Source organism: Longimicrobiaceae bacterium (assembly GCA_036375715.1).
Lineage (GTDB): Bacteria > Gemmatimonadota > Gemmatimonadetes > Longimicrobiales > Longimicrobiaceae > DASVBS01.
The window spans coordinates 1-57,671 of record DASVBS010000005.1; the positions used below are offsets into that span (position 1 = coordinate 1).

The 57,671-nt window shown below is 67.5% G+C and carries 45 protein-coding genes (1 of these 45 running past the window's edge); 15 read left to right on the forward strand and 30 right to left on the reverse strand.

Annotated features, from left to right (window positions below):
- Together VF167_00585 and VF167_00590 are read left to right on the forward strand one after the other, a co-directional pair.
- Positions 1-496, forward strand: a 496-nt coding sequence (locus VF167_00585; GenBank protein HEX6923894.1) for a hypothetical protein, incomplete at its 5' end; no start/stop codon positions are given.
- A 238-nt stretch (positions 497-734) separates the two neighbouring features.
- Positions 735-2,885, forward strand: coding sequence for an amidohydrolase family protein (locus tag VF167_00590; protein ID HEX6923895.1), 2,151 nt, complete (start codon positions 735-737; stop codon positions 2,883-2,885).
- Positions 2,886-3,247: 362 nt separating this feature from the next.
- Here VF167_00590 and VF167_00595 read toward each other — a convergent pair whose 3' ends face one another.
- From VF167_00595 to VF167_00605, 3 genes are all read right to left on the reverse strand, one after another.
- Entirely contained in the window at positions 3,248-4,747 is a 1,500-nt protein-coding gene (locus VF167_00595; protein HEX6923896.1) for a DUF92 domain-containing protein, read from the reverse strand.
- Between the two features lie 121 nt (positions 4,748-4,868).
- On the reverse strand, positions 4,869-5,855 hold the full coding sequence (locus tag VF167_00600; protein HEX6923897.1) for a hypothetical protein: 987 nt from the start codon (positions 5,853-5,855) through the stop codon (positions 4,869-4,871).
- Between the two features lie 21 nt (positions 5,856-5,876).
- Complete coding sequence (locus VF167_00605; protein ID HEX6923898.1) at positions 5,877-6,332, reverse strand: SRPBCC family protein; 456 nt, start codon at positions 6,330-6,332, stop codon at positions 5,877-5,879.
- A gap of 120 nt (positions 6,333-6,452) precedes the next feature.
- On the opposite strand from VF167_00605, the gene VF167_00610 reads away from it, so the two are divergent.
- On the forward strand, positions 6,453-7,604 hold the full coding sequence (locus VF167_00610; protein HEX6923899.1) for a hypothetical protein: 1,152 nt from the start codon (positions 6,453-6,455) through the stop codon (positions 7,602-7,604).
- 170 nt (positions 7,605-7,774) lie between these two features.
- Here VF167_00610 and VF167_00615 read toward each other — a convergent pair whose 3' ends face one another.
- Entirely contained in the window at positions 7,775-8,179 is a 405-nt protein-coding gene (locus VF167_00615; protein ID HEX6923900.1) for a hypothetical protein, read from the reverse strand.
- A 117-nt stretch (positions 8,180-8,296) separates the two neighbouring features.
- Positions 8,297-9,613, reverse strand: a complete 1,317-nt coding sequence (locus VF167_00620; GenBank protein ID HEX6923901.1) for an acetylxylan esterase — start codon at positions 9,611-9,613, stop codon at positions 8,297-8,299.
- A gap of 95 nt (positions 9,614-9,708) precedes the next feature.
- Between VF167_00620 and VF167_00625 the strand changes: the two genes are divergently transcribed.
- Positions 9,709-10,365, forward strand: a complete 657-nt coding sequence (locus VF167_00625; GenBank protein ID HEX6923902.1) for a VOC family protein — start codon at positions 9,709-9,711, stop codon at positions 10,363-10,365.
- A gap of 69 nt (positions 10,366-10,434) precedes the next feature.
- On the opposite strand, the gene VF167_00630 is transcribed toward VF167_00625, so the two are convergent.
- The 3 genes from VF167_00630 to VF167_00640 form a co-directional block, all read right to left on the reverse strand.
- A complete protein-coding gene (locus tag VF167_00630) occupies positions 10,435-11,526 on the reverse strand; it encodes an alkene reductase (protein HEX6923903.1) in 1,092 nt (363 codons plus the stop codon).
- Positions 11,527-11,885: 359 nt separating this feature from the next.
- Positions 11,886-12,314 (reverse strand): Rrf2 family transcriptional regulator, encoded by a 429-nt coding sequence (locus tag VF167_00635; protein ID HEX6923904.1) that lies wholly within the window; start codon positions 12,312-12,314, stop codon positions 11,886-11,888.
- Between the two features lie 68 nt (positions 12,315-12,382).
- Entirely contained in the window at positions 12,383-12,874 is a 492-nt protein-coding gene (locus VF167_00640; GenBank protein ID HEX6923905.1) for a hypothetical protein, read from the reverse strand.
- 283 nt (positions 12,875-13,157) lie between these two features.
- Between VF167_00640 and VF167_00645 the strand changes: the two genes are divergently transcribed.
- Positions 13,158-15,143, forward strand: a complete 1,986-nt coding sequence (locus VF167_00645) for an MFS transporter (protein ID HEX6923906.1) — start codon at positions 13,158-13,160, stop codon at positions 15,141-15,143.
- Between the two features lie 227 nt (positions 15,144-15,370).
- Here VF167_00645 and VF167_00650 read toward each other — a convergent pair whose 3' ends face one another.
- The 9 genes from VF167_00650 to VF167_00690 all read right to left on the reverse strand — a co-directional run bounded on the left by VF167_00650 (position 15,371) and on the right by VF167_00690 (position 25,687).
- Positions 15,371-15,793, reverse strand: coding sequence for a thioesterase family protein (locus tag VF167_00650; protein HEX6923907.1), 423 nt, complete (start codon positions 15,791-15,793; stop codon positions 15,371-15,373).
- A 144-nt stretch (positions 15,794-15,937) separates the two neighbouring features.
- The gene (locus tag VF167_00655; GenBank protein ID HEX6923908.1) at positions 15,938-18,265 is read right to left on the reverse strand and encodes a DPP IV N-terminal domain-containing protein; all 2,328 of its coding nucleotides are present in this window, start codon (positions 18,263-18,265) and stop codon (positions 15,938-15,940) included.
- Positions 18,262-20,070 (reverse strand): DUF885 family protein, encoded by a 1,809-nt coding sequence (locus VF167_00660; protein HEX6923909.1) that lies wholly within the window; start codon positions 20,068-20,070, stop codon positions 18,262-18,264. The genes VF167_00655 and VF167_00660 overlap by 4 nt, the downstream gene beginning before the upstream one ends.
- 84 nt (positions 20,071-20,154) lie before the next feature.
- A complete protein-coding gene (locus tag VF167_00665; protein ID HEX6923910.1) occupies positions 20,155-21,066 on the reverse strand; it encodes a dihydrodipicolinate synthase family protein in 912 nt (303 codons plus the stop codon).
- 20 nt (positions 21,067-21,086) lie between these two features.
- Positions 21,087-22,445, reverse strand: a complete 1,359-nt coding sequence (locus tag VF167_00670; protein ID HEX6923911.1) for an FAD/NAD(P)-binding oxidoreductase — start codon at positions 22,443-22,445, stop codon at positions 21,087-21,089.
- Complete coding sequence (locus VF167_00675; protein ID HEX6923912.1) at positions 22,438-22,692, reverse strand: (2Fe-2S)-binding protein; 255 nt, start codon at positions 22,690-22,692, stop codon at positions 22,438-22,440. The genes VF167_00670 and VF167_00675 overlap by 8 nt, the downstream gene beginning before the upstream one ends.
- A gap of 6 nt (positions 22,693-22,698) precedes the next feature.
- Entirely contained in the window at positions 22,699-23,838 is a 1,140-nt protein-coding gene (locus VF167_00680) for an FAD-dependent oxidoreductase (GenBank protein HEX6923913.1), read from the reverse strand.
- Positions 23,838-25,007: a proline racemase family protein gene (locus VF167_00685; GenBank protein ID HEX6923914.1), complete on the reverse strand. Its 1,170-nt coding sequence runs from the start codon at positions 25,005-25,007 to the stop codon at positions 23,838-23,840. Before VF167_00685 ends, VF167_00680 begins: the two co-directional genes overlap by 1 nt.
- Positions 25,004-25,687, reverse strand: a complete 684-nt coding sequence (locus tag VF167_00690) for a GntR family transcriptional regulator (protein HEX6923915.1) — start codon at positions 25,685-25,687, stop codon at positions 25,004-25,006. The genes VF167_00685 and VF167_00690 overlap by 4 nt, the downstream gene beginning before the upstream one ends.
- Before the next feature lie 430 nt (positions 25,688-26,117).
- Between VF167_00690 and VF167_00695 the strand changes: the two genes are divergently transcribed.
- Entirely contained in the window at positions 26,118-29,072 is a 2,955-nt protein-coding gene (locus VF167_00695; protein HEX6923916.1) for a SusC/RagA family TonB-linked outer membrane protein, read from the forward strand.
- 14 nt (positions 29,073-29,086) lie between these two features.
- Positions 29,087-30,697 carry a RagB/SusD family nutrient uptake outer membrane protein gene (locus VF167_00700; protein ID HEX6923917.1) on the forward strand — a complete coding sequence of 537 codons (1,611 nt, stop codon included), beginning with the start codon at positions 29,087-29,089 and terminating at the stop codon, positions 30,695-30,697.
- A 178-nt stretch (positions 30,698-30,875) separates the two neighbouring features.
- Here the strand turns inward: VF167_00700 and VF167_00705 are convergent, their stop codons facing one another.
- The 4 genes from VF167_00705 to VF167_00720 all read right to left on the reverse strand — a co-directional run bounded on the left by VF167_00705 (position 30,876) and on the right by VF167_00720 (position 38,077).
- Positions 30,876-32,039 (reverse strand): hypothetical protein, encoded by a 1,164-nt coding sequence (locus tag VF167_00705; protein ID HEX6923918.1) that lies wholly within the window; start codon positions 32,037-32,039, stop codon positions 30,876-30,878.
- Positions 32,036-33,565, reverse strand: coding sequence for an MDR family MFS transporter (locus VF167_00710; GenBank protein HEX6923919.1), 1,530 nt, complete (start codon positions 33,563-33,565; stop codon positions 32,036-32,038). Before VF167_00710 ends, VF167_00705 begins: the two co-directional genes overlap by 4 nt.
- A 138-nt stretch (positions 33,566-33,703) precedes the next feature.
- A complete protein-coding gene (locus VF167_00715) occupies positions 33,704-35,329 on the reverse strand; it encodes an ABC-F family ATP-binding cassette domain-containing protein (GenBank protein HEX6923920.1) in 1,626 nt (541 codons plus the stop codon).
- Between the two features lie 867 nt (positions 35,330-36,196).
- The gene (locus tag VF167_00720; GenBank protein HEX6923921.1) at positions 36,197-38,077 is read right to left on the reverse strand and encodes a DUF11 domain-containing protein; all 1,881 of its coding nucleotides are present in this window, start codon (positions 38,075-38,077) and stop codon (positions 36,197-36,199) included.
- A gap of 292 nt (positions 38,078-38,369) precedes the next feature.
- On the opposite strand from VF167_00720, the gene VF167_00725 reads away from it, so the two are divergent.
- The gene (locus VF167_00725; GenBank protein ID HEX6923922.1) at positions 38,370-38,879 is read left to right on the forward strand and encodes an ECF-type sigma factor; all 510 of its coding nucleotides are present in this window, start codon (positions 38,370-38,372) and stop codon (positions 38,877-38,879) included.
- 208 nt (positions 38,880-39,087) lie between these two features.
- Positions 39,088-41,892 (forward strand): serine/threonine-protein kinase, encoded by a 2,805-nt coding sequence (locus VF167_00730; protein ID HEX6923923.1) that lies wholly within the window; start codon positions 39,088-39,090, stop codon positions 41,890-41,892.
- Between the two features lie 26 nt (positions 41,893-41,918).
- On the opposite strand, the gene VF167_00735 is transcribed toward VF167_00730, so the two are convergent.
- On the reverse strand, positions 41,919-42,218 hold the full coding sequence (locus VF167_00735) for a hypothetical protein (protein ID HEX6923924.1): 300 nt from the start codon (positions 42,216-42,218) through the stop codon (positions 41,919-41,921).
- Positions 42,219-42,652: 434 nt separating this feature from the next.
- Between VF167_00735 and VF167_00740 the strand changes: the two genes are divergently transcribed.
- From VF167_00740 to VF167_00750, 3 genes are all read left to right on the forward strand, one after another.
- A complete protein-coding gene (locus VF167_00740) occupies positions 42,653-43,036 on the forward strand; it encodes a response regulator (protein HEX6923925.1) in 384 nt (127 codons plus the stop codon).
- Between the two features lie 33 nt (positions 43,037-43,069).
- Positions 43,070-43,780: a phosphatase PAP2 family protein gene (locus VF167_00745; protein ID HEX6923926.1), complete on the forward strand. Its 711-nt coding sequence runs from the start codon at positions 43,070-43,072 to the stop codon at positions 43,778-43,780.
- 126 nt (positions 43,781-43,906) lie between these two features.
- Positions 43,907-45,556: an alpha-amylase family protein gene (locus VF167_00750; GenBank protein HEX6923927.1), complete on the forward strand. Its 1,650-nt coding sequence runs from the start codon at positions 43,907-43,909 to the stop codon at positions 45,554-45,556.
- A gap of 158 nt (positions 45,557-45,714) precedes the next feature.
- On the opposite strand, the gene VF167_00755 is transcribed toward VF167_00750, so the two are convergent.
- On the reverse strand, positions 45,715-46,884 hold the full coding sequence (locus VF167_00755) for an aldose epimerase family protein (GenBank protein HEX6923928.1): 1,170 nt from the start codon (positions 46,882-46,884) through the stop codon (positions 45,715-45,717).
- 242 nt (positions 46,885-47,126) lie between these two features.
- Here VF167_00755 and VF167_00760 point away from each other — a divergent pair, with 242 nt between their 5' ends.
- The 3 genes from VF167_00760 to VF167_00770 all read left to right on the forward strand — a co-directional run bounded on the left by VF167_00760 (position 47,127) and on the right by VF167_00770 (position 50,975).
- Entirely contained in the window at positions 47,127-48,077 is a 951-nt protein-coding gene (locus VF167_00760) for an aldo/keto reductase (GenBank protein HEX6923929.1), read from the forward strand.
- The gene (locus tag VF167_00765; protein ID HEX6923930.1) at positions 48,074-48,820 is read left to right on the forward strand and encodes a sulfite exporter TauE/SafE family protein; all 747 of its coding nucleotides are present in this window, start codon (positions 48,074-48,076) and stop codon (positions 48,818-48,820) included. The genes VF167_00760 and VF167_00765 overlap by 4 nt, the downstream gene beginning before the upstream one ends.
- 208 nt (positions 48,821-49,028) lie before the next feature.
- Positions 49,029-50,975: a potassium transporter Kup gene (locus VF167_00770; protein ID HEX6923931.1), complete on the forward strand. Its 1,947-nt coding sequence runs from the start codon at positions 49,029-49,031 to the stop codon at positions 50,973-50,975.
- 25 nt (positions 50,976-51,000) lie between these two features.
- On the opposite strand, the gene VF167_00775 is transcribed toward VF167_00770, so the two are convergent.
- The 7 genes from VF167_00775 to xseA all read right to left on the reverse strand — a co-directional run.
- The gene (locus tag VF167_00775; protein ID HEX6923932.1) at positions 51,001-52,329 is read right to left on the reverse strand and encodes a BNR repeat-containing protein; all 1,329 of its coding nucleotides are present in this window, start codon (positions 52,327-52,329) and stop codon (positions 51,001-51,003) included.
- A 441-nt stretch (positions 52,330-52,770) separates the two neighbouring features.
- Positions 52,771-53,043 (reverse strand): hypothetical protein, encoded by a 273-nt coding sequence (locus VF167_00780; protein ID HEX6923933.1) that lies wholly within the window; start codon positions 53,041-53,043, stop codon positions 52,771-52,773.
- Positions 53,044-53,129: 86 nt separating this feature from the next.
- Complete coding sequence (gene proC, locus VF167_00785; protein ID HEX6923934.1) at positions 53,130-54,599, reverse strand: pyrroline-5-carboxylate reductase; 1,470 nt, start codon at positions 54,597-54,599, stop codon at positions 53,130-53,132.
- Between the two features lie 245 nt (positions 54,600-54,844).
- Positions 54,845-55,165 carry a quaternary ammonium compound efflux SMR transporter SugE gene (gene sugE, locus VF167_00790; GenBank protein ID HEX6923935.1) on the reverse strand — a complete coding sequence of 107 codons (321 nt, stop codon included), beginning with the start codon at positions 55,163-55,165 and terminating at the stop codon, positions 54,845-54,847.
- Positions 55,166-55,269: 104 nt separating this feature from the next.
- Positions 55,270-55,872, reverse strand: a complete 603-nt coding sequence (locus tag VF167_00795; GenBank protein ID HEX6923936.1) for a peroxiredoxin — start codon at positions 55,870-55,872, stop codon at positions 55,270-55,272.
- 152 nt (positions 55,873-56,024) lie between these two features.
- Entirely contained in the window at positions 56,025-56,288 is a 264-nt protein-coding gene (gene xseB / locus VF167_00800) for an exodeoxyribonuclease VII small subunit (protein HEX6923937.1), read from the reverse strand.
- On the reverse strand, positions 56,281-57,671 hold the 3' portion of the coding sequence (gene xseA, locus VF167_00805) for an exodeoxyribonuclease VII large subunit (GenBank protein ID HEX6923938.1). It continues 61 nt past the right edge of the window; only the last 1,391 of its 1,452 coding nucleotides appear in the window; the start codon falls outside the window, past its right edge — the gene reads right to left on this strand; it ends in the stop codon at positions 56,281-56,283. The genes xseB and xseA overlap by 8 nt, the downstream gene beginning before the upstream one ends.

The window sequence follows — 57,671 nt, forward strand, 5'->3', positions numbered from 1 at the left end:
CGACGCCGCGCGTACCTCCCTCGAGTTCCGCGGCGATGGGGGGACCGGGTGGTCGATGGCCTGGAAGATCAACTTCTGGGCGCGCCTCCTGGACGGGGATCACGCCTACCGCATGCTCCAGAACCTGCTCACCCTCACCCACAGCCCCAAGACTGACTACGAGGGAGGCGGTGTGTATCCCAACCTCTTCGACGCGCACCCGCCCTTCCAGATCGACGGTAACTTCGGCGCGACCGCCGGCATCGTGGAGATGCTGATGCAGAACCACACCGGCGAGGTCCACCTCCTCCCTGCGCTTCCCTCCGCCTGGCCCGACGGCCACGTGCGCGGCCTCCGTGCCCGGGGCGGCTTCCAGGTCGACATCGAGTGGCGGGCGGGTGAGCTCGAGCGAGCGGTCATCGTGTCGGAACGGGGAGGTCCGCTGCGCGTCCGCTACCGTGACCGTCTGCGGGAGTACGATACCCGGCCGGGCGAGCGCATTGTGATCGAGGGGTGATCGAGCTCACCTCCGTGACCTCCGTTCCACCCTCTGCGGCCTCCGCGGTTCTACTCGGGCTGAGCGACAATCATTCCTCGGGAATTCATTCCCACCCCCGATTCGCGCGCGTTATACTGCGCTTGAAGGCAAGTTTTTCTGGTCCGCACCCACCGACGTCTTCCCCATGATCCTCTGCCGCTTAGCCCCAAATCGCGATGCCGCCGCGCGGCCGCGACTGTGGCAATGGCGCTATCCCATGCGCATTCGCCTCCCGCTCGCCGTCGCCATCGCCATCTACCTGACCGCCTGCTCTCCGGGCGATCCCTCCACGTCCGCCGCGGGCGCCGAGACCCGTGAGCGGCACACGGAGGTCTCCATCGTCGGGGACCAGTTCTACATCAATGGGCGACCCACCTACGAGGGGCGCACCTGGAACGGTCACCGCATCGAGGGCCTCCTGTTCAACTCCCGCATGGTGCAGGGGATCTTCGATGACCTGAATCCGGAGACCCGGCACCTGTGGGCCTATCCCGACACGCGCACGTGGGATCCCGAGCGGAATACCCGCGAGTTCATCGACGCGATGCCGGAGTGGCGTCGCCATGGCCTCCTCTCCTTCACGATCAACCTCCAGGGCGGGAGCCCGCAGGGATATTCGCGCGAGCAGCCCTGGCACAACTCCGCGATCGATTCCCTCGGCAACCTGCGGCCGGAGTACATGGCCCGGCTGGAGCGGATCCTCGATCGCGCGGACGAGCTGGGGATGGTCCCGATCCTGGGCATCTTCTACTTCGGGCAGGACGAGCGCCTGCGGGACGAGCAAGCGGTGATCCGGGCTGTGGACAACACGCTCGAATGGCTCGCCGACCGCGGCTATCGGAACGTTCTGATCGAGATCAACAACGAGGCAAACGTCCGCTACGATCACGAGATCCTGCAGCCGGAGCGGGTCCACGAGCTGATCGAAAGGGTGAAAGCATTCGAGCGCGAAGGGCACCGCTTCCTGGTGAGCACGAGCTACGGAGGAGGCTCCATTCCGCGGCCCAACGTGGTGCGCACCGCCGACTTCCTGTTGTTGCACGGCAATGGGGTCGAAGATCCCGCGCGCCTGGCCGAAATGGTGCGCGAGACCCGCGCGGTGGAGGGTTACCGGCCCATGCCGATCCTGGTCAACGAGGATGATCATTACGAATTCGAACAGCCGGACAACAACCTCGTTGCCGCGATCAGTGAATATGCCTCGTGGGGCTTTTTCGATTTCCGACGCGAGGGTGAGGCCTTCGAGGAGGGTTACCAGAGCGTTCCCGTCGACTGGGGCATCAACTCCGCGCGAAAGAGGGCCTTCTTCGATCTGCTCGCGGAGATCACCGGGTCGGATTCCGCCGGCGTTCCCACCTTCGAGTCGATCGAGAAGATCGATATTCACGCGCACTACTTCGACGAGTCGCCGGACTACCTGGTGGAGCTGCTGCGACGCATCAACATGAAGGTGGTCAACGTCTCCAATCGCGGTACGGACGGGTACGTGGAGACCATGCACCGCATCGGCGCGGACCTCGCCCGGCGCTATCCCGATCGCATGGAGTTCGCCTCGACCTTCAACCTGCGCAGGGTGGGGGAGTCGGGCTTTGCCGAGGAAGCGATCGCGCAACTCGACCGGTCTTTCGAGGCGGGTGCGGTGATGACGAAGATCTGGAAGGAAGTCGGCCTGGAGTTGAAGACCCCTTCGGGTGAGTTTCTGTTGCCGGACGATCCGGTCTTCGACCCCATATACGCCCACCTGGCTGAGCGAGGCATCCCCCTTCTGGCGCACCTCGCGGAGCCCCGGGAAGCCTGGCTACCGCTCGACTCCCAGGTGGTCCACTACAACTACTACTCGCAGAATCCCGAGTGGCATCTCTACGGTAAGCCCGAGTACCCCTCGCACGAGGAACTGATTGCCGCGCGCGATCACATTCTGGAGAAGCACCCGGACCTGATCGTCATCGGGGCGCATCTGGGCAGCCTGGAGCACGACGTCGACGAGGTGGCGGCGCGGCTCGACCGTTATCCGAACTTCTACGTCGACGTTGCCGCCCGAACCCGCGACCTCACCTATCAACCGACGGAGAAGGTGCGGAGCTTCTTCCTCCGCTACCCGGACCGCATCCTCTACGGCCTCGACGCGGTATTCCGTCCCTTCCGGACCGGACCCGTCACCGTGGAGGATCGCAAGGAATTCGCGGATGGGGTCGAGGCGCGCTACCGACGGGACTTCGCCTTCTACGCCAGCCCCGACAGCGTCGACTATGGCAACCGCCGCGTACAGGGCCTCGGCCTGCCGGTTGAAGTCCTCGAGATGTTCTACTCGGAGAACGCCAGGCGGCTGCTCGGCGACGGTATTTTCGTCAGCGACGGAGGGGAGTGATTCATCGGAGGGGGACGAGCAGGACAAGGAGACAAGGGGACAAGGAGACAAGGAGTGAGAGGGTCACAAGGTGAACGGGTGAGCCGCGCAAGCCAGTTGAATGGGCTAGCTCAATCCGAGCTGCTGCAGGCCTCGCTGTCGCCATGTCCGGGACCCTCGTCCCGTCACCTTGCCACCCCGTCACCCCTCCTTGTCCCCTTGTCTAGCCGCGCCCGTTCACCTTGTCACCTTGTCACCCTGTGGCCCCCGCCCCCGCCGCGTCGTGATCACCACCGCGCCGTGCGGCAACGAGCCCGCCCGCGCAGGAAACCCCGATGTTGAACGACAACCGGCGCCATCCACACCAGCTACGGACTCGCGGTCTACGTCAACAGCCCCAGCACCCCCGCCGCCACCGCCGCTCCAACCAGCGTGCACGCCGCGTTCACCACCTCGTTGTCCACCACCCGCCACCCGCGCGCCGGCTCGGCGCCGGTCTCACGCAGGCCTCGGGCGTCCACCAGGCCGCCGCTGTCCGGATCTCGATAGACGCCTTCGACAGTAGCGCCCAGGAGGCTGTCCACCAGCGACCCGAACACCCCGCCCACGACCACCGCTGCGGCCGTAACGACCGGGCCAGTCGTCCGCAGCGGGTCCGGCGCCGTCCACCAGGCCGCCAACCAGACGACCGCCGCGCCGGCCACCCCTGCGGCGGTCCCGACCGCGGTCACCGCCCCCGAGGTCCCGGCGGGAACCCGGCGGCCCGTCAGGATCATACGCGCGTCCTGGCGGAAGAGGGGACCGACCTCGGTGGCCCAGGTGTCGGCCGCGGCGGCCGCCAGGCTGCCGACGAAGGCCCAGTAGATCCCCGAGTCCGGCACGAGCGCGTACGCGACCACCAGTAGCCAGGCCACCCCGCCGTTCGCGTACACCTGCCCGGCATCACGTCGACTCTCGCGGAGGGAAGCCTCCGCGTAGCTCCCCTTCGCCTGCGGCGCGAGCTTGGAGAGCGCGCTGGAGAGGAAGAAGAACGTGAACCCCGGCACGGCCCATCCCCATCGGCCAATACCGATCAGGGTCGCGGCGAACAGGCCGCCCGCGATCGCGCCGGACAGGGTCAGGTACTCCACCCGCCACGCGAAGACGCCGAAGCCCACGCCGATCGCGCAACCCAGCGCCATCACGGCCAGCCACTCCGGCTGCAGTTGCAAGATCAGCAGCACCGCCGCGACCGCGAGGACGATGAACAGATTGTCCCATCCGCGACCCCCCAGCGCCTCCGCACCCGTCGCAATGGCAGCGACCAGCAGCGCCACCAGCGTCCATCTGCCAGGGGAGTCAGCGTCCAACGCGGCCGACGGCCCGAAGACCCCAATGCCCAGCAGTGTCAGCAGCCACGCCGTCAGAAAGAAGGTGGCGCTCCCTGCCACGTTCTTCGTCCCCCTTCCGACGCGTACCTGGGAGCGCCCGGCCCGCTCCCCCACCGCGGCGGCCAGCGGATCGGCCAGCGCGAGCACCAGAAAGGAGGTCCGCAGGATGAAGAAGCGCTGCGGCTCCCAGGTAAAGGGCAGGATGGCCAGCAAGGCCAGCGGGAAGGCGACGGTGCCGGCGGTCACCCGGTCGGCCGGATGCACCCCTCGCAGCCAGCCCCGCGCCAGCGCGAGGCCGTTCACGACCACGAAGATGGAGGCGAGGAGATAGACGGAGACGGCGTGCTCGAAGAGCAGGGGGAAAAAGACGACGTAGAGTCCGGTCGCGGCGTGCACCAGCCGCCGAGTGAGGAGGGACGACCAGCCGAACCTGCGGTGCGCCAGCTCCGCCAGGGCGAGTAGAGCGGCGAGGAGGGCCAGCGACATCAGCAGCGCCACCCCATCCTCGGCCATGAATGATCCTCGAGGTGTGCTCCCGCCCGTCAGCGGGCTGATCCGATCTGTTTGCAGTCTCGACTCCGCCGTCAAAGCAGGCCGCACCGCATTTTCCCGCGGTCTGCCTCGCTTGCGAACCTCACGATGCCGTCACCGCGACAAGCGCCCGCAGGTGGTTCGGCGTCTCTTCGAAGGGCACCACCATCTGCCAGGTGACCCCTGCGTCGTCGGTGCGGTGAAGCCCCCGTTCGTCGGCAGCCCAGAGCTCGCCCGCCCTGTCACCCGCCAGCAGCAGCGGGGCAATGGTGTTCGGATCTCGTGGCCAGCCGTGCATCACCCGCTCCCAGTCGCCTGTTCCCTCCCGCCGGTAGAGCCGGCCGTTGCCAGAGCCGGCGACGTACGCGGTACGCGGACCCGAGCTGGCCGAGACCAGCACCACGTTCGGGTCCCCTGGGTCGATGGCGACGCTTCGCAGGTAGCCCACCTCCAACCCCGCGCGCAGACGCGCCCAGCTGCCTCCTCCATCGAAGCTCTCGAAGTACCCGTCTCCCGCGGCGACGCGCAGGGTCTCCGGGGCGTCGGGATGGACGGCCAGCTCGTGCGTGTCGTACGGACCGCCGGGGACGCGGTCCCGCCAACTCTGCCCGCCATCGGCCGTAGACACCAGCGCGCCTGCCTCCACCGCGACCCAGAGCCGCCCCGGCTCGCGCGGATGACAGGCGATCCACCGCACGTGGTGGGTGTCCGGTCGGGGCGGAAAGGCCCAGCTTCCCGAAGAAGGCAGCGCGGTCAGCGGATTCGTGCGTGCCCAGCTCTCGCCCCCATCCCTCGAGCGCCAGACCTCGCTGGGCTCCGTTCCTGCCCAGACGACATCCGGCTCGGTCGGACTCGCCGCCAGCGACATCAACCGATGCTCGGCGAGCCCCTGGGAGCGCCAGGTCTCTCCGCCATCATCCGTACGGAAGACGCCTCCGCGCGATGTCCCGCACCAGGCGCGTCCGGGCAGCCTCGGGTCGGCGGCGAGGCAGGTGGGATGGTGCTCGTCGAGCCCGGAGGCCGGATGCATCCGGCCGCTCGCCGGATCCACTCGCAGCACCGTCTCGTGTGTCGCCACAAGCAGGGTCATGAATAGATCCTCCTTCGCAAGTTACCCTTCCAGCCAGCTCCGTAGCGCCGCGAGATCCCTCTCTGTCCCCTTCCTCAACATCCCACGGAAGAGGAAGCCCAGCACTCGCGCCGCCAGACCGGGCATGTTCGCTTCGCCCTCCAGAGTGACCCGGGTGGTGCCCTCCCCGGCGGGCTCGAGCAGATAAAGGAAGCGGTATTCGCCCTTGCCCGTGGTGCCCTCCGCGCCGTTCACCCACAGCCCCAGCCTTCCCGGCGGTTCGAACTCGGTGACGTGGAAGACCTCCGATGCCTCCCGGCCAAACACCTTGCGGGTCTCGCGCCAACGGGTCTCCAGGTCGAACGGACCCTCGGTGAGCTTCTCCACGCGCACCAGCGCCGGCATCCATCGGGGCCACGCGTCGAGGTCGGTCATCGCTTCCATCACCGCGGCGGGCGGCGCCTGGATCAGCATCTCGGTTCGAAACGAAACGGACATCGGTCGAGCCTCCCCCTCGAGAATCACCTTCCCGCGAATCACCGCCGCGACCCGCGGGCTCCGACTTCCGCGACGTCCGGTTGCGCGCTATGGTACCCGTCCACTCCAACCCCGCTTGCGATGCGCACCCGTTCCCTGCTCGCTCTCGCTCTCCTCTTCGCGTTGTGCGCCTGCAGCTCGGCCGCGCCTCCTCCCGCGGCGGAGACGCAACCTCCTGTCCGCCACACCGCCGTGTCCATCGTCGGTGACCAGTTCTACATCAACGGACGACCGACCTACGAGGGGCAGAGCTGGAATGGCCACAGGATCGAGGGGCTGCTCTTCAACGCCCGCATGGTGCAGGGGATCTTCGACGACCTGAATCCCGAGACGCGCCATCTCTGGGCCTACCCGGACACGCGGGAATGGGACCCGGAGCGAAACACCCGCGAGTTCGTTGCCGCCATGCCGGAGTGGCGTCGGCACGGGCTGCTCTCCTTCACCATCAATCTGCAGGGTGGCAACCCGCGGCCCAACGCCCGCTCGCATCCGTGGCACAACTCGGCGATCGACTCCCTGGGCAACCTGCGCCCGGACTACATGGCCCGCCTCGAGCGAATCCTGGATCGGGCGGATGAGCTGGCAATGGTGCCGATCCTCGGGATCTTCTACTTCGGCCAGGATCAGCGGCTGCGGGACGAGGCGGCGGTGATCCGCGCGGTCGACAACACGCTAGACTGGCTCGCGGACCGGGGCTACCGCAACGTGCTGATCGAGATCAACAACGAGGCGAATACGGGCTACGATCACCCCATCCTGAAGGCGGATCGAGTGCACGAGCTGATCGAGAGGGCCAAAGCCTTCGAGCGCAACGGACACCGCTTTCTGGTGAGCGCGAGCTTCACCGGAAACACGGTGCCCAGTCCCAACGTGGTCCGCGCCGCGGACTTCGTGCTACTGCACGGCAACGGCGTCGAAGATCCAGCGGAAATGACCGAGTTGATACGAGAGACCCGGCAGGTGGAGGGCTACCGCCCCATGCCCATCGTGGTCAACGAGGACGACCACTACGGCTTCGATCAGCCGCTGAACAACTTCACCGCCGCGATCGCCGAGTACGCCTCCTGGGGATACCACGACCACCGCCACGAGGGCGAGGGATTCGCCGACGGCTACCAGACCGTCCCCGTCGACTGGCGCATCCGCTCCGCCCGGAAGCGGGCGTTTTTCGAGAAACTGGCGGAGGTGACAGGGGAGGGTGTGGGGGACGGGGTGGGGCGGGTGACAAGGTGACAAGGTGACAAGGTGACAAGGTGACAAGGTGACAAGGTAATGGGGTGCGCTGGGGTTGTGGGCAGGATCCGAAATCGAAGTCGTGCGACACCAAGATGTCGCCCGAGGCGGTTGGAAGAGCCTTGGAAGCGAACTCGGCTCACCCGATCACCTTGTCACCTTGTCACTTGTCAATGCACCGGGGCCGTCGAAACAATGATCGCTCCGTGACTATGGTCCAGACCAAACCGCCCGGCGGCGTCCACTGGGTCGAGCCAGTAGAGGGAGGTCACGCCATGGGCGGCGAGGTTACGCATGTTCTGCACGGGGCCGATCCAGTTCCCGTCGATGTGGACCTGCACCTGGCCCGATCTACCGACGAAGGTGTCCGGCCCCTGCGGGCGCAGCCACCGTGGACGCAGGATCTGCACGAGATCGTACAGACTGTTGAACGGGCCTCGTTCCTCGATTTCCGCAATGGTGATCGGATCGGATTGGCTGCGCGGACCTCCGAGTGGCGTGCGGCTGGCGCATGCGGCGCCGATCACCAGGATCGCCGCAATAAGCAGGACCAGTCGACCGTGAACTCGGGACATGGACGCCTCCACGAGGTGAGATGAGACTGCACGGATGATGGCGAGGTAGGATCGCGCGGGGGTGTTCTGTTGGTGTGGTATCAATAATGTGCGCTATCGGCCCGGAACGCCACGTTTTTAGCTGCCTGGAGCGATCGGTGCCTCGCCACGTTTCATCCTCTCCAGCCACGCCTCCGCCCGGTCCAGGTACTTCTGCTGCTGCGCCTCGGTGGCCATGTGGTTGTGGGGCGCATCGACCAGCGGTACCACCTCCTTCGGCCCGCGCAGGCGGTTGAAAGCCGCCCAGATCCCGGTAGGACGGGTCAGCTCGTCGATGAAGCCCATTGAGACTAGCGCCGGCACCTGGATCCGCCCCGCGAAGTTGACGATGTCGAAGTACCTCGCCGTCTCCAGTACCGCGGGGTCTTCCACGTTCCACTGCGGGTAGCTGGCGGCCCGCCCGTGCAGTGCCGCGGTCACGTCCGCCCCAGCCGGTACGTGGGCAATCATCCCGGTAACGCGGGGATGGAGCGCAGCGGTGGCGAAGCTCTGCTGCCCGCCCATGCTGGTTCCCATCACCACCAAGGTCTCTCCGTCCCACTGCGGCAGCGTCGTCAGGAACTCGACTGCTCGGTAATCGCCCAGGTACATCCGTAGAAAGTGACTCTCGTCGCGGCTGTGATCCCCGAGCACCTCGTAACGCTTCACCACCGTCGGAAGGTTGTCGTAGAAGGACTGGGGCATGTCCACGGGCACGTCGTGCGGCTCTACGTTCAGCACCAGCCAGCCCTGCTGTGCCCGATCCGTAACCCAAGACTTCTGCAGGGGATAGGGTGGGCTTGCCCACTGGAGGATGACCAGGGCGGGGAAAGGACCATCACCCGAGGGGCGGGCGAGCTGGGCGTAGACGTGCGCACCCTGGATGTTGTTCAACCGCACCGTGGCGTACTCAACACCGGGCACCCCACTCTCCTTCGGAGTGACCTCTGCGCCCATCGGCACCGCCTCGAGCTCCGCGAGCTTCGCTCGCCAGAAAGCGTCGAAATCGGCCGGCTCCGGCTCGGCGGCCTCGATTCGCTCCGGCGCCACCGCCGCTCCCAGCAGGAGCTTGCCCGGACCGCCGGTGTGCGGTGCTCCGAAGCTCGAGTCCGGCTTCTCCGGACGGATCTCCACCAGCACCATGCCCGGCTGCGCGAGCGAGGTCTCGATCCTGACGCCGGGTCGGGTCAGGTCGATGGTGCCGCTGTCGATCACCGCGCCGCCGTCTCGCCGGATGGTGTAGCGGTACCGTCCCGTGCCCTGGCTCGCGGTCCAGCCGACCCGTTCGCCGGGATTGTAGATGCCGCTGGAGTCGTCCGGGGTGAAGACCGGAAGCTGCGCCTCGGCCGAGGCGACGACGAGCAGACAGGGAAGGGCGGCAACAAGCCACCGCCGGGTCAGGGACGATCGGCTCATGGGTTGCGGCGGGAAAGCGGGCGAGGAACGATGAACCCCGTTAGTGTGGCTTACGCGGGCGCGGCTGGCAATCATCCACCCTCACACAACCACCCATGAACGCGACCGATCTCAAGGATGCCCTTCTCGACGCCCTGGTCGAGGCCTATGAGGACGCCGGCCTTCGCGGTCTATGTGGCGACGGCCGCTGGGAGGCGGCGGTCGGCACGGTGCGCTCCCTCGATGCCGAGCTCCTTGCGGAGCGTGTCCGCGCCGCGAGGGCGTATGATCGCAATACGGCCAGCGCCGGCGCCGCCGGTCCGAACGTTGCCGGTATCGACGTCGCCGATCCCGGCGTCGCCGACCTCAACACCGGAGAGACCCGCATGGCCGGAAACTGGAAGCCCGCTGATTACAATCGGGTCTCCCCCTATCTGATCGTGGACGGGGCGGCCCGCACCATCGACTTCCTGGTCGAGGCGTTCGCGGCCGAGCGCCTGCGCCAATATCCCGCTCCCGACGGGAAGCTGATGCACGCCGAGGTGCGCATCGGGGATTCCGTGATCATGATCGCAGACGGCAATGAGGGGTGGCCGCCGATCGGTGCTCACGTTCACGTCTACGTTCCGGACGTCGACGAGACCTACCGACGCGCACTGGCCGCCGGCGCCGAATCGATCCAGGAGCCGGTGAAGAAGGACGATGAGGACCGCCGCGGCGGCGTCAAGGATCCCGGCGGCACCACCTGGTGGATCGCCACCAGAGTGGAGTGAGCAGCCCGGCCTGCGGGCTGCTCACCCCCTGAAATTCGCGTCGCAATTCAAAATTGCGCCGCGCGCCCTTCACGCCGCGCGCACCGCCTCCACCGGGTCCCAGCTGGGGTAGTCGACGTAGCCGCGCTCGTCGCCGCCGTAGAAGGTCGCGCGGTCCGCCGGGGCGAGGGGAGCGCCGATGGCGAAGCGCTGCGGTAGGTCCGGGTTGGCGATGAAGGGGACCCCGAAGGAGACCAGGTCCGCCTCACCTGCCGCGAGCGCCGCGTCGCCGCTCGTGCGGTCGTAGCCGCCGTTGATGATCAAGGGGCCGCGGAAGGCCCGCCGCATCCGCGCCGCGAGGCGATCGGCCGCCGGCGTCTCGACGGGCTCCACCACGTGCAGGTAGGCCAACCCCAGCGGGGCGAGCGCGGACGCGGCGCCGAGGAAGGTCTTTGCCGGGTCCGAGTCGCTCATGCCGTTGTAGGAGTTGTGAGGGCTCAGGCGTACACCCACCCCGTCGGCGCCCCAGACCTCCGCCACCGCCGCCGTCACCTCCGTCAGGAAGCGCAGGCGATTCTCCAGCGAGCCACCGTAGCGGTCCGTGCGCCGGTTACTGCCATCGCGCAGGAACTGGTCGATGAGGTACCCGTTGGCGCCGTGCAGCTCGACCCCGTCGAAACCGGCCTCGCGCGCTCGACCAGCGGCTCGGGCGAAATCGGAGACGATCGAGGCGATCTCCTCCGTCTCCAATGCACGCGGCGTGACGAACGGCTGCGGGCCCTTGCGGGTGAAGATGGTCCCCTCCGGCGCGATGGCCGACGGGGCGACCGGGAGAGCCCCACCGGGCTGCAGCGAAGGGTGCGAGACCCGTCCGACGTGCCAGAGCTGCAGGAAGATCCTCCCACCGACCCGGTGCACTGCGTCCGTGATCCGCTTCCACCCCTCCACCTGCTCATCGGAGTGGATGCCGGGTGTATCGATATAGCCGACCCCCTGCGGGGAGATCTGGCTCCCCTCCGTGATGATCAGCCCCGCGGTGGCGCGCTGCACATAGTAGGTCACCGCCGAGGGCGAGGGGATCGTCCCGCTCGCCCGGTTGCGGGTCATTGGAGCCATGACGACGCGATTGGGCAGCGTAAGCCTGCCTAACCGAAGCGGGGTGAAGAGGTTCGTCGCGGACATGAACGTTTCCTGATGATGGTTTGGAACTCGCGCACGCCTGCCGACTCGCGACCGGCGAACGTGCGCACAACGAGAGCGGATCCTCTCCGCTCCGATGATGCTTCTACTACTGCGTAACCAACACAGTTACATATAGTTGCCGAATTAAGGGGCACCGTGCCCGGCGCCCCTGCCTGCCGGTCGTTACTGTTTCCGCTGTCGCACCGGCGCTAGCGCTCACTTTTCAGGCGGCGACTGCGGCCTTCAACGCTCGAGCGGCGGCCGGGCCGTTCCACCTTTCAACCGGCAGCTTTGGCCTCCACCACAAGACCGGCGGATTCCAGCTCCCTCACTTCAGCGGCCGCCACTGCTTCCGCCGCTCAGCTAGCAGCCGCCGCCTCCACTTCCTCGGTGATGTCTGCGAGCGTCACCCGGTCGAGCTCCTCGACGAAGGCGCGTTCCGCCCGGCAGATGACCCCGTGCAGCACAGGCAGGATGTGTGCCCCAACCGGGCAGCTCTCGCTCGTACCACAGCGGTGCGTGGCGATCAGCTCCGATCGTTCCACCGCCTGGTAGACCTCCCGCAGCGTAATCTCCTCCGGCGGCCTCGCCAGCATCGTGCCGCCGCCCACTCCCAGCTGTGACCGCGTGAACCCGGCATCGGCCAGGCTCCCCAGCAGCCGCCGGATCACCGCCGGGTTGGTGTTGGCGCTCTCCGCCAGACGCTCCGAGGTCAGCGGCCGATCCCGGTAATGCGCGAGCATCACCAGGACGTGGACCGCGACGGCGAAACGTGTGCTTGCGGGCATGACCTTCCTTCCCGACGCGATGTGTTGCAGGAATAGTTACACGCTTTTCGGCCCGGCGTCAAGGATGATCATCCCGCGCGGGCCGGTACGCGCTCCAGGCGCTGGAACTTGCGCGAAGCGAGGGCGGTGATCACCAGCTCGCGGATCGCTTCCGGCAGCCGTGCGCGTTGCCAGTTGCGCTCCGCCTCCGCGTCACCGCCCGCGGCGGCAACCGCACAGAGCGCCTGGTGCACTGCCTTGGGGGCGTGATTGCCCAGGTGGGCGGTCGCCGCCGCGTGCCCCGCCGCCAGCGCGGCCGCCGCGGCGGCGGGGTCGCGCGCCTCGCGGGCTGCACGGTGAGCCGCGACTGCGACAGCCTGGGCGACCCCGGTGGCTACCTCTCCTCGACCCCACGCCCGCGCCACCTCGATCGCTCGGCGCGGCCGGTCATCGTCGCCGATCGCCTCGAAGTGCGAGAGGACGCGCTCGGCACAGTCCGCCGCCCAGGCCGCCAGCATCCGATGGCGTTGCAGGTCCAGCAACCCTCCCCGGTGAACCGCGATGAACTGGTTATCAGCCATAAGTCTATCCTGGCTTTCATGTCTCGTGCAGCGCGGCCCTCACCGCCCCGCGCAACGGTAGCGTAAACAGTAAGCCGCATTTTGATCCCCCGCACCCCCCACACCGATATCGGTGGAAGCGTCTGGGAGCGGAGTCGCGAGGTAAGGGAGTTAGGAGCCTGACTCCTAACACCTGACTCCTCCCCTCCCTTGGCCCACCCCTCGCATCCCCTTGCGCACCGGCGAGCCGCCGAGGTAACTGGAGCACGCCAGTTTTCACCCGCTACTCGTAAACAGGTCGCCTTTGTCAGTTTCCAACTCGGTTCCGTCGACGATCGCCGAGCGGCTAAGTCGCCGTCAGGTCCTCACCGTCTTCAGCGGGCTGCTGCTCGCGATGTTGCTGGCGGCGCTCGACTCCACCATCGTGGCGACGGCGCTGCCCACCGTCGTCGGGGAGCTGGGTGGGCTGAGCCGGTTGGCGTGGGTGGTCACCGCCTACCTGCTGGCGCAGACGGTGGTCACCCCGCTGTACGGCAAGCTCGGCGATCTCTACGGTCGGAAGATCGTCCTGCAGACCGCCATCGTGCTCTTCCTCGTCGGCTCGGCCCTGTGCGGGATGAGCCAGACGATGATGCAGCTCATCCTCTTCCGGGCCATCCAGGGGCTCGGCGGCGGCGGGTTGATGGTGACCGCACAGGCGGTCGTCGGGGACATCGTCTCCCCGCGCGAGCGCGGCCGCTACCAGGGGATCTTCGGCGCGGTCTTCGGCGTCTCCAGCGTGGCCGGGCCACTCCTGGGCGGCTATTTCACCACCCACCTTTCCTGGCGCTGGATCTTCTACATCAACCTTCCGCTGGGGCTGATCGCGCTGGGCGTGATTGCCTTGACGCTGCCGCGCCGGCCCGAGCGGGTGAGACGTTCGGTCGATTACGTCGGGGCGACACTGCTCGCGGTGGCGCTCAGCGCGATCGTGGTCTTCACCGACCTCGGCGGAGTTCACTATCCCTGGGGATCGCCGCAGATGCTGGGGCTGGCGGCGATCGCCGTGGCCACGCTGGCAGGCTTCGTCTGGGCCGAAACGCGCGCCGAGGAGCCTGTCCTCCCGCTGCGGCTCTTCGCCAACCCTACCTTCTCGCTGACCGTGGCGGTGGGGCTGGTGGTCGGCATCGCCATGTTCGGCTCGGTGACCTATCTGCCCCTCTTCCTGCAGGTGGTGAACGGCGCCAGCCCGACCGGTTCGGGGCTCCAGATGGTGCCGATGATGGGCGGCATGCTGTTCACCTCGATCATCTCCGGGCAGCTCATCAGCCGCTGGGGGCGTTATCGCATCTTCCCCATCGTCGGCACGGCGGTGATGGCCCTCGGCCTCTACCTCCTCTCGCGCATGGACGCCGAGACCTCTGTGGCACGGGCCTCCTTCGACATGATGGTGCTGGGGCTCGGTCTGGGGATGGTGATGCAGGTGCTGGTGATCGCCGTCCAGAACTCGGTGGCCTACGAGGACCTCGGCGTCGCCACCTCGGGGGCGACCCTCTTCCGCCTCATCGGAGGTTCGCTGGGCACCGCCATCTTCGGGGCCATCTTCGCCGCCAGGCTCGCTCGGAATCTGGCGCAGATGCTTCCGCCAGGCACGCCGAGTCGCTTCGGCGGCGGAGCCGGCGCCGGGATCAGCCCGCAGATGCTGGCCGACCTCGACCCCGCGACCCGGGGAATCTACATCGAGGCCTTCACCCTGTCGTTGCGCACCGTCTTCCTCGCCGCGATGGGGATCGCCCTGGTGGGCTTCCTGCTGACCTGGTTCGTCCCCGAGCGGCCGCTGCGCGAGAGCATCGCCGCCGTCGCCGGCGACGTGGGGAAGGAAGCGGAAGAGCTCTTCCCCATGCCCTCGGACATACCGTCCGTGCGCCGTATCGAGCGGGCGCTCTCCCTCCTTGCCACGCGGGACATCAAGCGGGAGTACATCCGCAAGGTGGTCGAGCGCGCCGGGGTTGACGTGAGCCCGTACGCCGCCTGGCTACTGGTCCGCTTCGACCAGCACCCCGACCGAAGCCTCTCCTGGATCGCCCGGCACTACGGCGCCGACCCCAGCCGAACCGCCGAAGCCGAGCGCGAGCTCCGCAGCCGCGGCCTGCTCACCGACGAGGCCGGCGAGCGCGTCCTCACACCGGTCGGCCGCCAGCTCCTCGAATCCCTCAACGCCGCCCGCCGCGAGCGCATCCGCGAAGTCCTCGCCGAGTGGGCGCCCGCCGAGCGGGAAGAACTGGTCGCTAGGCTGGCAGGCGAGTTCTAGCTAGAAAATTACGAATTACGAATTACGATTGAACTCGAAACCGCAGCGGTCGCAGAGGTCGGCACAGAGGTTACAGAAAGCAACATCGCTTGCAAGCATATTAACAACCTACCTACACGCACCGGATTGCGAGGCCGCCGCCGACCTCCTCAGCGCCCTCCCGAAACCCTCTGCGCCCTACGTGATCTGAAATTAGTAATTCGTAATTCGTAATTCGTAATTCCGCCTTACAGCCTCGCGATCGCCTCCCTCACCCCCTCCGGAATGGCTGCCTTCTTCGCGGTGCGATAGTCGTACGAGACCACCACCCCGCCGCCTTCGGCGGCGATGGTGCCGAGCTTTTCGCTTACCAGCCGGTATTCGATGGTGAAGCGGTCCTCGCCTACCTCGGTGATGCGTACGCCCACCAGGAGCCGGTCGGGGTAAGTGAGAGGGCGGCGGAAGCGGCAGTGGGTGCTGGCGAGGATCGGACCGATCCCGGTGGCGTCGACGAAGCCGATCTTCCGGAGCAGCTCGATACGCGCATTCTCGAAGTAGCGGAAGTAGACGACGTTGTTCACGTGCCCGAAGGCGTCCATCTCCCCCCACGCCACCGGCACCTCCACTCGCACGGGGAAGCCTTCCAGGAGTGCTTCCAGTTCAGTCGACATTGCGTTTTTGGAATCGTTGGGATGAGAGCGGCCTGCACGGGAGCCCCAACGGGCCGCTCTCGAAACCATGAAGGAGAATCAAGGAGAATCCTAGCTCCTAGCTTCTCCTTCTGGCTCCTGACTTCCTCCAAGCCGTCTACCTCCTCAACTTTCCTCCTCCTCCACCTCCTGCTTCCCCCTCAGATCAAACTCCGGCGGCTCCACCCCCAGCAGGTGCCGCACGAAGTAGTCCCAGCGCCGCCGCGTGAAATACGGATGGTTGCCGAAGCTGTGCGGCTGGTTGGGCATGATGATCAGGTCGAAATCCTTGTTCGCCTCGATCAACGCCTGCGCCATGCGGATGGTGGCCGAGACGGGGACGTTCTCGTCGATATCGCCGTGCGCCAGCAGGAGGTGGCCCTGCAGCCGATGCGCCAGGGCTAAGTTGGACTGCGCCTGGTAGTGCGGCCCGATCGGGTAACCCATCCACTGGGTGTTCCACCAGGCCTTGTCTAGCTGGTGATCATGGTTGCCCGCCGAGGCTACACCGACGGTGTAGAACTCGGGGTGGGCCAGCAGTGCACGGGCAGCGCTGTAGCCGCCCGCCGAGTGACCGTAGATCCCCACCCGGGTGAGATCCAGGTACGGCCTCTCGGCGGCGAGCTGCTGCAGCGCCCCGATGTGGTCCTCGAAGCCGCTGTCTCCCAGGTTGCGGAAGGACAGGCGCTGAAACTCTCGCCCCCGCCCGGCCGTCCCCAGGCCGTCCACCATGAAGCCGATGAACCCCAGCTCCGCGATCGCCTGGACGCTGCTCCGGTAGGCGTCGAACCGCTTCGGGGTGAAGAAGCCGTGCGGGCCGGTGTAGATCTGCTCGACGATGGGGTACTTCCGGTTCGGGTCGAAGTTCGACGGGAACCAGAGCAGGCCGTAGATGTCGGTCTCGCCGTCCCGCGCCTTGACCCGGAAGGGCTCGGGGGCTTTCCACCCCGTGGCCAGCAGCCGGCTGATGTCGGCCCTCTCGAGCTCCATCACCACCGATCCGTCCGAGACCCGCCGAACCACCGTCACCGGAGGCTCGCGCACGGTGGAGTAGGTGTCGACAAGGTAGTCGCCGCCCGGGGAGAACTCCACGTCGTGGTCCGCCGGCTCGGGGGTGAGCAGGGTCAGCCCTTCGCCGTCGAGGCCGATCGAATAGGCGTGCAGCAGGTAAGGGTCGCGGTTGGGCTCGCGTCCGCGGGCGGTGAAGTAGATCTTCCCCGCTTCCTCGTCCACCCGCTCGACGTCGTTGACGACCCAGGGGCCCCGCGTGAGCTGGCGCACCACCTTTCCGGACCCGCCGTCGACGAGATAGAGGTGGTTGTAGCCGTCCCGCTCCGAGCCCCAGAGCAGCAGACCGCTTTCCAGCTCGCGCAGGATCGTCCCGCGTGAGGTGTCCACGATCGGATCGCCCACCTCTTCGAGCACCACCCGCACCTCGCCGGTCGCCGGTTCGATCGCGCGCACCTGCTGCCGGGTGTAGCCCCGATCGGCCACGATCGCCAGCGCACGAGAGCCGTCCTCGTTCCAGCGGAAGCCGACGCCGCCGTAATACTGCATCTCGATCGGCTCCATCTTCACCGGAATGCGCCGCCACCCATCGATGGCGAAAAGCACCGGCTCGGCCGTCGGCAGCACCGAGTCCTGCGGCAGGGGATAGACGTACTGGTAGCTGACGGGACGCATCCGGTACTCCGGCGCGTGCTGCACTACGGTCAGCTTTCCCGCCTTCCGCGAATCGATGCGGTACGTCAGGAGATAGGCGGAGTCGGGCGACCAGAAGACCGCGGAGGGCTGCTCGATCTCCTGGCTACGCTCCTCGATGAGGTTCAGCGGGTTGGGGAGCGGAGTCGCGTAGCCCCAGTGCCGCTCCCCGTCGTCGGTGAGCTGGATTTCCTCGCCCGTCTCCAGCGAGCGCACCCACAGGTTGTAGCCCCGCACAAAGGCCTGCCAGTGGTCGTCGGGCGATCGGCCCCGCATGCGCGGTTCGCCGGGACGCTCGATGCAGTCGTAGTCGGCCAGGGAGCACTGCCAGCGCACCTCCTCCACCCCGAACTCGATGCTGTCGGCGGCCTCGTTGAATTCGATCGACCGGAAGGGAAACTCGCCGGGCAGGACCTCCTCCCCGAGCGCCCGCGACAGCGCGGCCGCCAGCCGCTCGTGATCGAAGGCCGGCTGGCGCGTAGCCGTGGTCGGGTCGACAAGCACGAACTCGCTGGTGCCGTCCGGGTGATCGCGGCGGTACCAGAAGCGCTCCCCCTCCTCCCCGATCCACCCCGGGTTCACCGACTCGTAGAAGACCAGCTCGTCCGCCCGCTCCCCGTAGAACTGCGCAGCCCGCTGGTAGTCCTCGAGCGTTCCCTGTGCTGTGGCGGGTACGGCGAGGAGGGGATGCAGCGTCAGCGCGCCAAGCAACGACACGGCGCGCAGGTCCCGGCTGATCTCCCGTGCGCTCATAGCGGATCCCCCGCGAAGCGCCAGGAGGTGGTGTAGTCCTCCGGAAGTGGCTGCCCCAGCAGGCGGGCGCGCACCATCTCGATAGGCATGCTCCCTCCCTGCATGATCGCATCGTGGAAGTCCCGCTCGGACATGCGACCGCTGTCGACCAGCTCGGCGCGCAGCGCGCGAAGCTGCATCCCGCCAAGCATGTAGGCCGCCTGGTAGAGCGGCGAATACGAGCCGATGAAGGATCGCCGCACCTCGGCCTCGGCGTTCGCCCGCTCGTGGCCGACGCGCTCCACCAGGAAGTCCACCGCCTCCTCGGGGGTCATCGTGCCCAGGTGGAAGCGGAGCGAGAAGATGATCCGCGCCGCCCGATGCATCCTCCAGAAGAGCATCCCGATCCGGTCTTCGGGGCCGCGAGGGAAGCCCTTGTCCCAGAGCACCATCTCCCAGTAGAGCGACCATCCCTCCACCCAGAACGGAGTGGAGAAGACGTCGCGGTGCTCGTTGAAGCGCTGGCGCATGAAGCCCTGCAGGTGATGCCCGGGGATGAGCTCGTGGTGGACGGTGGCGCGGTTGAAGTGCGGGTTGTTCCCCCGCATGCTCATCAGCTTGTCCTCGTGCTCCATATCGTCGGTCGGGTACGACACCCGGATGACCTCTCCGCCCAGGAAGAAGGGGTTCACCAGCTGTCGCTCGGGCGACATCATCTCGATGCGCCAGATCTCGCTCGCCAGCGGCGGCACGGTGATGGAGCTGTCCCGCTGGATGAACGCCTCGGATTCGTAGGCGATATCGCGCACCACCCCCGGCTTCTGCCCGGGTGGCACGGCGGTTCGCTTGACCGCCTCCTGGGCCGCCTTCCAGTCGTCGCCAAACCCCATCTCATTCGAGGCGCGCAGCAACTCCGCCTCGCACCACTCGAACTCCTTTTCCGCGATGGCGATCAGCTCCTCGGCGGTGTAGGGGATCATCTCGTGCTTCAGATGGGCCTCGAGCCCTTCCGCGCCGATCGGATCGCCGATGATCGGATCGATCTCCCCCGGCCGGATCCCCACCAGCTCCCGGCGAATGATCTCGCGGTACCTCTGCAGCGCGGAATCCAGCGCCGCGTGGGGCTTCTCGGTCCACCAGGTGAAGAGCGGGTCGTAGCCGGCGTAGAAGCCGTACCAGGAGTTGAGGGTGTTGCGCAGGGTCGCGAGGTGCTCGGCGGAGCGATACGCCACCACCTTGGAGACCGCGCGTAGCTCGCGGGCGGAGTCGGCGGAGCCCTCCACGAGGTGGGTAAGCGAGTCGACCACTTTCGCCAGGTCCGCCAGCTCCTGCGCCGCGGCTCGCGGGTCCACGTCGCGGCGCTCGCGTCGGGCGAGCTGCAACTGCTGGATCCGCGAGGCAAAGGGGAGCAGGATATACATCTCCCGCTCATGGCGTTCGCGCTCCTGCAGCAACGCCAGCTCGAACTCCACCTGGTGTCGCAGGAGGATATGGTCGATTTGCGCCTCCAGGCTGAGCGAAGCGAAATCCGCCGCCTCGAGCGCCTGCTGCCAGCCCAGGTAGAAGCGCTTCAGGCGGTCGCGAACCACCGGCGAGTACTCGACGTCGTACCGCCGATGGAGCGCCGCGCGGTCCTCCTGGAATCGTCGCACCGCCGACTCGAGCTCGCTCCGACCGCGGTCGAAGGCCACCAGGGCGGAGAGCTCCGGCACCGGCTTTTCCCAGCCTCGCGCGAGGACTGGGGATCGGGCCGACTGGGAGGACTGCGCGACCGCAAGGGTTGGAAAGGCGAGCGTGAGGACGGCAATCACGAACGGAGGACGCATCGTTGCCTCGAGCTGGTTGGGATTCTGAACCGCTGAGGTGCAAGTGCCGGCCGCCGAGGGGCGGCCGGATCGGCCGGTTGGACGTCAGGCTGCTGCCGCCCGTGCCGGGTGGCCCAGCCGCTCCTCGATCAGCTTTTCGGCGGCCGCGAGCTCCTCGCCCACGAGGGGCAGACGTGGCGGACGGACGCGTTCGCTGCCGAGACCAACGGCACGCTGCACGAGCTTGATGAGCTGCACGAACTTGGGCACGGTGTCGAACCGCAGCAGGGGAAGGAACCAGTCATAGAGTTGCAGCGCCCGCTCGCGGTCTCCGGAAATGGCCAGGTTGAAGAGGCGCACCGATTCCTCCGGCAGGGCATTCACCAGCCCCGCGATCCACCCGGTCGCCCCTACGGCTACCGACTCGACGATCAGATCGTCGATCCCAACGAAGATCCGGATCTCGTCGCCAAGGAGCTCCCGGATCGCGCTCACCCGGCGCACATCGCCCCCCGACTCCTTGACCGCATGCAGGTTGCGGTGCTCGCGCGCGAGCTGGGCGATTTGCGGCGCGACCACGTCGGTGCCATAGGCGATGGGGTTGTTGTAGAGCATGCAGGAGAGCGGCGTCGCCTGCAGCACCGCTGAGAAGTGCGCTTCCGTCTCGCGCCAGTCCCCGCGGTAGACGTAGGGCGGGAGCACCATCAACCCGTCGGCGCCCGCCTCCCGGGCCGCCTGCGCGAGCTGGACGCACTCCTGGGTCGCCAGTCCCGCGATCCCCGCCACCACCGGCACGGAGCGGTCGAGCGCGTCGCGCAGCGCACGGACGATGGCCACCTTCTCCTCGAAGGTCAGCGTGTTCGCCTCGCCGAGCGAACCCAACGCAACGACTCCGGTGCACCCCGCCCCCACCAATCGCTGGGCGTGCTCCTGGATGAAGGCGAGGTCCACCGAACCATCTTCCTTGAAGGGGGTGGTGATCGCCGGCATCACACCGCTCCACTGCTCCCTATCCATGCCTGCTCCTGGTTGAGTTGTCATTCGTGGTCGGCCTCGCCCGTGAGCGCGCCGACCGTGGCGACCGTGACCGGAGTGCGGCCGCTCTCGAGGGTCCAGCCGTAGAGGAAGTGCACGGCGGGACCGCAGACCCGCGCCTGGCACGGTCCCATTCCGATGCGCGTATAGAGCTTGGCCTGGCGGCCGCTCCACTCCGGACGCAGTGCCCCGCAGGCCACGTCCTCGCACCGGCAGATCGTGGTCGCTTCGTCCGCGAGGGCCTTCAGCTCGGGCCGGAGGGCGAAGGTGTCGCGCAGTCGCCGGGCGAAGCGGCGCGCCCGATCACGGGCGCGCATGAAGGAGGCAGCCAGCTCCGGTCGCCCCGCAGCCGCGGCGCCGGCAACGAAGCCCTCGGCCAGCGCTGCCTCCATGCCGCCGATACCCGTTGCTTCCCCCGCGCACCACACCCCGTCCACGCTGGTGCGCTGCAGCTCGTCCACCTGCACCGCGCCATCCACCAGGGCGCAGCCGAGGAGGCGAGCCAGCGTCAGGTTGGGCACGAGCCCGAACCCGGTGCAGAGCAGGTCGCAGGAGATGGTCCTCGTCCGTCCCCGCACTGTCACGTCGACCTCCTCGACGCGGTCGCGGCCGCGCGCCCGGAGTACCCAGCTCCCGGCCCGATAAGGCCCCGTTCCTGCCGCGAGCCGGTAGCGGGCTGCCTCCAGCAGCCTGCGCGGCTCCCGCCAGAGGCCCGCGGCGAACGCCCCCACCCGGCGGGCGGGTGCCTGCTCCGCGACGACCTGGATCGATGCGCCTGTCCGCGCCAGCGCCGCCGAGACCGGGAGCAGCAGGGGGCCGCTGCCCGCCAGCACCACCCGCCGGCCCGAGAAGCTCGTCCCCGACTTCAGGAGAGCCTGCGCGCCTCCCACCCCTACCACCCCCGGCAGAGTCCAGCCGGGGAAGGGGAGGAAGTGCTCGCGTGCCCCGGTGGCCAGGACCACCGCTCCTGCCTCGATCCTCTCCGCCCCGCCTTGCCCCTCGGCGAGCAGCCGGATTGGCGCAGAGGAGGCGCGCCCTCCGGACGCGTGCTCTTCTGACGCATGCTTTCCAGATACGTGCTCTCCAGAGGCCTGCTCCACACGGGCGACCTCGACATCGACGATGGCGGTCGAAGTGCGTAGCTCCGCACCGCAGCGGTGGAGGCGCGCGAGCCACGGCACAGCCGCGGCGGGCGCCTCCCCCTCGCGGTGCCGCCAGATCTGCCCGCCCGGTCGCGGCCCTTCGTCCACCAGCAGCACCCTCCGCCCCGCCTCCGCCGCCGCCACCGCCGCGGCGATGCCGGCCGGCCCCCCGCCGATCACCGCTACGTCGCAGCGGGTCACCACCATCCCCTCAGCCACCGGTGGTCACCTTCATCCCGTCCCGCACCACGACGAGGCAGGCGCGCTGGTGCGCCCTCCCATCGATGGTCACCCGGCACTCGTGGCAGGTGCCCATGCCGCAGAGAGGCCCGCGCCCCTCCCCTCGCACCGACCTGCGGAAGGCGGTGACCCCTACGTTCAGCAGCGCCGCCGCCACACTGACGCCCCGCGGCACCGCCATCTCGCGGCCGTCGACCGTGATCGCCACCAGGTCGGAATGGGTCATCGACAATCAGGGCGTGGCTTCGTAGGGGCTCGCTGCCTGGGCCTGCACCCGGCCGGGCAGGTACGGCCGCGGGTCGATCGGTGGCGTGCGGTCGAGAATCAGATCCGCCAGGATGCGCGCCGTTGCGGGCGCCGTGGTGATTCCCAAACCCTCGTGCCCTGCCGCGATCCAGAGACCGGGCACCTCCTCCCAGGGACCGATCAGGGGCAGCTTGTCAGCGGTGGCGGGACGGAAACCGGTCCACACCCGGGTCACCGCCAGTTCCGACAGGCGCGGAAGGAAGTCGACCGCCCGGCGCAGCATTGCCCCCAGGACGGCCCGGTTGGTTCGCCCGTCCCACCCCACCAGCTCACGCGAGGACCCGATCAGCAGCTGGCCCGTGCGTCGTGGCTGCACGTTGAAGGCGACCGATTCCGAGCTCATCACGTGGGCGCTGGTCAGGTAGCCCAGCTCTACCAACTGATGGCGGCAGAACCCCGGGTAGCGGTCGGTGATCGCCAGGTGCCCCTTACGCGGCACGATCGGCAAGCCGGGCATGAGCGCCGGCGCGGCCGCTCCGGCCGCGTTCACCACGAGATCCCCGCGCACCCGCTCGCCATTCGCCAGCACCACCTCGCCCGCCCTGATCTCCCGTACCGCGACCCCTTCCCGGAACAGTGCCCCCGAGCGTTGCGCCTCCTCGGCGAAGAATCGCGCCGCCCCCGGGGGATACAGTATCCGGTCGCCCGGAACGAGCAGCGCGCCCGCCAGCCCCGGGCGCAGCATCGGTTCGGCCTCGAGCAGAGCCGCGCTGTCCAGGATCTCTGTGGAAACGCCGGCGCGCGCGTACAGCTCCTGCTTCCGCCGCACCGCCTCGAGTTGCTGCACGTCCTCGGCCAGCCACAGCGTACCACACGGATCCCACTCGCAGGCGCCTGGCAGGGCGTCCGCCAGTTCCTCCCACAGCTGCAGGGAGAGGGCGGTCAGGGCGAGCTGCTCCTCGGAGTCGTCCATGACCACCAAGTGACCCATCCCCGCGGCGGTGGTCCCACCCCCCACGAACGCCGATTCCAGCAGCGTCACCGCCATCCCTTCTCGCGCCAGCGCGTGCGCGCAGGCAGCCCCTACGATTCCCCCGCCGATCACCACCGCGTGGCTGCTGGCCATCAGTGATCGGCCGGCGAAAATCCGCCGCGGAGCGGATCGGCGGGGTCGAAGAGGAGCGTGGCGCGCGCGGTCACGTACGCACTCCCCCGGATGTGGGGCACCAGCTCGCCCCCATCCTCCTGTAGCCAGCCGGTGAAGAGCCCCCCGGTGATGCTCTCCTGGCGCCACTCCTGTCCGGGCCGCAGCTCTTCGCGCGCGTACAGGACGGCCAGCTTGGCCGATGTGCCGGTACCGCACGGGGAGCGATCGTACTCGCCGCCGGGGCAGAGCACGAAGTTCCGCGTGTCGACGCCCGGTGTGGGCGAGGGCGCATACAGCTCGACGTGGTCGATTTCCGCGCCGCCCTCGCCGGTGACCCCGCTGTCGCGCAGCGCGGCCCTGACGCGGCGGGTCACCGACAGCAGCTCGGCCAGGTTGCGCAGCTCGAGCGCGGGTTCCGGCAGATGGGCGATGAAGAACCAGTTGCCGCCCCAGGCGACGTCACCGCGCACCGCCCCGATACCCGGGACCTGGACCTCGACGTCCAGCGCGTATGCCCGGGCCGGTACGTTGCGCAGCGTCACTTGCCCGTCGGGCGCGAGCTCGGCGCTCACTGTCCCCACCGGCGTGTCGATGCGCACCCCTCCGGGGCTGATCCTTCCCATGTGCTCCAGCGTGCGGACCACCCCGATCAGGCCGTGTCCGCACATCCCCAGGTAGCCGACGTTGTTGAAGAAGACGACCCCCACCTGGGAGTCAGCCTCGACGGGCGGGGTGAGCAGCGCACCCACCACCGCCTCGTGCCCGCGCGGCTCCTGCACCACCGCGCGACGAAGATGGTCGAAGCGCGCCGCCATGTCGGCGCGGCGTTCTGCCATCGTCGCGCCCGCCGGCGGCGGCCAGCCGGCAATCACCACCCGCGTCGGCTCCCCCTCCGTGTGCGAGTCGATCACCTCGACCGAGGCGGGCCAGATTGGATCCAATCCGTGCCCCGCTTCATCAGGCATGGGGTGCGAGCCACCGCCCTTCGTCGGGGTCGAAGCACCGGCCCGCCCGGTAGCGATGCTCACGCGCTCGTCGCCGGCGACCTGCGCGCCCTCGCTCGCGGCTGACGCGTGCTCGCCGGGCGCGCCTGATCGGCGTCCGTCGGAGGCGAGCCGCTCATCACGAGTGGTGGGGCTACGGGTCATTTGGTCTCCCGGGCGGTCTCGTCGAGCGGTGCTTCCCGCTGACTGCGCAGGAACTCGATCAGGCCGCGACCCGCTCCGAGGATATGGGAGCTGAGCAGGGAGATGGCATGCTGCTGCTCGCCTTCGCGCACCGCGCTGAGGATCGCCCGGTGCTCCCGGTTCGCGCGGGTCTCTCCGTGGGTCAGCTTGAGCTGCATGCGCTGATAGCGGTCGCTGTGGTTGTGCAGCTGCTGCACGATGTTGATCGCGAGCGGGTGCCGTTCCGGGAGATACAGGGTGGAATGGAAGAGCCAGTTGAGTGTCCCCCACGCACGGACATCCCCCTTCTCGAGCGCCTCCTCGTAGTCGTCCAGCACTGCCTCGGCGCGGTCCAGCACCTCGCGGGTGAGATGTGGAAAGGCGCGGCGCAGCAGGTCCGCCTCGATCAGCGCGCGCAGCTCGAACACCTCCCGGATCTCGTCCAGCGACAGGGTGGAGACGATCGCCCCCACGTGCGGGCTGAAGCTGACCAGCCCCTCCGCCTCGAGCTGACGCAGCGCTTCGCGGACGGGGATTCGGCTGACGCCCAGCTCCGCGGCGATGGCGTCCTGTCGCAGCGGCGTCCCTTCAGGGTAATCGCCGTGCAGGATCCGATCGCGAATCGCCTCGAGCACCAGCATCGCGACGGTCTTGCGCGGCACACCCCCGCGCGCGGGAGAAGCTCGCGACGAGCGCGACGACGTCTGTCTGGGGGCCATACCCTTGGAGGGGCGAGAGGAGAGCGGTCGACACGGACCGCTCCAACATGCGGCCGCGGGCCCGAGCGCGCAACCACTACCCAGGGCGGTATTTAGCCCCACCCGCCCCGCTTCTCCCGAACCCGCAGCTCCACCATTCCGTGAAGGATATTATATCCGATCTGTGCCAATGAAAAGAGGATCGTACGGGCAGGAGTACGGCATTTCGCGCCCACAACTCTCTTGCGCCATCAGCAGATTGGATAAAATATACTTGCCATGCGCATCCCTCCCGGCCGGGAGGATCGTCCGCTCGCCCCCGCTCGGGAGGGCTCGCGCCCGTCCCGGCCGCACTCCGCGGCCGCTCTCCACCACCCACAGGAGGCCTCTTGCCATGAGATGGTCCGCGCTCCTCCTGGCCCTGTCGCTCGTCCTCGCCTCCGGGGCGTCGGCGCAGACGCAGGGCCGCATCACCGGGCTCGTCACCTCGCTGAGCGGGGAGCCCCTCGCCGGCGCCGCCGTCAGCGTGGTGGGCACCACGCTGGGCGCCCTCTCCGGCCCCGACGGTCGCTATACGATCGAGGAGGTGCCGGGAGGCTCGCATACCCTCCGTGCCAGCCTGCTCGGCTACGCCGAGGCAACCGTCGAGGTCACGCTCGCTGCCGGGCAGACCGCGACCGCCGACCTGCGGCTCGAACCGTCGGCCGTGCAGCTGGAGGGGATCGTCGCGGTCGGCTACGGCACGCAGCGTCGCGAGGAGGTCACTGGCGCGGTCGCCAGCGTCTCGGAGGACGAATTCGTCCAGACCCCGGCGCGAGACGCCGCGTCCCTGGTCGCCGGCAAGATCGCCGGCCTCGCCGTCTCCACCCCCAGCGGCGATCCCCGCGCGGGTACCCGCATCAGCCTGCGTGGCGCCACCACCATCAACGGCCCGCGCGAGCCCCTGGTCCTGGTCGACGGGGTCCCCGGCACGCTGGAGACGGTCGCGCCGGCGGACATCGAGAGCATCAGCGTGCTCAAGGACGGGTCCGCGGCCGCGGTCTACGGCTCACGCGCCTCGAACGGCGTGATCCTCATCACCACCAAGAAGTTCCGAGGCGGCGCCCCGACCATCCACTACGATACCTACGCCAGCTACTCGACCCTCTACCGAACTCCCGACTTCCTCGACGCCGACGACTACCGACGCCTCATCGAAGAGGGCTACGCCTTCGAAGACCTGGGATACGAGACGGACTGGCAGGACGAGGTGCTGCGCAACCCCATCAGCCAGAACCACAGCCTCACCCTCTCCGGCGGAGCCTCGAACACCAGCTACACGGCGTCCTTCAACTATGAAGACGCGGAGGGGATCTTCCTGCGCTCGGACAACCGCGAGATGACCGGCCGCATCAACGTCAACCACTCGATGTGGGATGGCCGTCTTACCGCGGATCTCAACCTGGTAGGCCGCAACCAGGACTACTTCGACGGCCCGGACTTCAACTACATCTGGCGGCAGGCGCTGATCCGGAATCCTACCGACCGCATCCGCGACGACGACGGCAACTGGCAGGAGCGGGGCACCTACTTCTATACCAATCCGCTTGGCCTCCTCCACGAGGAGAATGGTGGCTTCGAGTCACGTATCGTTCGGCTCCACGGTACCGTCACCCTGCAGCCGATCGAGCCGCTCCGCCTCTCCCTGCTCGTCGGCACCGAGCGGGGAAACTCGATCTGGGGAACGGCCACCACCTTCCGGCACGTCAACACCACCCAGTCGGGCCTGAACGGGACTGCCGCTCGCCGCACGGACGCCAACCGCGACCGCATCCTCGAGTTCACCGGCACCTTCGAGCGTGCTTTCGGCTCGCACGACATCACCCTGCTGGGAGGTTACAGCTACCAGGACTTCCTGGAGGAAGGGTTCGACGTCAGCACCTACGGCTTCCCCACCGACCAGTTCGGTTACGACCAGCTCGGCGCCGGCGACGCCCTCAACACCGGCAACGCCGACATGGGAAGCTACAAGCAGGGGAACAAGATCATCGGCTTCTTCAGCCGCCTGAACTACGACTGGGACGACCGCTTCCTGTTGATGGGATCGGTCCGGTACGAGGGGAATTCGCGCTTCGGCGCGGATCACAAGTGGGGGTTGTTCCCCGCGATCTCGGCCGGATGGCGGCTCAGCCAGGAGACGTTCCTCCAGAGCGCGACCTTCATCGACGACCTGAAGCTACGCGCCGGCTTCGGGGTGACCGGCATCGCCCCCAACGGCAACTACCTGTCACTCACCAGCTACGACTACGGCCCTCGCTTCCTCTACAACGGTGAGTGGGTGCAGGGACTCTCCCCCGCTCGCAATCCCAACCCGGACCTGCGTTGGGAACGAAAGGAGGAGGTGAATGTCGGCCTGGACTTCGCCCTGTTCGACTATCGCCTGAACGGCTCAGTCGACGTGTACCGCCGGGACACCAAGGGGATGTTGTACAACTACTCCGTCCCCGTGCCTCCGAACCTGTACGGCTCCATCCTCGCCAACGTCGGCCACATGCGGAACCAGGGGTTGGAGGCGCAGGTCGGCTTCGACGTCTTCCGCGGCAATCGCTTCAGCTGGACCGCCACCGCGAACTACTCGACCAACTCGAACCGCCTCGTCAGCCTCTCCAACGATGTCTATCAACCCGACAGCGACTACTTCTACGCGGGGCACACGGGTGAGCCCATCCAGCTCCCCACCCACCGCATCGACGTTGGCGGTCCCATCGGCAACTTCTACGGCTTCGAGTCGGTGGACATCGACGAGAACGGCGAGTGGATCGTGCTCAGCGCCGAGGGCGATCGCATCTCGATCCGCGACGTCACCGAGGGCGATCGGCGCGTGATCGGCAACGGCGTCCCGAAGCACTACCTCTCGCTCAACAACACCGCCCGCTTCGGGAACTTCGACCTCAACGTGAACATGCGTGGGGCTTTCGGCTTTCAGATCCTGAACTTCCAGGAGATGTACTACTCGAACCCCACCATCCTGCAGTACAACATGCTCGAATCGGCCTTCGAGCCGGTCTACGGCAAGCGCTTGCTCGACTACGACCTCGCCTACGTCAGCTACTACATCGAGGACGGGGATTACTGGAAGCTCGACAATGTGACCCTGGGCTACACCCTCGGTGACGGCCTGCTGGGTCGGCTGTCGGGGGTGCTCTCCAACGCGCGGATCTACGTGGCCGGGAGTAACCTGCTGACCATCACCGGCTACAAGGGGCTCGACCCGGAGGTCGACACCACCGGCCTCGCTCCCGGTATCGATCACCGCGACAAGTATCCGACCACGCGCACCTTCACCGCGGGCATGAGCCTGACGTTCTGAAAGGATAGGCTGCGATGAGACGCATCAACGGTAGGGGCCTCCCGGCACTCCTCGCGGTGGGGCTCGCCCTGAACGCCGCCGCCTGCACCGACCTCACCGAGGTCCCTTACACGGAGATCACCGAGGCGAACTTCAATCCCACCGCCAGCGACCTGGCGGCGCTGATGGCGCCCGCCTACACGCCGCTGCGCGACATCTGGATGGGGTGGTACGGAAACCTCGACTTCCAGGAGGAGACCGCCGACGCCTTCCTCACCCCGGTGCGGCCGAACGGCTGGTACGACGGCGGCACCTACATACGCCTGCACGAGCACCGCTGGGACGCGGGACAGGGGCAGCCGGACGCCCTCTGGAACCGTTCCTTCAGCGGGATCAACTCAGCCAACCGGGTCATCCACCAGCTCGAATCGGGCATCGTCCCGGTGGAGGAGGAGGCGAAGGCGGCGATCGTCGCCGAGCTACGGGCGCTGCGGGCGTACTATTACTACCTGCTGCTCGACGCCTTCGGGAACGTGCCCGTGGTGATCGACTTCACCCAGGCCGAACCACCCGAGCAGTCCAGTCGGGATGAGGTCTACCAGTTCGTGGTGAGCGAGCTGACCAGCACCATTCCCGAGCTCTCCGAGGAGACCGGCACGGCGATGTACGGCCGGATGAACCGGTGGGCAGCCATCGGGATCCTCGCCCGCGTCCACCTGAACGCCGAGGTGTACGTCGGCACCCCCGAGTACGACGAAGTGATCGCCCTCACCCAACAGATCATCGATTCGGGGGAATTCGCCCTGGAGGCGAACTACAGCGACGCCTTCGCGCGGGAGAATCACACCTCACAGGAACTGATCTGGGCGGTCCCCTACGACGCCATCAACGCCCCCGGGAGCAGCTTCCATATGAAGACGCTCAAGCCGGAGCTGCGCTTCGTTTTCGACATGCAGGCGCAGCCGTGGGGCGGCAGTGCCTCCAATCCGCAGTTCATCGACACCTATGACGAGGACGATACTCGCCTGGAGGACACCTGGCTGATGGGTCCTCAGTTCGACGACGAGGGGCGGGGGTACGACTTCGTCAAGCACGTCCCGTCGATTACCGACACCGAGTTCCATCACGGCTACCCGGTCAAGAAGTACGAGATCTACCCGGGGATGACCGGTAGCTCGGACGTCGATTACCCGATCCTGCGCTACGCCGAAGTGCTGATGATGCAGGCCGAGGCGCGTCTGCGAACGGGGAATGCGGACGATGCCGCGGAGCTGGTGACGCAGGTCCGGGAGCGCGCCTTCGCCGAGACCGACCCCGCGAAAGCGAGGGTGACCGGCGCGCAGCTGATGGAGGGAAGCTCTTACAACTACGGCTGGTACGACGTGGACGGAGTCGTGAAGACCGGGCCCGGGGGCACGCCCGTGACCGGCGGCGGCGATGACGTTCAGTACGGCCGCTTCCTCGATGAGCTGGGCTGGGAGTTCGCCGCCGAGGGCCACCGGCGCCAGCATCTGATCCGCTTCGGCGTCTTCACCAAGAAGACCTGGTTCAACCACCGCCCCAACGGCGACCACCGCACCCTCTTCGCCATCCCCCTGAGCGCGATGGAGACCAACGCGAAGCTGGAGCAGAATCCCGGCTACTAGCAGGAATTACGAGTTACGAATTACGAATTTTAAGGCCAACACAGAGGCTTCAGGGATCAAAGGAAAGGGCACGGAGATACTGGCGCCGAGCTTCTCTGCGCCCTCCATCGCCTCTGGGCTAGAATGCCGTAGTTCGTAATTCGTAATTCGTAATTCGTAACTCGTAATTCGTAATTCTTCAAAGCAGCAGCGCCTCTATCCTGTGCGCATTCACTCGCTCGTCCTTCGGGTTCCAGGCGAAGACCGTGAAGCGGCCGTCCTGGGAGGCGACGAGGGCCCGGGCGTCGTGCTGGTCGTGGGCGAACTGGGCGGCGGACAGATGGCGGGTGCCGCCCATCGCCGAGGGGTGGAGCAGCCGGCGCGGGCGGTGCAGCACCGGCTCGCTCACCAGCACCTCCTCGACCGGCCCGCACCCTTCTCGCCGACCGATCTTCACCCCGAAAGCGAGCACGTCAAAGCGCTCGTTGATCACAGTGGCCCCGTCCACGGCGGTGAGCCCGGCGACGGCGGCCACCGCCCGCTGGAAGTCGGCCATCCAGCGCGGGTCGGAGCGTCTCTCGGGATCCACCCGCATCAGCTCGGCGAGCTCCGCCAGTGGCGGCGCGACTGAGTAACGGATCGGCTTCACGATCGACTCCTGCCAGGTCGTGCTCTCTGTGGGCACGACCAGGAGCGATCCGCCGCGGCCATGGGCCCGCATCGATACCGCCAGCTCCACCAAGGCATTGGTCGGCTCGTTCCAGAGCGCGTCCGGATCGAGCCCGAGCAGGGCGTTCATCGTGGGCGTGTACTCGTTCCGACCCAGCCCCTCATGGTCGAGGATGCGGACCTCATCCCCCTCCAGCACCGCGACGTTGCCGAATTTCCCCGGTCCGCGCCCGCGGCGGTACTTGATGACCAGCAAACCCGGCTGCACCACCTCCAGCACGAAGCAGTAGCAGGGCACCGTTCGGGTGGTGCCCCATATCCGCAGGTCGCCGTCGAAGCGCCAAACGCCCAGGTGGATTCCCGGGCGTTCGACCGCCGGCGCGAGGTGCGTCAGCGAGCCGGCGCTAAAAGAGAGCTTCCGTTCGAAGAGCAGCGGCGCCGAGGCCAGGTTGGGCGGCAGGTAGGCGAGGGAGATCCGGGGTGAGCGGCCCTCCTCCCGGCGCAGGCTTGCCCAGAAGGCGGTGTCCACGATCGCCTCGATGTCGCCCCGGCCGGGAACCGGGGGAAGCTCGCGCACGTTTTCAACTCCGGCGCGGGCGGCGATTAAATGCGACTCCACCGCCCCGGCCACCGCGTGCGCGGCGGGATATCCGGGATTCCGTCTTTCCGGCGGGGTGGGTCGTTCGTCGCTCATGGGCCTGCGCGTGCGTCTTCGTTCATCTGGTCGGGACTCAGGTCGGGCACCCGGGCGCTGATCAACAGAATCGCGATCGCGAACGCCGCGACGATCCAGAAGACCAGGACCAGGCTGTCCGACAGTCCGCCCCGCAGCACCGTCAGGGCCTGCTCGCTCACCCCTGAAAGCGCGGTCCCCTCACCGTGCTGGATCAGGTCGCGAACGCTATCGAGCGAGATCGTCGAAGCCAGGCCCCGCGCCTCGATGTAGCTAGCGAGGCGAACGTTCAGCACCCCTCCCAGCATCGCGGCCCCGATCGCGTTGCCGAGGTTGCGCATCAGCATGTTCGTGGCCGTCGCCACTCCGCGCTGTGCCCAGGGCACGCTGGTCTGGATCGCCACGATGTATGTGGTGTTCAGCAGGCCAAAGCCCATCCCCATGAGGAAGGCGCCGAGACCCGCCTCCAGCGGGCCGCGCGTGGCGAAGATCGCCACGATCGCCGCGCCCACCGTCACGAAGACGCCACCGGCCCGCGCCAGGGTGCGCACGCCAAGCCGCACGAAGGTCCGGCCCGCGACCACCGAGGCGATCGGCCAACCGATCGACATCCCCGACAGCGTGAAGCCCGCCACCAATGCGCTCCTGCCGAGCACCCCCTGTACGAACGTCGGAAGGAAGGTGATGAGGCCGATCATCGCGATGCCCGCGCATAGGATGGCCAGATTGCCCCGCCGGATGATCTCGTTCGCCCAGAGCTCGAGGTGCATCATCGGGTCCGGAGCGGCGCGCTGCTGACGGTAGAATAGGCCCAGCAGCACCAATCCACCCGCGCCGAGCAGCAGGGCCCACGACACGCCCCACGATTCAGCCTGGGTGAGCGCCAGCATCATCGCGGAGAGGCCGGCCAGCAGGAGCGCCGCGCCTACGTAGTCCACGCTGCGCTCCCGGTGCTCGACCTTCTCGTGCAGGAAGAGGCCGATCAACGCCAGTGAGGCGATTCCGAAGGGGAGGTTCAGCCAGAAGATCCAGTGCCAGTGCAGGTGCTGCACGATGATCCCGCCCGCGAGCGGCCCCAGGATCGAGGAGATCCCCCATACGCTCGCCAAATAGCCCTGGATGCGCCCCCGCTCGCGGAGCGAGTAGAGGTCGCCGGCAAGGGTCGCGCTCATCGGCAGCACGGCCCCCGCTCCGATCCCCTGAACGAAGCGGAAGGCAACCAGCATCCCCATAGAGGCGGCGAAGCCGCACAGGGTGGCTCCCAGGAGGAAGATGCTGACGCCGGCAACGAAGACCGGCTTGCGGCCGTACAGGTCCGCCAGCTTCCCGAAGATCGGAGTGGTGACGGCCTGCATCAGCAGGTAAGACGAGAAGACCCAGCTATAGAGGGAGAAGCCGCCCAGCCGCGATGCGATGCTGGGCATGGCTGTGGCCACGATGGTCCCCTCGATGGCCGCCAGGAACATCGCCACCACCAGGGCGGTGAGAACCAGCGATCGACGGGTCTGGCGGGGCGGTGTCTCTACGGTCTCGACAATGGTGGCCACGGGGCGGTCATGCTCGTACGCTGCAATTCGGTAAAGCTCGGCCGCCGGTGCGTGGCGAGATTCGAGCCGTCGGACGCCGGGTGATACGCGCTCAATCTGTCCGGGTTTCCCTGAGTCGCCATTGCCACCGTCGCCACCTCACCCCGTGCGCAGATTCACCGTCCTTTCAACCCGCACTGCCGCCAGAAAATCGGCGTCGTGGCTCGCTACCAGAAGCGCCCCGTCGTAGTCGCGCAGCGCGCTCTCCAGCGCCTCGATCGCCTCCAGGTCCAGATGGTTCGTGGGCTCGTCGAGCACGAGGAAGGAAGGCGGACGACTCCCGGCGAGCACGCAGGCCAGCGATGCGCGCAAGCGTTGACCTCCGCTCAGCGTGCCCACCAGCTGGAGCGCCGCTTCGTCGGAGAAGAGGAAACGGGCCAGTGCATACCGCGCGGACGTTGGCTCGAGGTCGGGATGGTAGGCGCGGAAATTCTCGAGCACCGAACGCTCGGGATCGAGATTCAACCCGTGCTGATCGAGCACCGCGATCTCCTCATCGGGGAGGCGGCGCACGCTTCCCGCCTGAGGCGTGAGCTGACCAGTGGCCACCCGCAGCAGGGTCGACTTCCCACTGCCGTTCGGACCCACCAGGGCTACCCGCTCGGGGCCTACCATGCGGAGCGAAACTCGGTCCAGCACTGCGCGTGGCGCACTGGGGAAGCGCACCATGACCTCGTTCAGCTCCAGCACCACCCGTCCCGCGGGGAGCCCGGTCGACGGCAGGTCGAAGCGGGGCCGCTCCCGCGCCTCGACCCGCTCCCGCGCCTCGCGGGCGCGCTTCCGCCGCTCCTCCACCTCGCGGGTGATGATGCGACCCACCCGCGCGGCCGTTGCCTGCGCCTGCGCCTTGCGACCGTTCAGTAGGATCCGCGGCAGGTTGGCCGTCGCCCGGGCGCGACGCCCCTGCGCCCCGCGCCTGGCCTGACGCTCTCGCAGCTCCACGGCCCTGCGCTCCGCTCGACGCAGGTCGGCGCGGGCACTCTCCACCTCCTGCGCCGCCGCCTGTCGCTCGATCTCGCGCAGTTCGACGTACTGGTCCCAATTCCCTCCGTATAGGCGCACGCCCAGCGTGGACAGCTCGACGATCCGGTCCATTCGTCGGAGCAGCTCGCGGTCGTGGCTGACGCAGAGGAGTCCGCCGGTCCACTCCTCCACGAAGCCGTAGAGGGTACGGCGGTGGTCCGCGTCCAGATGGTTGGTGGGCTCGTCGAGCAGGAGGAAGTCCGGACGCCCGAGCGCCAGACCGGCGAGCGCGACGCGGGTCGCTTCTCCATCGCTCACCGCGCCGACCGGCCGATCGAGCGCGAAGTAGTCCAGACCGAACCGCGCCAGGACGGCCTCGATGCGCTCCGGCAGGTCCCAGTTCTCGCCGATGATCTCGAAATCCTCCAGCGAAGCCTTCCCCGCCTCGGCGCGCCGCAAAGCGGCCAGGCGCTCGTCGACCCGCAGGATGGTGGCGAGCGGCGCCTCCGGCGGCGGACGGAAGTCCTGCGGCAGCACGGCGACCATCGCCGCGCGGTGGATGTGACCGGACGCGGGAACGAGCTCGCCCGCCAGCAGACGAACGAGCGTGGTCTTACCCGAGCCGTTCGCGCCGACCAGCCCGGTCCGTTCTCGGCCGAATGAGAGAGTGAGGTCCTGGAAGAGCGGGCGCCCCTCAGCGGGCGCGTAGGAAATCCGCTCTGCGACGATGCGCGCGTCGCTCGCGTGGGCTGTCGATGACATGCGGATACACTCCGATCCTATCGGTTCCTGTGAGGTGAACGCCGATGAGGATCTTCCGCATGCCAACCTTGTTCGTCGGGTGGGTGCCTCCCGGACCGGTCCGGCCTTTGGAGGCCGCCGGCGGGTGCTCAACGATCACCAGGAAGGCGTCTTCTGTCAACCGGGGATAGGGCTGGCGCCAGTCCGCGGCAGGCTCGATTGCCGGTCTGGATTTGCGTCGGCGGCGGCCTCACACCGGTGCCGCACAGCAGCGTGGACGAGTCAGGAGCCGCCGTATATCTTGCGACCGTTCAGGCGAGTCAATGCGGGTTCAAATCGAACCAGGGAGCGTAGTCGTGGCGCATGTCAACGCCGATTTCCTGAGGAACCCGGAAGTTTTCTGTAACCAGTTCGCGCTGCATCCGCAGGACGCACACGTCACGATGCGGAAGAAACCCGAGGGGCACTTCAGCGTCGCCAAGACCGAGCGGGTGAGCTATTGCCAGATCATCCAGGGAGTGGACTTCGGTCGTGGGACCAAAATGGGCGTCAACTCGGGCGCGTTCGTGGCCAAGGTTCTGGCCCAACGGCAATGGTCACGCCTTCGCGCGGCCCGTGGTCGACAACCGCGCCGTCTACCACTGGATGAGCTCCTGGGGCGATCTCGACCTGTACGACGACGACTGACCTCCGCGCGCCGGCTACCGGAAGGTGGGGGGAGGCCAGGAGTCGGAGAAGCCAGAAGCCAGGAGCCAGAAGGTCCGTTCTTCTGGCTTCTGGCTCCTAACTTCTGGCTTCATACCCTGTCTGGTTCGAAGGGATTGGTAGGAAGACCGACTCCTCGACTCCTAACGCCTGACTTCCAACTCCAACTCCCTCGAGCTTCCCCTATTCGTCCACCACCACCTCCACCTCCGCCACATTATTCCCCACATCCCTCTCCCCGATCGATTCCGCAATGATCGTCGCCCGGTTCGTCGCCGTGGCGGTGGCGATGGCCCGGATGCGCAGGGTGCGCTCGTTTCCAGTGAGGAGGCTGCCCAACGACCAGAAGCCGGTCTCGGGTGAGTAGGCGCCCGCGCCATTGTCGCTCAGGTAGGTGAGTCCGTCGGGAAGCAGGTCGCGCACGGCGACGCTGTGCGCGATCGAGGGACCGTGGTTGGTGGCCGTGAGCGTGAAGACGACCGTGTCGCCCACCGCCACCGTGTCGCGATCGACCGACTTCCGCACCTCCAGATCGAAGCCGGGCAGGGCCGGCGTGACCACCAGCACGAATGAATCCGTGTGGCAACGACGCGATGGGTCGACGCGGATGCGTGCGCAGACCGTGACCTCGTGGGCGCCCGGGGATGCCTCGGCGTCGATCCGCAGCAGAAGCGCGCTGCTGTCGCCCTCCGTCACGGCCGGACTGAAGGTTGGCGGCACCAGGAATCCGGCGGGAGGCAATTGATCGATCTCGAGGGTTACGTCGAGCCCGAGGAGCCCGTCGCGGTCCAGCCGGACCGCCACCAACGCTTGGCTGCCGGCAGCAATTCGCACGGTGTCGGGCTCTATCAGGGTCGCCAGGTCGTACACCTCCAGGGGCACCGGCTCGAGCACCTCGTCGGGCTCGAACAGGATCGCCTCCCCGCGGATGATCAATGAGTGAGGCCGGCGGGGTGTGTCGGGGCCGACGCGGACCTCGATGGCTCCCATCCCCTGGGTGCCGTCCAGGGTGAAGGAGGTGACGCGTGGCATGATGGTTGGCTCGCGAATCTCGGCCTCTACGCGGGCCACGTCGAACGAGGTGAAGTTGAGCGTCCGGGTCTCACCGGGCCGCACGAACAGGTAACGGGGATCGGGGAAGATGGCGATCGAACCGAGCCAACCGGTGGCGCACTCCAGGTTCCCGGGTTCGTGTACGATGATGGACGCCTGGCTCTGCCGCTCGGCTCCCATCACGCAGTGGAAGGCGTACGAGTCCGAACCGAAGGGGAGGTTTCTGAAGCGGATCCAGATGCTGTACTGATACGGTGCGGGCTCGGCGCCGGGGGCGTCTGGGTGGGGCTGCGCCGGGAAGGAGGCGATTCGCGTTTCACCTGCGGGAACCGGGATGGCCCGGTCGAGCGTGGGGAAGCGATCGAAGGAATAGGTCAGATCGTGGTGACTCCAGGCACGCGCGCTGTCGAGCAAGGAGAACGAAAGGTCCACCTCTTCGTCGTACTGGTTCGTCGCGTGGACGTCCAGGTGAGTGTCGAACGGTTCGTACTCGAAGCGCTCGTCGGGCGCGAGAAGGAAGTGACCGCGGCGACCTCCGGCGCTCCAGCGGTTTGCCAGCATCGGTGTCTGCAGGTCGATCGAGCGGCCCGGATCGAAGGTCAGGCTCTCGGAGGTGAGCTCGAAGACGGTACCGTCGTCCAGGCGTACCTCGGCAGAGAACCCGTGGCAGTTCCAGCTCCCGTTGGCGCTGCCGTCGGTCGGGCCCTGCAACCTGGAAGCGGGCGCCTCCACCGTGGCGACAAAGGTGGTGGCGTTCGGTTGGGACGTGGCCGCACAGGAGGGATCGGCCTGCGTGGTGTGGTTCAGCCGGAGCACGAGGTTGATGGTCCCGCGGCGGCGGCCGATATCCCCACCCTCGGTCCCATCGTCCGTCTGCTCCAGCTCCAGTCGCCAGATTTCCTTATCCGAGACGTCGGGCCCGGTACCGGGCTCCTGGCAGGCGAGCGTCGTCAGGGCCACTCCGGCAACTGCCGTGGAGATCCTGAATCCCGCGCGCGTCAGTCGGGTCATGAGCGCCTCCGTGCCTCAGGGTGGGGGATCGGGCGGACGAGCAGGCGCATCGATCCTTCTGACCGCAGGTTCCTTGTAAGCCCTCCGGATGGTGATTAGCTTCGAAACCACCTTCCGGAGCCGACGCCCTCGCGCGCCGCCTCACCGGGTAACGCGCAGTTCGCACGCTGGAGCGGACACCTCCCGCCTCCTTCCCGGATCCATGGCTCCCCAGCCCCCTGACGAGTCCTCCGTCTCGTCCCCGGCTTCAGCCGTCCAACAGGCCCCATCTCCAGCCGACGCTATAGGGCCGTTGGAGCCGGAACAGCTCCTCCCGCTCGTCTACGACGAGCTGCGCCGCATCGCCCACCGACAGCTTCGCCTGGAACGTCACGACCACACGCTCAACACCACCGGGCTCGTCCACGAGGCCTATTTGCGGCTGGCCGCCGTCCACCGTCTGGGTTCGCTCGATCGGGCGCACTTCTTTGCCGTCGCCGCCCGAGCCATGCGACGCGTCCTCATCGACCACGCCCGGCGCTACCACGCCCTGAAGCGCCCCGGCTCGCGGCAGCGAATCCCGCTCGAGGAGACCGAACTTCCCGTGGAGGAACGCGCCGGAGTGCTGCTGGCGCTCGATGAGGCTCTCGAACGACTTGCCCAGCTCGACGGCCGCCAGGCCAGGGTCGTGGAGTGCCGCTTCTTCGGCGGCATGACCGAGGAAGAAACCGCCACCGCCCTCGGCATCGCCCCCCGGACGGTCAGGCGCGACTGGGCGAAAGCAAAGGGCTGGCTGTATGCGGAGCTCTACGATGATTTGTAATTACGAATTACGAATTACGAATTACGAATTACGAATTACGATGTCTTGGCGGCCAGTGGGATCTCGGAGCTGTCGGATTGCAAGTCAGCTATAGAGGGCGTAGAGGATAGCAGAGGACGCAGAGTGGTGTCAGTATCCGTAATTCAAAATTCATAATTCAAAATTTGAATTGAGCAATACGTAATTCGTAATTCGTAATTACCCCGCCATGTCCTGGCTCCGCCTCCAATCTGTTGTGGATGCCGCGCTCGATCTTCCGACGGGCGAGCGGAAGGCGTTCGTGGTGCGGGAGTGTGGGGAGGATGAGGCGTTGCGCGACGAGGTGTTGCGGCTGCTGCGAGCGTGCGAGCGGGCGGAGGGATTTCTCGACCGGCCGGCGGCGGAGCTGGCGGCGGATATGGTGGTGGAGGGAGAAGGGGAGACCGCGGAGGCTGGGGTAGGGTCGCGGATTCCCCCGCGAGTCGGCCCCTACCGCATCGTGGCGGAGGCGGGGCGCGGGGGGATGGGAACGGTCTACCTGGCGGAGCGGGACGACGGCCAGTTCACCATGCAGGTCGCGTTGAAGCTGGTGCCGGCCGCCGCTGCTACGGAGGGCGCCATCCGTCGCTTCCTCGAGGAGCGGCAGATCCTCGCCCGGCTTCAGCATCCGAATATTGCGCGGGTACTGGACGGTGGAGTAAGCGACGACGGCCGTCCGTACCTGGTGATGGAGTACGTAGAGGGGGATCCGATCGACCGGTTCTGTGACCGCCGCCGCCTGTCGATCGAAGCGCGACTCGCGCTCTTCATCGATGTCTGCCGGGCGGTGCAGTTCGCCCACCAGAACCTGGTCGTGCACCGCGATCTGAAGCCGGGCAACATTCTGGTCTCGGAGCGCCACGGCCCGAAGCTGCTCGATTTCGGCATCGCGAAGCTGCTCGACTCGGAGGCGGGAAGCGGCCAGACCGGGCTGACCCGCACGGGGATGCGGCCGATGACGCCGGACTACGCCAGCCCGGAGCAGGTACGCGGCGATCGGGTCACCACCGCCACCGACATCTATGCTCTGGGTCTGCTCCTCTACCGGCTGCTCGTCGGTCGAGCGCCCTATGCGGCAGATCCCCGCTCTGCCTTCGAGTTGGAGAGGGCCATCCTCGAGGAGGAGCCGACCGCGCCGTCGGTGGTCCTTGGCCGGGCGTCGGACGTCGGCGCCGCGGGTCTCACCCCCACCGAGATTGCCGACGCCCGAGGCACCACCCCGCAACGGCTTGCCCGGCGCCTGCGCGGCGACCTGGATGCGATCGTCGCACGCGCCCTTCGTAAGCAGCCGGCCGAGCGCTACGCCACTGCCGACCAACTGGCCGAGGACCTCCAGCGTTTTCTGGAAGGCCGGCCGGTTCTCGCCCGGCGCGGGACGCGCCTTTATGCGGCCTCCCGCCTGGTGCGTCGGCACCGTGTGGCCGTGTCCGCGGGAGCTCTCGTCGTCCTCTCCCTGATCGGCGGCGGAGCTGGTATCGCCTGGCAGGCGCGCGCCGCGGCGATCGAGCGGGATCGTGTCCGTGTGGAGGCGGCGACCTCGGCGCGCGTATCGGCTTTCCTCGAGGAGCTCTTCCGTGTGGCCGATCCGGAGCAGGGGAGGGGCGCCACGGTGTCCGCTCGCGAGCTGCTCGACCGCGGTGCTGCACGCATCGAGCGTGAGCTGGCCGAGGAGCCGCGCACGCGAGCCGCGTTGATGACTGTTATGGGGAGGGCGTATCGAAACCTGGGCGAGTATCCGCAGGCAGTGGCGCTGCTGCAGAGCGCTCTGGAGGTGCCGCAGCTCAACGGACCGGACGATCTGGAAAGCGCAATCGAGGTACACCTCGAGCTGGCGCGTGTACGGGCGCTACAGGAGGAGCTGGCTGAGGCGGAGCGCCACGCCCGAGAGGCGCTGAGGCTGAGCGGCGGCCGGCACGCCGAGACGGTGGCCTCGGCGGCGGCCCTGGCCGCACTCGGCGACGTGTTGCATCGCCGGGGGCAGCTCGCCCAGGCGGAGGAGCTCCTGCGTGCCTCGCTCGAGCGGCGTCGCCGCCTGCTGGGAGAGCGCGATCGGGAGGTGGCGGCCACGCTGGCCGCGCTCGGCCATCTGCTCAGGAGCCGCGGCGAGCCTCACGCCGCGGAGCCCCTCTACCGCGAGGCATTGGCGATCCAACGGGAGGCTCTCGGAGAAGATCATCCCGAGCTGGCCACCACCATGAACGACCTCGCCGTCCTGCTGATCGACGCCAATCGGTACGAGGCGGCGGATTCGTTCCTGCGCCAGGCGATCGAGGTGCGGCGCCACACCCTGGGGGAGGACCACCCCGATGTCGCCATTGCGGTCAACAATCTCGCGGCGCTGCTCGAGCGCCGCGGCAACTTGGAGGAGGCCGAAGAGCGCTACCGCGAGGCGCTGCGCTTGAAGATCGCCACGCTCGGAGAGGAGCACCCGAGCGTGGCCGTCACCATGAACAACCTGGCGCTTCTCCTCGCCAACGGCGGGAGGCACGCGGCTGCGGACTCGCTCCTGCGAAGATCGCTCGAGCTACGGCGCCGGGCCTATGGTGACGAGCACCCGAGCGTGGCGGCCGCCCTGCACAACATCGCCAGCCAGGCGCAGCGGCAGGGCGACCCCGCTACCGCCGAGCGCCTCTACCGCGAAGCCGCGGAGATGCGCCGACGTCTGCTCGGCCCCGACCACCCCGATCTCGCCAACAGCCTCATGGGCGTTGCCCTGCTGGCACATGAGCGTGGGGCACACGCGGAGTCGGAGCCGCTGCTACGCGAGGCGCTGCGGATCTGGCTCCGGGTGTATCCGTCCGAGTCCCCGCAGGTAGCCCAGGCTGAGAGCTCGCTGGGCGCCTGCTTGCTCGCCCAGAGGCGCCGTGACGAGGCCGCGCCACTGCTCCGTCGTGGCTACGAGGCGCTGCTCCGCCTCCGCGGCCCGGACCACCGCTCGACTTTACGCGCCGCCGACAACCTCGCGAAGCTGTCCGCCAGCACCGGCGAACGATAACGGCGCCGGCGCGCCCGCCGGCCTTGTCACCCCGTCGCCTTGTCACTCCCTGTCTCCCTGTCTCCCTGTCTCCCTGTCTCCCTGTCCCCCTGTCGAAGCATCCCGCCAGTGCCCGATCGGAGCTCCGAGTCTACCTTCACGCCGCTCCCATCCGCGAGCTCCTCCCTCGCAGTCCGCCCGTGCGCAACCTGCTCGCCGCGAACTTCGACGCCTGGGTCGCAGCGGTTGGTGGCGTTGTACCCCTTCTCATGGAAGAGCCGCATCGCGGCCGCCAGGATCCGCTCGCGCGTGGAATGCACCGCCGGGTGAGTTGAACGTTCAATCAACTATGCGGAGCGGGGATGGCCGCACAAGCGTGGCAGCGACGGCTGCGGCCACATCAGCCGGCCGATCAATAGCCGCCTTCCAATGCTTTCAGGACACTAAGTGCGACTTTCCACGATCCTTGACTTTGAATCCTTCGCGTGCGAAGATGCCGGAGCCAACCTGTCGAACTCCCCGACACCAGCTCGGCACATCCCCCGCCCGCGAGTGCGTCCATGGGCATGAACGCCGGGACCCCCTTCGTAGCTCGTTCCACCGCCTTCCGGTCCGGGATCCGGATTGCGGCCGCAGTGGCGCTGCTCGGCCCGCGCCGGTATTCTTATGTTTATTCGGTCGGTGGCCCCGCGAGCCCGTGGGGCACTCGCCGCTCGCTCGTCCGGCGCGCGGCTCCTGGAGGCGTCCTCCGGCGACGCGGCCTTCCGCGCGGGTATCACGGATGAGCGGACACAAGATCCTGCTGGTCGAGGACAACGAGGACAACCGGCTCGTCTACCGGACGATTCTCGATCACTTCGGCTTCCAGGTCCTGGAAGCCGCTGATGGCGAGGAGGGAATCCGCCGCGCCCGCGCCGACGGTCCCGACCTGATCTTGATGGACGTCTCGATCCCCAAGATCGACGGCTGGGAAGCCACCCGGCAGCTCAAGGCCGACCCCACCACCTCGATGATCCCCATCATCGCCCTCACCGCTCACGCCCTCGCCACCGACCGCGCCAAGGCACAGGAAGCCGGCTGCGACGGCTACCTCGCCAAGCCGGTCGAACCCCGCAAGGTGGTGGAGGAGGTGCGCAAGCACCTGAAGCAGAAGAGCGGCGGGTAAGTCCTAGCCCTTCGCTTGCATGCGCCTCGGCGCATGTATCCCGCGCGAATGCTGTCCGGGCCGCTACGCGCGACCCGGCGTCTGGTGCAGAACCTGTACGCCGCCGGCGGGCTCCTGCTCGTGCTGGGCCTCGCGGTGGCGGTGCTCGGGCTCTGGGCTCTGGCCGAGCTCAGCGAAGAGGTCCTCCAGGGAGAGACGCTGCGAATGGACGAGGCGGCGCTGCGCGCGCTCGCCCGCTACGCCTCGCCCGCCCGCGATCTTCTGGCGCTGGAAATCACCTCCCTCGGCAGCGGCACGGCGGCCCTCGCCATCACGGTCATCGTCTCCGCCCTCCTCGCCCTGCTCGGGCGCCGCCATTATGCCCTCCTCCTGGCCGCGGCCGTAGCCGGAGCCTGGATCCTCAGCCCGATCCTGAAGGCCCTCTTCGATCGCGACCGCCCGCAGGTCGTCGAGTGGCGCACACCCTACGTGGGCCAGGCATCGTACCCGTCCGGCCACGCGATGATGGGGATGGTCCTCTACATCACCCTCGCGTACATTCTGCACCGCCTCGGAGGCCGCCGCTGGGTCTCCGCCGTTGCCATCACCATCGCCGGGCTCCTTGTCGTCCTCATCGGCGTCAGCCGCGTCTACCTCGGCGTGCACTATCCCTCCGACGTTCTCGCCGGCTTCGCCGTGGGCTTCTCCTGGGCGATGTTCTGCGCCGCCATCGCCGAGACGATTCGCGCGCGCAAGGCCGCGTAAGGGAGGTCTGCCCGACACTTGCCTCCCGCCTTCGCAGCGCGCGAGCCATGGACCTGGATCCGCTCTTGCGACCACCCTCCCCGTCCACAAAATCAACTCCGGGCTCAGCGAACCACATCTTCCGCCATGATCGACGACCTCTGGTACCGGAACGCTATCACCTACAGCCTCGATCTGGAGAGCTTCATGGACTCCAACGGGGATGGGGTGGGCGACTTCGCGGGCTTGATCCGCCGCCTCGACTACCTCGAGTCACTGGGAGTCGACACGCTCTGGCTGGCGCCCTTCCAGCGTACGCCGAACAAGGACAACGGGTACGACATCTCCGACTTCTACTCGGTCGATCCGCGCCACGGCTCCGGCGGCGACTTCGTCGAGTTCATGCACCAGGCCGCGAGTCGGGGGTTGCGCGTCATCATCGACCTCGTCATCAACCACACCTCCGATCAGCACGAGTGGTTTCAGGAGGCGCGGAGCAGCCCCGACTCCCGCTTTCGGGACTGGTTCGTGTGGTCGCCGGAGCGTCCGTCCGACTGGAAGGAGGGGATGGTCTTTCCCGGAGTGCAGAAGAGCACCTGGACCCTCGACCGGAAGGCAAAGGAGTACTACTACCACCGGTTCTACCGGCACCAGCCCGACCTCAACATGGACAACCCCCGCGTACGGGCGGAGGCCTGCCGCATCATGGGGTTCTGGCTTCAGCTCGGTGTCGCCGGCTTCCGGGTCGACGCGCTGCCTTTCGTCATCGAATCCACCGTGCCCGGCCGCTCGCAGGGAAAGCTCAACTTCGACTATCTCTCCGAGATCCGCGCCTTCCTGCAGTGGCGCGTAGGTGACGCCGTCCTCCTCGGCGAAGCCAACGTTCCCCCAGGGCAAACCCGCCCTTATTTCGAGGGAAACGGGACCGGCGGCATCCACATGATGTTCAACTTCTTTGTCAACCAGCACCTCTTCTACGCCCTCGCCTCCGCCGATACCCGCCCCCTCCGCTCCGCCCTCGAAGCGACCCGGGATATCCCCGAGCTCGGCCAGTGGGCGCACTTCCTCCGCAACCATGACGAGCTCGACCTCGGCCGCCTCACCGAGGAGCAGCGCGCGCGTGTCTTCGAGCGGTTCGGCCCCGAGAAGCGGATGCAGCTCTACGGCCGCGGAATCCGCCGCCGCCTGGCCCCCATGCTCGGTGACCGTCCGCACCTCGAGCTCGCCTACAGCGTTCTCTTCTCTCTCCCGGGGTCGCCGATCCTGCGCTATGGAGACGAGATCGGGATGGGGGACGATCTCACCCTGAAGGAGCGGGACGCGGTGCGCACGCCTATGCAGTGGTCCGCCGAGCGAAATGCGGGATTCTCGGCAGCGGAAAAGACCTACCTGCCCGTGGTTTCGGAGGGAGTCTGGTCGTACGAGCGGGTGAACGTGGAAGCGCAGCGCCGCGACCCCGACTCGCTGCTTTCCTGGACCAGCCGCATGATCCGCCTGCGGAAGGAGTGCCCTGAAATCGGCTGGGGCACGTTCGAGATCCTCGACCCGGGCTGCGACGAGGTACTGGCGCTACGCTACGACTGGCGCGGAAACTCGGTGCTCGTGCTGCACAACTTCGATTACAGCCCACGCGAAGCCGATCTCCGCATCGGCCTCCCCGGCCACGACCGCCTCACCGATCTCCTCGACGACGAAGAGGTGCCCGTCAACAAGTCCGGCCGCGCCACCATCCCCATGAACGCCTTCGGCTACCGGTGGTTCAGGGTGGGCGGGCCGGGGAGGAATTTTGAATTTTGAATTACGAGTTACGAATTACGAATTACCGGCAAACCCCAGCGGCCGCAGGGAACGGAACAGAGGTCGCGGGGGCTATCCCTGATTCAAAATTCAAAATTCATGATTCAAAATTACCGTCAGGCAATTCGTAATTCGTAATTCGTAATTGTTGCCGGCGCCTACTCCGCCGAGAACCTGTAGACCGTCCGCGAGGTGTACTCCTCTCCAGGTTCGAGAATGGTGGATGGGAAGTCCGGCTTGTTCGGCGAATCCGGGAAGTGCTGGGTCTCCAGGCAGAAGCCGGTGCGGTGGGCGTAGACCACGCCTTCCTTACCGGTGAGGGAGCCGTCCAGGAAGTTGCCGGTGTAGAACTGCACGCCGGGCTCGGTCGTGAGCACCTCCATCACCCGCCCGCTGGTCGGCTCGCGCACCCTGGCCGCGAGGACCAGCGAATCGCCCTCCGCGCGGTCGATCACGAAGTTGTGGTCGTAGCCGCCTCCGAAGCGAAGCTGCTCGTCGTCCTGCCGGATCCGCGCCCCGATCGGCGTCGGCTCACGGAAGTCGAAGGGCGTTCCCTCCACCGGCCGCAGCTCGCCGGTGGGGATGAGCGCGCTGTCCACCGGGGTGAAGCGGGAGGCGTTGAGCATCATCTCGTGGTCGAGGATGGTGCCCGAGCCGTGGCCGGCGAGGTTGAAGTAGGTGTGCTGGGTGAGGTTGACCGGCGTCGCCTTGTCCGTCGTGGCGTGGTAGTCGAAGATCAGCTCGTTGTCGTCGGTCAGCGTGTAGGTCACCCTCACCTGGAGCGTGCCGGGGTATCCCTGGTCGCCATCCGGACTGGTGTGGGTGAGGATCACTCCACGCCCCTGCTCGTTCTCGAAGGGCTCGGCTGTCCAGACCACCTTGTCGAAGCCTCGCTCGCCGCCGTGCAGGCTGTTGGGGCCGTTGTTGATCGGCAGCTCGTAGGTCACGCCGTCGAGCGTGAAGCGGCCATTGGCGATGCGGTTTCCGTAGCGGCCAATGAGCGCGCCAAAGTACGGATGCTCTCCCACGTACCCCGCCAGCGAGTCGAAGCCCAGCACCACGTCGGCCAGGCCTCCGTTGGCGTCGGGAACACGCAGGTTGGTAATGATGCCGCCGAAGTTGATGACGCTCACCTCCATGCCGTTGGCGTTGCGGAAGGTGTACTGCGTCACCTGCTCCCCGTCGGGGGTCGTCCCGTAGGGAGCCTGGCTCACGCTCTGGCTCGCGGATTCGTTCATGGAGGTCTCGGGTTCGTCGCTCGCGCAGGCCGCAAAGAGCAGGGCAACGGCGAGGGCGGGGCCCACGCTCCGGAAGCGGATCGTGTGCATGGATCCTCTGCTGTGGGTTCAGGGCGAACCAGCGGATTCGAGGACGACGCCGACCGACGCTACGATCCATCGCGCGCCCATCGTCCGGCGGCGTCCGGCCGACAAGGTGCGACGATGAGGAAATCCGAGCAAGTCCGGGCCGCCGCCATCGGGTTGCCTCACCCGACCCGAGGGTCTATTCCTATCCGCCGCTCCGCCCCCGCCGCACCGCGGGGCGCAGATCTGCGAACCGAACGGACTTCATGGAATACAGGCAACTCGGTTCCACCGGCCTCAGCGTGTCGGTGCTCGGCTTTGGTGGCGCGACGCTGGGCGATGAGTACGGGCCGATGGACGCGACCGAGGGACGGCGCGCCTTCGACGCGGCGGTGGACAGCGGTATCAATCTGGTCGACGTCTCACCGTACTACGGCCGGACGCTCGCGGAGGAGCGGCTCGGCCACTACCTCCGCGGAAAGCGCGACCGCGTGGTGCTCGCCACCAAGGTCGGTCGTTACGACCGCGATCCGCCGGCCGGCTTCGACTTCTCCGCCGCGCGGGTGACGCGGTCGGTGGAGGAGAGCCTGCGACGTCTGCAGACCGACGTCATCGACATCTTCCTCGCGCACGACATCGAGTTCGCTCCGCTATCCCGGATTCTCGATGAGACGGTGCCCGCGCTGCACCGGCTGAAGGAGCAGGGAAAGGTGCGCTTCATCGGGGTGACCGGCTTCCCGCTGGAGGTGCTTCGGGACGCCGTGGAGGGTGCGGAGCTCGACGTCGTGCTCTCGTACTGCCACTACAACCTCCTCAATACGCGTCTCGCGTCGGTTCTCGCGCCGGCCGTCCAGACCCGTTCTATGGGGTTGATCAACGCCTCCCCCCTACACATGGGCGTCCTCTCGCCGGGCGGCCCGCCTCCCTGGCACCCGGCTCCGTCAGAGGTGCTCGAGGCGGGTCGGCAGGCCGCCGAATGGTGCAGGAGCCGTGGTTTGGACCTCGCCGAGATCGCCCTTCGCTTCGCCCTCGGCTCCCCCGCGCACTCCACCCTGGTCGGTGTGCGAACCCTGGCCGAGCTGCAGACCAGCCTGCGCGCGCTCGAGCCGGATCCTCATCCGGAGGCCACGGAGGAGCTGCGCGCTCTCCTCGCTCCGGTGCAGGATCGCGAGTGGCCTTCGGGCCTCTTCCCGGGGCCGGGCGAGCCCCGCCCGTGAGCCTCCAGCTGGATCTCTGGCAATGGGTGCTGGCCGCCGTCGGGGCGGCTTTGGTAGGCCTCGCGAAGACCGGGATCGCCGGTCTCGGCATCCTCTCGGTGGCCATCTATGCCACCGTTCTGCCCGCGCGCGAGTCGGTTGGCATCCTCCTGGTGATCCTCGTCCTCACCGATTTCGTGGCGGTAAGCGTCTATCGGCGCGACGCGAGCTGGTCCCACCTCGCTCGCCTCTTCCCCTGGGCCGGTGCGGGCGTGCTGATCGGCTTCGTGGCCTTCGGCTCGATGAACGACGAGCTGGTGCGCACGGTAATCGGGGGGATCCTGGTCGCGCTCACCGCGCTGCAGCTCTTCCAGCGGCGCGAAGGCCATCTGCCGATCGAGGAAAATCCCAACCGGTGGCTGGTGGCGCTCACCGGTCTCGGCGCCGGCTTTACCACGATGATCGCAAACGCGGCGGGGCCGCTGATGATCCTGTATCTGCTCGCCATGCGGCTGCCGAAGTACACCTTCGTGGGCACGGCTGCCTGGTTCTTCCTTGTCCTGAACCTCTTCAAGGTGCCCTTCAGCATCGGTCTGGGTCTGATCGACTTCGATTCGCTCGGACTGAGTCTCCGCATGGCGCCCTTCGCGATTGCTGGTGCGCTCTCCGGACGCTGGGTCATCAGCCACATGAACCAGCGCATGTTCGAGGCGGCGGCGCTTCTGCTGACCCTGGCCGCCGGGCTGCGGATGCTGGTCGGCTGAGCCCCTCCGCTCGGCGCTACGTCGGGCGGCCGTAGACTCGCGACATCCGATAGCGTATTGTCGGGCAGCGCTCGATCCTTGACGCGATGCGGGACTTCGATTGGCAGTCCCTCCCGGGGAGTGCGGGCGCCGTCGCTTGCCGAAACGCCGAATGACGTAGCGACCTGAGCTTCAGCGCGATGGAACTCGAACGGACAGTATTGCTTCGATGGATGCTGACGAAGGCTCTCTAGATGGCTTAGCCCCGCAGAGTGCTGCGCCCGCCGCGGCCGCGGCCGCGCAGAGCGGCCAGGCGCACGGGGACCTCCTCCCTCTCGGCCTCGCCGCACTCGGGATCGTCTTCGGCGATATCGGGACCAGTCCCCTCTACGCCTTTCGCGAAAGCTTCCACGAATCGCACGGCATCCCCTTCACCGATGCCAACATCCTGGGCGTCCTCTCGCTGATCTTCTGGGCGCTGACGATCGTCATCTGCATCAAGTACCTGATCTTCATCCTGAGGGCCGACAATCAGGGCGAGGGCGGGATTCTCGCCCTCACCGCACTGGTGACGCCGCGGAGGACCGGGCGGCGCCCGCGCGGTAGGGTGCTGATACTGATGGGGCTGTTCGGGACCGCGCTCCTCTACGGCGACGGGGTGATCACGCCCGCGATCTCAGTGCTCTCGGCGGTTGAAGGGCTGGCCATCGTCACCCCGGTCTTTCGTCCATACGTGGTGCCGGTGACCATCGTGATCCTGCTCGTGCTCTTCGCTCTGCAGCGGAGGGGCACCGAGAGGATCGCGAAGCTCTTCGGACCCGTAACGTTACTCTGGTTCACCACCATGGGAGCGCTGGGGGCAGCCCAGGTCGTGCGAGTGCCGCGTGTGCTTACCGCGATCAACCCGCTATACGGGGCCGATTTCTTTCTGCGTAATGGCTGGCACGGCTTGCTGGTGCTCGGCTCGGTCTTCCTGGTGGTCACCGGAGGCGAAGCCCTATATGCCGACCTGGGGCACTTCGGCATCCGACCGATCCGGTTCGCCTGGTTCACCGTGGTTTTCCCCGCGCTCCTGCTCAACTACTTCGGGCAGGGGGCCCTCCTCCTGCAGCGGCCGCAGGCGATCCAGAATCCCTTCTTCCGACTCGCTCCGCCCTGGGCGCTGATGCCTCTGGTAGTGCTCGCCACCGTCGCCACGGTGATCGCGTCGCAGGCGGTCATTTCCGGCGCCTTCTCGCTCACCCGACAGGCGGTTCAGCTCGGTTACCTGCCGAGGATGGAGATCGAGCACACCTCGCCCACGACCATCGGCCAGATCTACATCGCCGGTGTGAACTGGGCCCTCATGATCGGGTGCATCTCGCTCGTCCTGGGCTTTGGCTCGTCCAGCGCGCTCGCCGGGGCGTACGGGGTGGCGGTCACCACCGACATGGTCTTCGCCACCCTGCTCTTCACCGCCGTGGCGCTCATTCGTTGGAGGTGGGGATGGCCGCGGGCGCTGGCCCTGGCGGCGATCCTGCTGGCGGTGGATCTCTCCTTCTGGAGCGCGAACATCATCAAGGTGCCCGATGGAGGCTGGTTTCCCCTCGTGGTGGGAGCCGTCGTCTTCACCATGATGACGACCTGGAAGAAGGGACGAACGGTGCTGGCGGAGAGGCTCCGCAAAGGCTCCGTCAGCTTCGATGCCTTCGCCGAGCAGCTGGAGAGGGAAAAGTTCCTGCGGGTGCCGGGCACCGCGGTGTTCATGTACAGCGACCCCGCGGCAACACCTCCCGCCCTCCTGCATAACCTGAAGCACAACAAGGTCCTGCACGAGCGGGTGCTGCTGCTCTCCGTCGAGTCGCTGGATACGCCGCACGTTCCCGAGAGCGAGCGCATCGACGTGCAGGCGCTCGGCCACGGGCTGTATCGCATTGTCCTGCGTTACGGCTTCATGGAGGATCCCGATGTTCCGCGTGACCTGACACTCACGGCGAAGTTCGGGCTGGAGGTGAACCCGAGACAGGTGAGCTATTTCCTCGGGCGCGAGCGGGTGATCGCCTCCAAGCGGCCGGGCATGGCGATCTGGAGGGAGAAACTTTTCGGGGTGATGAACCGCAACGCCCGCAACGCCACCGACTTCTTCCGGCTGCCGCCGAACCAGGTGGTCGAGGTGGGAGCGCAGGTCGAGATGTAAGCGGGCCCCTGCGTCCCTGCCGGCTCTACCGCCCGATCTCGAGAACGCCGGCCATCTGGGGCTCGATCGCCTCCAGCGTTTCCCCGTCCCCCTGGCCGACGATCTGATAGAACAGGTGCAGCCGGTTCTCCCTCGTCCAGAGCGTCGGATCGTAGCTGGGCTCCCACAACCCTACCGGCGAGCGCCAGACATCCTCGATCACCCAGTCGTCCCGCTCGGGAGATCGCGAGGTCGCGATGGAGATTCCGCCCCCGCGCTCCTCGTCCCGGAAGATCACATGCACGACGCCATCGTTTCCGGCGACGACCTGCGGACGTGAGATCGGAATGCGCTTGGTCCCTCCGCCGCTCAGCCGAAACGGAAGGGTGCGTGTGCCGATCTGGCTCATTCTCCACTCCTGGCCGTCGTGCCAGAGCAGGCGATACTGCGGCACGTCCTCCCCCGGTTCACGCCAGTAGGTCGCCACCAGAGGTCTCCCCTCCGCATCCACCGCCATCGACGTCTGGTTGATCAGCTCACTCCCCTGGGGAACCTGCCACGCCACCTCCGCCGACGCCGCGGTGATCGGTAGCCTGTACGGCTCGCCGGAGGAGCGCCGCCAGGTGCGTCCCTCGTCGTCCGAGTATGCGTAGAGCACGTCGTGGTTGGATGCGACGTCAGGGGATTCACGCCAGGTCCAGCTGAGGTGCCAGCGACCCCGCCGGTCGACCACGAGCTGGTTGAAGTAGGCGTTTCTCTCCCCCTCTCCGTCGATGAGTGGATGTTGCACGGGAATCCAGGTCCCACGCCGGACGTCGTACCGGTTCAACAGCACGTCGCCCCTCCCCGAGGCGCCATCCCGATACAGGAAGAGGAGATCGCCGTCGGGAAGGTGGTAGAAGCCGGGGTAGGTGACCTGACTCTCGTACTGCCCGGTCATGGGGGAGCGCTCCGCCAGCTCCAGGGAGCCGGGCGCCTTCGCGCGCGCGTAGTTCAGCGGCTGCCCGTGATGGTCCCAGGCGACGTGCAGGTAGCCCTCGCCGTCCACCGCGATGCTGATGGCGTTGTGGGCGTCGCGAACGTTACCTCGGTACTCCGTGACGTGCCGCTCCCAGTCATCACTTCCCAACCGACGACGGGCCAGCACCAGGCGGCCTTCCGGGTCGTAGTAGGCCGCGTACTGCAGGTCGCCATGGCTGACCACGCTGCTCTGGCGGAAGACGACGGCGTTGACCGAGGATTGCGCCCAGCCCAGGCCAATCTCGGAGAGGTGGACCCCCCGATCGTTGGAGGGTGGCGTTCGGCTGGTGCAGGAGAGCGCGGCGGTCGCGCAGAAGAGAAGGACCAACGACCGGCGGAACGGCAGGATCAGCATCGCAGCGCGGTTCTGACAAACCGGAAAACGGCATGAGAGCGGCGAAAGTTACGCCGCGCACCGCTGCCCGGCCACCCCCGGGGTAGAGAGGTGGACACGCCCCACTGGAGCGTGCCCTCGCACCCTCACCCGCGCAGAAACGCGGCCTTCATTCGCGCGATGTCGTCCGGAGAGAGCTTCTCGACAGGGGTCTGGTAGAGGGCCTGCAACTCGGCCTGGCGCCGCTGGGCGGCCAATTTCGCTGCGACTTCTGGCTTGAGGCGACGGGTCGGCCGGGGAGATTTCGAGGCCGTGCGTGGAGTCTTCGCTGGCATGACTAAACACTCTCATCGTTTCGGGTCCGCCCTCGATTATTGCACAGGACGGGCCAGAACTCGTGACCGTAGATGTTTTTGAGTACGGGGCCGGCTCGGCCCCGGTTTCGATGGTCGAACGGGGAGCTCAGCCGCTGCGATCAATCGCCTCCATCACGCGGGCGATCTCGTCGTAGCGGAGGCTGCCCCGGCTTTGCAGCGCCTGGATCGTCTCGCGCTCGTGGGAGAGTCGACGCTCCAGAGCTTGGATGCGCTCGGCGGGTTCACCGTTGCTGCGGACCTGCTCGAGGGTGTCCTCGAGCTCGTCCACGAAGAGGAGCTTTTCGCCGATCCGGCGAGCCTCGGCGGCGGTCACTCGGGGCCCGGTCTCCAGGCCGGCTTCGCGATCCTTCTGCCGCATGGTACCTCCGGAACTCCTGCGTTTGTGCGGGATGTGACGAATGCCGCAACCCGGGTGCCAGGGGCTCCAACCAGGCGCTGACCGTCCTATTCCGCGTACAACGTCTCGGCCTTGCTGGCGGACAGCAGGATCCCCTTGATCATCGCCGAGCTGAAGCCCTGGTGCTCCATCTCGTTCAGTCCGGCGATGGTGCAGCCGCGCGGGGTGGTCACCTGGTCGATCTCCGACTCCGGGTGCCGGCCCTGGCTCAGCAGCAGAGAGGCGGCTCCCTTGGCGGTCTGGGCGGCCAGGAGCAGCGCCTCCTCAGGATGGAAGCCGATCTCGATTCCGCCCTGCGAGGCGGCGCGGATAGCGCGCAGGAAGAAGGCGATCCCGCAGGCACACAGCGCGGTGGCCGGGATCATCATGTTCTCGGGGATCACCACCGTTCGACCGACCAGATCGAAGAGCTCCTGGGCTTCCGCCAGAACCGGGTCGGACGGATCCTGGCTGGCGAGACAGGTCATCGACTCGCCAATCGAGACCGCCGTGTTGGGCATTGCCCGAATGATGGGGGCGGTGGTCCCGAGGGGCTCGCGCAGCTGGCGGATGCTCACGCCGGATACGACCGAGATGATGCGGTGGCGCTCGGGGTCGATCTCGGAGCGGATCTCCTCCAGGAGCTCGGCGATCTGCTGGGGCTGCACCGCCAGCACGATGATATCGGACTCGCGTACCGCCTCGCGGTTGTCCGAGCCGACGTGGAAGCCGACTTCCGCGAAGTAGGTGAGCTTCTCCGGGTGCCGGCGCGTGATCCGGATGCGGTCCGGCGTGCAGTAGCCTGCCTCCGTCCAGCCCATCGCCAGGGCCCGTCCAAGGTTCCCCCCGCCGAGGATGGCGATGGTGGGATGCCTGGTGCGATCCACTTCATTCATGCTCGAGACACTCCGATCTATGGGTAGGATATCCGCTCCAGTCTTAGCGGCCGCGCTCACCAAGCCACCGCCGCGTCTGGTCGTGGTGCTCCCGGGTTTGAGCCAGTCTGCCCGCGAGGCCTCCAGGTCGAGAACCACCGCCGATTTGTGCCCTGCGGCGATAGCGGTGCCGCCGTAATCGGTGGCGAGCTTCTGAGGAAAGTCGGTGACCGGCGCCACCCGGAACCCCAGCTGCTCGAACAGCCGCACGCGCATGGTGAAGGCGAAGACTCGCCGAACGCCGCGGGCGTGTGCACGCAGCACCGCCGCCTGAATGAGACGGCTTCCGATCCCGCGACCGTGGAAACCTTCGGCCACCGAGAGCGACGCGATTTCGTACAGGGAGGGCGAGTGAATGCGAAGGGCCACGCTTCCGACCACTCGACCCCCTGCCTCCGCTACGAGGAAGCCACCGATGTCCCGCTTGACATCCTCGGCGGTGCGGTCGCGGACCATGCCCTGCCGCGCGAAGCCAGCGAGCAACTGGGTGATGGCAGGCACGTCTGCGAGGCGGGCGGGTCGCACCTCGACCGGTTGTTCCGCTCCCGCCTGCGCGGCATTCGAATCTTCGACGATCTGCCCGTCAATACTGCCCTCGCCCACGGCTGTCCTCTAATGCACGTGCGACCGCCCTGCCGCTTCGGTGGACGGATCACAAAAGGGCGACCTCCCGACGGATTCGAGAGGCCGCCACCTTTCGAGCTACGCGGCGCCATGTCAGCATCGGCACCGCCCGATGAGTATCAATAGATTTCCGCCTGGGAGAAGTCAACGACGAGTGGCGACCGCAGCACGTGATGCCATAGCTTGCGCAGTTGCCGCGAGCGTCGCCTTCCCCGATGAAGCGGCTAGGCCCCACCGACCAGCTTCAGCCCGATGATACCGGAAACGATCAGCCCGATGCAGACCAGCCGTACCGCCGTCGCGGGCTCTCCAAAGAGCACCATTCCCAGGATCGCCGTCCCCACCGTACCGATTCCCGTCCAGATGGCGTAAGCGGTGCCGAGAGGGAGCGTGCGTACGGCGAGGCCGAGCATCGCCATGCTCCCCACCAGGGCAACCGCAGTGAAGAGGGTCGGCCACGGTCGGGTGAACCCCTCCGTGTATTTCAGGCCCACCGCCCAGCCCACCTCCAGCAGCCCGGCAATGAAGAGGATGACCCAGGCCATTCCTTACCGCCGCCCCGCGACGGCGGTGCTACCCCCGCACCCCTGCGCGCATGCCGCCCGCATTCCGCCGTCCATGGACCGTGTCATCCTCCCCGCTGCGCCGTTCAGCCCTGGTTCAGCCGTTCGATCGCGGCAATGACCTCTGCCGGATCGCCGGCCGGGTCGACGTCCGTGGCCTTGTAGACGATGCGGCCATCGCGACCGATGATGAAGGTCCAGCGCGCCGTCGTCAGGTCGCGAGTAAGCGTGATCTCCTCTCCGTTCACTTCGCGGGTGATGCTTCCCCCCTCGCGGGTCGGCACCCCGAAAGCGCGCGCGATGACCCCAGCGGTGTCGGACAGGAGCGGGAAGTTGAGGCGGTTGGTCCCCTTGAATGCCTTGAGGTTAGCGACCCGATCACCACTCACGCCCACCACCTCGGCTCCCATCTCCAGGAGCTTCGTGCGATTGTCGCGGAAGAGGCAGGCCTGCGTGGTGCAACCAGCCGTCATGGCCGCGGGATAGAAGTAGACGACGAGGATCTTGCCGTTCCGCTGCTCCTTGCTGTTCCAGATTTCACCGTTGTCGGCGAGTCCCGAGAAGTCGGGGGCCACGTCGCCCACCTCCAGCGAACGGAGCTCGGCCTCCTGCGCCGCGGCCGGCGAGCTCGCGAAGCCAAGCGCGAGAACCGCGACGGCCGCCACCGACAGCACCCTATTGAACGTCATCGCCGGACCTCCTTCTTTGAGGGATCGCGCTTCCCGGTCGCATCGTTCAGGGTGACTCCTTCACGCTTTCACCGGGGTCGCGGGCGGCCAGCGGCCGCCGGAAGCAATATCACCATACTACACCGCTACACCCGCTTGCGGTACCGCGTTGGTTACGCGGTATCGGAAGCCCCGTCCGGCTGCTCGGGAGTGAAAGGAGCCGGGGCCTCACCGCCCATCAGGAATTCGATCTCGGCCTGAGCCTCATCCAGGATCCCGCGGGCGGTGGCGAGATGACCGCACGCCTCCCGATACAGCGCCATCTGCTCCTCGAGATCGACGTCTTCTCGATCGAGCTGGGTCAGGATCTCGTCGAGCCGCTGAAAGAGGGCGCTCAAGCGCGGCCGCTCGGTCGAGCCCGCCGTGGAATCAGCCATCCTGATCCTCCTGCTCTGGCTCAGGGCCCTCGGACCGGGCGCGCAGCGATCCTCGAGCCACCTGGATGCGAAGGGGAGTCCCCGCGGGGGCCTCCGCCGGATCACGCAGGATCCGGCCGTCTACCGTAACGACTGCATAGCCGCGCGCCAGCGAGCGGAGCGGGCTGCGCGCCTCGGTGCCTGCCGCGCGTGCGGCGAGGCCCAGCTCGAGCCGCTCCACCCGGTCACGTATGGACCGATGGAGCTCCCGGGCCACGTCGGCGAACGCTTCGGTCTCCCCCCGAACGCGGGCGTTCATGGCGCGGGCGAGGGCAGTGCGTACCGTCTCGAGGCGCTCGCGCATGCGGCGGTGGTGCTCGCGGGGCGCGTGAGCGTGCACCGTCCGCTCGGCCGCGCGCAAGCGCTCCTTCAGGCCCGCGTGACGCCTTCGCATGCGACGGGAAAGCGCGTCCGCCCGCTCGTCGAGCCCCTCAGCCGACTCGGCGAGTGAGCGCTGGAGAATCGCCGTGAGCGCGGCCGGATAGGCGTTCAGGCGGGCAAGGAGCTCCGTCCCATCCGGGGAAGCATACTCCGCGCCCGCCGTGGGGGTGGCGGCGCGGACGTCGGCCACATAGTCCGCCACCGTGTAGTCGGTCTCGTGCCCGACCGCGGAGATGGTCGGGAAGGGGCAGGCGGCGATGGCCCGGGCTACCGGCTCGGTATTGAATGCCCAGAGCGATTCGCGGCTCCCGCCCCCGCGTGCGATGATCACCAGGTCCACCGGGGTCTGTCCCGGGTCGGTGCCGAAGCGGCGGATGGCCCGGGCGATTTCGGGTGCGGCCTCGACCCCCTCCACCGCGCTGGGGCTGACCACCAGGCGGATCCACCAGGCGCGGCGGCGCATCGTCCTCCACATGTCCTGCAGCGCCGCGCTGCCGGCGCTGGTCACCAGTCCGATACGCTCCGGGAAGCGCGGTAGCGGCCGCTTGCGCGACTCGTCCAGCAACCCTTCTTCGCGGAGTTGCTGGATCAGCCGGTCGCGGGCGAGGTTCCACAACCCTTCGCCGCCCGTGACCTCGACCTCCTCCACCTCCATGCGGAACTGGCCGCGCCGCACGTAGATCCCCAGCCGGCCCTTGACGTCCACTTCCATGCCGTCGCTCGGCAGCGTCGGCAGCATGCGAGCGCGGTCCGCCCACAGCACGCAGGAGAGCTCCGCTCTCTCGTCCTTCAGGCAGAAGAAGCAGTGCCCGCTGCGCACCTTCTTCCAACCCGACACCTCGCCGCGCACCCAGATCGGCATCGACGCGCGCTCCCGCAGTACCGCATCGGCGCGCGCCACCACCGTCGAGACGCTGTAGGAGCGGCGCGGGGGCGGCAGGGAATCAGGGGGTTGAGGTTGGG

What these genes read in the sequence shown, in the direction of transcription:
- VF167_00760 (HEX6923929.1), top strand. Translation starts at nt 47,127, where the DNA reads ATGGAATACAGGCAACTCGGTTCCACCGGCCTCAGCGTGTCGGTGCTC.
- VF167_00665 (HEX6923910.1), bottom strand. Translation starts at nt 21,066, where the DNA reads ATGGATAGGGAGCAGTGGAGCGGTGTGATGCCGGCGATCACCACCCCC.
- VF167_00610 (HEX6923899.1), top strand. Translation starts at nt 6,453, where the DNA reads ATGCGCACCCGTTCCCTGCTCGCTCTCGCTCTCCTCTTCGCGTTGTGC.
- VF167_00595 (HEX6923896.1), bottom strand. Translation starts at nt 4,747, where the DNA reads ATGGCCGAGGATGGGGTGGCGCTGCTGATGTCGCTGGCCCTCCTCGCC.
- VF167_00650 (HEX6923907.1), bottom strand. Translation starts at nt 15,793, where the DNA reads ATGTCGACTGAACTGGAAGCACTCCTGGAAGGCTTCCCCGTGCGAGTG.
- VF167_00705 (HEX6923918.1), bottom strand. Translation starts at nt 32,039, where the DNA reads ATGAGCGACGAACGACCCACCCCGCCGGAAAGACGGAATCCCGGATAT.
- VF167_00685 (HEX6923914.1), bottom strand. Translation starts at nt 25,007, where the DNA reads ATGACCCGTAGCCCCACCACTCGTGATGAGCGGCTCGCCTCCGACGGA.
- sugE (HEX6923935.1), bottom strand. Translation starts at nt 55,165, where the DNA reads ATGGCCTGGGTCATCCTCTTCATTGCCGGGCTGCTGGAGGTGGGCTGG.
- VF167_00720 (HEX6923921.1), bottom strand. Translation starts at nt 38,077, where the DNA reads ATGACCCGACTGACGCGCGCGGGATTCAGGATCTCCACGGCAGTTGCC.
- VF167_00660 (HEX6923909.1), bottom strand. Translation starts at nt 20,070, where the DNA reads ATGCGTCCTCCGTTCGTGATTGCCGTCCTCACGCTCGCCTTTCCAACC.
- VF167_00730 (HEX6923923.1), top strand. Translation starts at nt 39,088, where the DNA reads ATGTCCTGGCTCCGCCTCCAATCTGTTGTGGATGCCGCGCTCGATCTT.
- VF167_00740 (HEX6923925.1), top strand. Translation starts at nt 42,653, where the DNA reads ATGAGCGGACACAAGATCCTGCTGGTCGAGGACAACGAGGACAACCGG.
- xseB (HEX6923937.1), bottom strand. Translation starts at nt 56,288, where the DNA reads ATGGCTGATTCCACGGCGGGCTCGACCGAGCGGCCGCGCTTGAGCGCC.
- VF167_00625 (HEX6923902.1), top strand. Translation starts at nt 9,709, where the DNA reads ATGAACGCGACCGATCTCAAGGATGCCCTTCTCGACGCCCTGGTCGAG.
- VF167_00770 (HEX6923931.1), top strand. Translation starts at nt 49,029, where the DNA reads ATGGATGCTGACGAAGGCTCTCTAGATGGCTTAGCCCCGCAGAGTGCT.
- VF167_00675 (HEX6923912.1), bottom strand. Translation starts at nt 22,692, where the DNA reads ATGACCCATTCCGACCTGGTGGCGATCACGGTCGACGGCCGCGAGATG.
- VF167_00635 (HEX6923904.1), bottom strand. Translation starts at nt 12,314, where the DNA reads ATGCCCGCAAGCACACGTTTCGCCGTCGCGGTCCACGTCCTGGTGATG.
- VF167_00780 (HEX6923933.1), bottom strand. Translation starts at nt 53,043, where the DNA reads ATGCGGCAGAAGGATCGCGAAGCCGGCCTGGAGACCGGGCCCCGAGTG.
- VF167_00640 (HEX6923905.1), bottom strand. Translation starts at nt 12,874, where the DNA reads ATGGCTGATAACCAGTTCATCGCGGTTCACCGGGGAGGGTTGCTGGAC.
- VF167_00775 (HEX6923932.1), bottom strand. Translation starts at nt 52,329, where the DNA reads ATGCTGATCCTGCCGTTCCGCCGGTCGTTGGTCCTTCTCTTCTGCGCG.
- VF167_00600 (HEX6923897.1), bottom strand. Translation starts at nt 5,855, where the DNA reads ATGACCCTGCTTGTGGCGACACACGAGACGGTGCTGCGAGTGGATCCG.
- VF167_00700 (HEX6923917.1), top strand. Translation starts at nt 29,087, where the DNA reads ATGAGACGCATCAACGGTAGGGGCCTCCCGGCACTCCTCGCGGTGGGG.
- VF167_00655 (HEX6923908.1), bottom strand. Translation starts at nt 18,265, where the DNA reads ATGAGCGCACGGGAGATCAGCCGGGACCTGCGCGCCGTGTCGTTGCTT.
- VF167_00620 (HEX6923901.1), bottom strand. Translation starts at nt 9,613, where the DNA reads ATGAGCCGATCGTCCCTGACCCGGCGGTGGCTTGTTGCCGCCCTTCCC.
- VF167_00605 (HEX6923898.1), bottom strand. Translation starts at nt 6,332, where the DNA reads ATGTCCGTTTCGTTTCGAACCGAGATGCTGATCCAGGCGCCGCCCGCC.
- VF167_00615 (HEX6923900.1), bottom strand. Translation starts at nt 8,179, where the DNA reads ATGTCCCGAGTTCACGGTCGACTGGTCCTGCTTATTGCGGCGATCCTG.
- VF167_00630 (HEX6923903.1), bottom strand. Translation starts at nt 11,526, where the DNA reads ATGTCCGCGACGAACCTCTTCACCCCGCTTCGGTTAGGCAGGCTTACG.
- VF167_00680 (HEX6923913.1), bottom strand. Translation starts at nt 23,838, where the DNA reads ATGGCCAGCAGCCACGCGGTGGTGATCGGCGGGGGAATCGTAGGGGCT.
- VF167_00590 (HEX6923895.1), top strand. Translation starts at nt 735, where the DNA reads ATGCGCATTCGCCTCCCGCTCGCCGTCGCCATCGCCATCTACCTGACC.
- VF167_00695 (HEX6923916.1), top strand. Translation starts at nt 26,118, where the DNA reads ATGAGATGGTCCGCGCTCCTCCTGGCCCTGTCGCTCGTCCTCGCCTCC.
- VF167_00745 (HEX6923926.1), top strand. Translation starts at nt 43,070, where the DNA reads ATGTATCCCGCGCGAATGCTGTCCGGGCCGCTACGCGCGACCCGGCGT.
- VF167_00795 (HEX6923936.1), bottom strand. Translation starts at nt 55,872, where the DNA reads ATGACGTTCAATAGGGTGCTGTCGGTGGCGGCCGTCGCGGTTCTCGCG.
- VF167_00750 (HEX6923927.1), top strand. Translation starts at nt 43,907, where the DNA reads ATGATCGACGACCTCTGGTACCGGAACGCTATCACCTACAGCCTCGAT.
- VF167_00715 (HEX6923920.1), bottom strand. Translation starts at nt 35,329, where the DNA reads ATGTCATCGACAGCCCACGCGAGCGACGCGCGCATCGTCGCAGAGCGG.
- VF167_00755 (HEX6923928.1), bottom strand. Translation starts at nt 46,884, where the DNA reads ATGCACACGATCCGCTTCCGGAGCGTGGGCCCCGCCCTCGCCGTTGCC.